The 54,940-nt window shown below is 65.1% G+C and carries 55 protein-coding genes and 2 pseudogenes (2 of these 57 only partly in view); 23 read left to right on the top strand and 34 right to left on the bottom strand.

What is annotated here, in order from left to right; all coding sequences use genetic code 11:
• The 7 genes from ACQY4S_RS05380 to ACQY4S_RS05350 form a co-directional block, all read right to left on the bottom strand.
• Positions 1 to 219, bottom strand: the 5' portion of a protein-coding gene (locus ACQY4S_RS05380) for an amidase (RefSeq protein ID WP_428484160.1). The gene continues 1,194 nt to the left of window position 1, outside the view; only the first 219 of its 1,413 coding nucleotides appear in the window; it begins with the start codon at positions 217 to 219; the stop codon falls past the left edge of the window.
• Between the two features lie 10 nt (positions 220 to 229).
• Entirely contained in the window at positions 230 to 1,633 is a 1,404-nt protein-coding gene (locus tag ACQY4S_RS05375; protein WP_428484159.1) for an amidase, read from the bottom strand.
• Positions 1,633 to 1,821: a hypothetical protein gene (locus ACQY4S_RS05370; protein ID WP_428484158.1), complete on the bottom strand. Its 189-nt coding sequence runs from the start codon at positions 1,819 to 1,821 to the stop codon at positions 1,633 to 1,635. Before ACQY4S_RS05370 ends, ACQY4S_RS05375 begins: the two co-directional genes overlap by 1 nt.
• 425 nt (positions 1,822 to 2,246) lie before the next feature.
• On the bottom strand, positions 2,247 to 3,248 hold the full coding sequence (locus ACQY4S_RS05365) for an ABC transporter ATP-binding protein (RefSeq protein WP_428484157.1): 1,002 nt from the start codon (positions 3,246 to 3,248) through the stop codon (positions 2,247 to 2,249).
• Complete coding sequence (locus ACQY4S_RS05360) at positions 3,241 to 4,323, bottom strand: ABC transporter ATP-binding protein (protein ID WP_428484156.1); 1,083 nt, start codon at positions 4,321 to 4,323, stop codon at positions 3,241 to 3,243. The genes ACQY4S_RS05365 and ACQY4S_RS05360 overlap by 8 nt, the downstream gene beginning before the upstream one ends.
• Positions 4,320 to 5,270 (bottom strand): ABC transporter permease, encoded by a 951-nt coding sequence (locus ACQY4S_RS05355; RefSeq protein WP_428484155.1) that lies wholly within the window; start codon positions 5,268 to 5,270, stop codon positions 4,320 to 4,322. Before ACQY4S_RS05355 ends, ACQY4S_RS05360 begins: the two co-directional genes overlap by 4 nt.
• Before the next feature lie 59 nt (positions 5,271 to 5,329).
• Positions 5,330 to 6,268, bottom strand: a complete 939-nt coding sequence (locus ACQY4S_RS05350; RefSeq protein WP_428484154.1) for an ABC transporter permease — start codon at positions 6,266 to 6,268, stop codon at positions 5,330 to 5,332.
• Between the two features lie 250 nt (positions 6,269 to 6,518).
• On the opposite strand from ACQY4S_RS05350, the gene ACQY4S_RS05345 reads away from it, so the two are divergent.
• The 3 genes from ACQY4S_RS05345 to ACQY4S_RS05335 are packed head-to-tail and all read left to right on the top strand — an operon-like array spanning position 6,519 to position 10,519.
• Complete coding sequence (locus tag ACQY4S_RS05345; RefSeq protein ID WP_428484153.1) at positions 6,519 to 7,241, top strand: isochorismatase family protein; 723 nt, start codon at positions 6,519 to 6,521, stop codon at positions 7,239 to 7,241.
• A gap of 47 nt (positions 7,242 to 7,288) precedes the next feature.
• Positions 7,289 to 8,908: an ABC transporter substrate-binding protein gene (locus ACQY4S_RS05340; protein ID WP_428484152.1), complete on the top strand. Its 1,620-nt coding sequence runs from the start codon at positions 7,289 to 7,291 to the stop codon at positions 8,906 to 8,908.
• A gap of 9 nt (positions 8,909 to 8,917) precedes the next feature.
• Positions 8,918 to 10,519 (top strand): ABC transporter substrate-binding protein, encoded by a 1,602-nt coding sequence (locus ACQY4S_RS05335; protein WP_428484151.1) that lies wholly within the window; start codon positions 8,918 to 8,920, stop codon positions 10,517 to 10,519.
• Between the two features lie 150 nt (positions 10,520 to 10,669).
• Here the strand turns inward: ACQY4S_RS05335 and ACQY4S_RS05330 are convergent, their stop codons facing one another.
• From ACQY4S_RS05330 to ACQY4S_RS05320, 3 genes are all read right to left on the bottom strand, one after another.
• The gene (locus ACQY4S_RS05330; RefSeq protein ID WP_428484150.1) at positions 10,670 to 12,091 is read right to left on the bottom strand and encodes an amidase; all 1,422 of its coding nucleotides are present in this window, start codon (positions 12,089 to 12,091) and stop codon (positions 10,670 to 10,672) included.
• 139 nt (positions 12,092 to 12,230) lie between these two features.
• Positions 12,231 to 12,950, bottom strand: a complete 720-nt coding sequence (locus ACQY4S_RS05325) for an NUDIX hydrolase (RefSeq protein ID WP_428484149.1) — start codon at positions 12,948 to 12,950, stop codon at positions 12,231 to 12,233.
• Positions 12,943 to 13,779 carry a nitroreductase family protein gene (locus ACQY4S_RS05320; RefSeq protein ID WP_428484148.1) on the bottom strand — a complete coding sequence of 279 codons (837 nt, stop codon included), beginning with the start codon at positions 13,777 to 13,779 and terminating at the stop codon, positions 12,943 to 12,945. The genes ACQY4S_RS05325 and ACQY4S_RS05320 overlap by 8 nt, the downstream gene beginning before the upstream one ends.
• An 84-nt stretch (positions 13,780 to 13,863) precedes the next feature.
• Between ACQY4S_RS05320 and ACQY4S_RS05315 the strand changes: the two genes are divergently transcribed.
• On the top strand, positions 13,864 to 14,928 hold the full coding sequence (locus tag ACQY4S_RS05315; RefSeq protein WP_428484147.1) for an Ldh family oxidoreductase: 1,065 nt from the start codon (positions 13,864 to 13,866) through the stop codon (positions 14,926 to 14,928).
• 323 nt (positions 14,929 to 15,251) lie between these two features.
• Here ACQY4S_RS05315 and ACQY4S_RS05310 read toward each other — a convergent pair whose 3' ends face one another.
• The 4 genes from ACQY4S_RS05310 to ACQY4S_RS05295 form a co-directional block, all read right to left on the bottom strand.
• Complete coding sequence (locus tag ACQY4S_RS05310; RefSeq protein ID WP_428484146.1) at positions 15,252 to 15,452, bottom strand: hypothetical protein; 201 nt, start codon at positions 15,450 to 15,452, stop codon at positions 15,252 to 15,254.
• Between the two features lie 398 nt (positions 15,453 to 15,850).
• Positions 15,851 to 16,768, bottom strand: a complete 918-nt coding sequence (locus ACQY4S_RS05305) for a dihydrodipicolinate synthase family protein (protein WP_428484145.1) — start codon at positions 16,766 to 16,768, stop codon at positions 15,851 to 15,853.
• Between the two features lie 13 nt (positions 16,769 to 16,781).
• Positions 16,782 to 17,309, bottom strand: coding sequence for a YcgN family cysteine cluster protein (locus ACQY4S_RS05300; RefSeq protein WP_428484144.1), 528 nt, complete (start codon positions 17,307 to 17,309; stop codon positions 16,782 to 16,784).
• A 141-nt stretch (positions 17,310 to 17,450) separates the two neighbouring features.
• A complete protein-coding gene (locus ACQY4S_RS05295) occupies positions 17,451 to 18,329 on the bottom strand; it encodes a lipid-binding SYLF domain-containing protein (RefSeq protein WP_428484143.1) in 879 nt (292 codons plus the stop codon).
• A gap of 429 nt (positions 18,330 to 18,758) precedes the next feature.
• On the opposite strand from ACQY4S_RS05295, the gene ACQY4S_RS05290 reads away from it, so the two are divergent.
• Together ACQY4S_RS05290 and ACQY4S_RS05285 are read left to right on the top strand one after the other, a co-directional pair.
• Positions 18,759 to 19,646 (top strand): transporter substrate-binding domain-containing protein, encoded by an 888-nt coding sequence (locus ACQY4S_RS05290; RefSeq protein WP_428484142.1) that lies wholly within the window; start codon positions 18,759 to 18,761, stop codon positions 19,644 to 19,646.
• Positions 19,647 to 19,668: 22 nt separating this feature from the next.
• Positions 19,669 to 20,337, top strand: a complete 669-nt coding sequence (locus tag ACQY4S_RS05285; protein ID WP_428484141.1) for an amino acid ABC transporter permease — start codon at positions 19,669 to 19,671, stop codon at positions 20,335 to 20,337.
• A gap of 138 nt (positions 20,338 to 20,475) precedes the next feature.
• Here the strand turns inward: ACQY4S_RS05285 and ACQY4S_RS05280 are convergent, their stop codons facing one another.
• On the bottom strand, positions 20,476 to 20,931 hold the full coding sequence (locus ACQY4S_RS05280) for a DUF29 domain-containing protein (protein WP_428484140.1): 456 nt from the start codon (positions 20,929 to 20,931) through the stop codon (positions 20,476 to 20,478).
• Positions 20,932 to 21,328: 397 nt separating this feature from the next.
• Here ACQY4S_RS05280 and ACQY4S_RS05275 point away from each other — a divergent pair, with 397 nt between their 5' ends.
• Complete coding sequence (locus tag ACQY4S_RS05275) at positions 21,329 to 23,986, top strand: MGH1-like glycoside hydrolase domain-containing protein (RefSeq protein WP_428484139.1); 2,658 nt, start codon at positions 21,329 to 21,331, stop codon at positions 23,984 to 23,986.
• A gap of 278 nt (positions 23,987 to 24,264) precedes the next feature.
• Here ACQY4S_RS05275 and ACQY4S_RS05270 read toward each other — a convergent pair whose 3' ends face one another.
• Positions 24,265 to 24,597 (bottom strand): hypothetical protein, encoded by a 333-nt coding sequence (locus ACQY4S_RS05270; RefSeq protein WP_428484138.1) that lies wholly within the window; start codon positions 24,595 to 24,597, stop codon positions 24,265 to 24,267.
• Between the two features lie 95 nt (positions 24,598 to 24,692).
• On the opposite strand from ACQY4S_RS05270, the pseudogene ACQY4S_RS05265 reads away from it, so the two are divergent.
• Together ACQY4S_RS05265 and ACQY4S_RS05260 are read left to right on the top strand one after the other, a co-directional pair.
• Positions 24,693 to 24,878: pseudogene (locus ACQY4S_RS05265) on the top strand (DUF1186 domain-containing protein); the annotation flags it as partial.
• A 190-nt stretch (positions 24,879 to 25,068) separates the two neighbouring features.
• Positions 25,069 to 25,368: an SEC-C metal-binding domain-containing protein gene (locus ACQY4S_RS05260; RefSeq protein WP_428484137.1), complete on the top strand. Its 300-nt coding sequence runs from the start codon at positions 25,069 to 25,071 to the stop codon at positions 25,366 to 25,368.
• A 78-nt stretch (positions 25,369 to 25,446) separates the two neighbouring features.
• Here ACQY4S_RS05260 and ACQY4S_RS05255 read toward each other — a convergent pair whose 3' ends face one another.
• The 3 genes from ACQY4S_RS05255 to ACQY4S_RS05245 all read right to left on the bottom strand — a co-directional run bounded on the left by ACQY4S_RS05255 (position 25,447) and on the right by ACQY4S_RS05245 (position 28,482).
• Complete coding sequence (locus ACQY4S_RS05255; RefSeq protein ID WP_428484136.1) at positions 25,447 to 26,622, bottom strand: M20 aminoacylase family protein; 1,176 nt, start codon at positions 26,620 to 26,622, stop codon at positions 25,447 to 25,449.
• An 18-nt stretch (positions 26,623 to 26,640) separates the two neighbouring features.
• Positions 26,641 to 27,504, bottom strand: a complete 864-nt coding sequence (locus ACQY4S_RS05250) for an SDR family oxidoreductase (RefSeq protein WP_428484135.1) — start codon at positions 27,502 to 27,504, stop codon at positions 26,641 to 26,643.
• Between the two features lie 249 nt (positions 27,505 to 27,753).
• The gene (locus ACQY4S_RS05245; protein WP_428484134.1) at positions 27,754 to 28,482 is read right to left on the bottom strand and encodes a CHAP domain-containing protein; all 729 of its coding nucleotides are present in this window, start codon (positions 28,480 to 28,482) and stop codon (positions 27,754 to 27,756) included.
• 397 nt (positions 28,483 to 28,879) lie between these two features.
• On the opposite strand from ACQY4S_RS05245, the gene kdsA reads away from it, so the two are divergent.
• On the top strand, positions 28,880 to 29,743 hold the full coding sequence (gene kdsA, locus ACQY4S_RS05240; protein WP_428484133.1) for a 3-deoxy-8-phosphooctulonate synthase: 864 nt from the start codon (positions 28,880 to 28,882) through the stop codon (positions 29,741 to 29,743).
• A 779-nt stretch (positions 29,744 to 30,522) separates the two neighbouring features.
• Positions 30,523 to 31,671 carry an SGNH/GDSL hydrolase family protein gene (locus tag ACQY4S_RS05235; protein ID WP_428484132.1) on the top strand — a complete coding sequence of 383 codons (1,149 nt, stop codon included), beginning with the start codon at positions 30,523 to 30,525 and terminating at the stop codon, positions 31,669 to 31,671.
• Positions 31,672 to 31,725: 54 nt separating this feature from the next.
• On the opposite strand, the gene ACQY4S_RS05230 is transcribed toward ACQY4S_RS05235, so the two are convergent.
• A complete protein-coding gene (locus ACQY4S_RS05230) occupies positions 31,726 to 32,814 on the bottom strand; it encodes an amidohydrolase family protein (RefSeq protein ID WP_428484131.1) in 1,089 nt (362 codons plus the stop codon).
• A 290-nt stretch (positions 32,815 to 33,104) separates the two neighbouring features.
• Here ACQY4S_RS05230 and ACQY4S_RS05225 point away from each other — a divergent pair, with 290 nt between their 5' ends.
• The 4 genes from ACQY4S_RS05225 (at position 33,105) to ACQY4S_RS05210 (ending at position 37,293) form a co-directional block, all read left to right on the top strand.
• Complete coding sequence (locus tag ACQY4S_RS05225) at positions 33,105 to 33,752, top strand: NUDIX domain-containing protein (RefSeq protein WP_428484130.1); 648 nt, start codon at positions 33,105 to 33,107, stop codon at positions 33,750 to 33,752.
• Positions 33,749 to 34,462: an alanyl-tRNA editing protein gene (locus ACQY4S_RS05220; RefSeq protein ID WP_428484129.1), complete on the top strand. Its 714-nt coding sequence runs from the start codon at positions 33,749 to 33,751 to the stop codon at positions 34,460 to 34,462. The genes ACQY4S_RS05225 and ACQY4S_RS05220 overlap by 4 nt, the downstream gene beginning before the upstream one ends.
• 164 nt (positions 34,463 to 34,626) lie before the next feature.
• A complete protein-coding gene (locus tag ACQY4S_RS05215; RefSeq protein ID WP_428484128.1) occupies positions 34,627 to 35,061 on the top strand; it encodes a CBS domain-containing protein in 435 nt (144 codons plus the stop codon).
• Between the two features lie 441 nt (positions 35,062 to 35,502).
• Positions 35,503 to 37,293, top strand: a complete 1,791-nt coding sequence (locus ACQY4S_RS05210) for an ABC transporter transmembrane domain-containing protein (RefSeq protein WP_428484127.1) — start codon at positions 35,503 to 35,505, stop codon at positions 37,291 to 37,293.
• A 204-nt stretch (positions 37,294 to 37,497) separates the two neighbouring features.
• On the opposite strand, the gene ACQY4S_RS05205 is transcribed toward ACQY4S_RS05210, so the two are convergent.
• The 8 genes from ACQY4S_RS05205 to ACQY4S_RS05170 all read right to left on the bottom strand — a co-directional run bounded on the left by ACQY4S_RS05205 (position 37,498) and on the right by ACQY4S_RS05170 (position 45,794).
• Complete coding sequence (locus ACQY4S_RS05205; protein WP_428484126.1) at positions 37,498 to 37,938, bottom strand: type II toxin-antitoxin system VapC family toxin; 441 nt, start codon at positions 37,936 to 37,938, stop codon at positions 37,498 to 37,500.
• Positions 37,935 to 38,192: an AbrB/MazE/SpoVT family DNA-binding domain-containing protein gene (locus ACQY4S_RS05200; protein WP_428484125.1), complete on the bottom strand. Its 258-nt coding sequence runs from the start codon at positions 38,190 to 38,192 to the stop codon at positions 37,935 to 37,937. The genes ACQY4S_RS05205 and ACQY4S_RS05200 overlap by 4 nt, the downstream gene beginning before the upstream one ends.
• 158 nt (positions 38,193 to 38,350) lie before the next feature.
• Positions 38,351 to 38,875 (bottom strand): DUF4142 domain-containing protein, encoded by a 525-nt coding sequence (locus ACQY4S_RS05195; RefSeq protein ID WP_428484124.1) that lies wholly within the window; start codon positions 38,873 to 38,875, stop codon positions 38,351 to 38,353.
• Positions 38,876 to 39,177: 302 nt separating this feature from the next.
• Positions 39,178 to 42,555, bottom strand: coding sequence for an SNF2-related protein (locus tag ACQY4S_RS05190; protein WP_428484123.1), 3,378 nt, complete (start codon positions 42,553 to 42,555; stop codon positions 39,178 to 39,180).
• 60 nt (positions 42,556 to 42,615) lie between these two features.
• Positions 42,616 to 43,305: a nitroreductase family protein gene (locus ACQY4S_RS05185; protein ID WP_428484122.1), complete on the bottom strand. Its 690-nt coding sequence runs from the start codon at positions 43,303 to 43,305 to the stop codon at positions 42,616 to 42,618.
• Between the two features lie 153 nt (positions 43,306 to 43,458).
• Positions 43,459 to 44,346, bottom strand: a complete 888-nt coding sequence (locus ACQY4S_RS05180; RefSeq protein WP_428484121.1) for an NAD(P)-dependent oxidoreductase — start codon at positions 44,344 to 44,346, stop codon at positions 43,459 to 43,461.
• 207 nt (positions 44,347 to 44,553) lie between these two features.
• Complete coding sequence (locus ACQY4S_RS05175) at positions 44,554 to 45,273, bottom strand: LrgB family protein (RefSeq protein ID WP_428484120.1); 720 nt, start codon at positions 45,271 to 45,273, stop codon at positions 44,554 to 44,556.
• Positions 45,274 to 45,425: 152 nt separating this feature from the next.
• Positions 45,426 to 45,794 (bottom strand): CidA/LrgA family protein, encoded by a 369-nt coding sequence (locus ACQY4S_RS05170; protein WP_428484119.1) that lies wholly within the window; start codon positions 45,792 to 45,794, stop codon positions 45,426 to 45,428.
• 332 nt (positions 45,795 to 46,126) lie between these two features.
• On the opposite strand from ACQY4S_RS05170, the gene ACQY4S_RS05165 reads away from it, so the two are divergent.
• From ACQY4S_RS05165 to ACQY4S_RS05155, 3 genes are all read left to right on the top strand, one after another.
• Positions 46,127 to 46,945 carry an SDR family NAD(P)-dependent oxidoreductase gene (locus tag ACQY4S_RS05165; RefSeq protein ID WP_428484118.1) on the top strand — a complete coding sequence of 273 codons (819 nt, stop codon included), beginning with the start codon at positions 46,127 to 46,129 and terminating at the stop codon, positions 46,943 to 46,945.
• A 71-nt stretch (positions 46,946 to 47,016) separates the two neighbouring features.
• Entirely contained in the window at positions 47,017 to 47,346 is a 330-nt protein-coding gene (locus tag ACQY4S_RS05160) for a type II toxin-antitoxin system prevent-host-death family antitoxin (protein WP_428484117.1), read from the top strand.
• A 13-nt stretch (positions 47,347 to 47,359) separates the two neighbouring features.
• Complete coding sequence (locus ACQY4S_RS05155; protein ID WP_428484116.1) at positions 47,360 to 47,809, top strand: type II toxin-antitoxin system VapC family toxin; 450 nt, start codon at positions 47,360 to 47,362, stop codon at positions 47,807 to 47,809.
• Between the two features lie 89 nt (positions 47,810 to 47,898).
• Here the strand turns inward: ACQY4S_RS05155 and ACQY4S_RS05150 are convergent, their stop codons facing one another.
• On the bottom strand, positions 47,899 to 48,645 hold the full coding sequence (locus ACQY4S_RS05150; protein WP_428484115.1) for an SDR family NAD(P)-dependent oxidoreductase: 747 nt from the start codon (positions 48,643 to 48,645) through the stop codon (positions 47,899 to 47,901).
• A gap of 82 nt (positions 48,646 to 48,727) precedes the next feature.
• Here ACQY4S_RS05150 and ACQY4S_RS05145 point away from each other — a divergent pair, with 82 nt between their 5' ends.
• From ACQY4S_RS05145 to ACQY4S_RS05135, 3 genes are all read left to right on the top strand, one after another.
• Positions 48,728 to 49,054 carry a carboxymuconolactone decarboxylase family protein gene (locus tag ACQY4S_RS05145; RefSeq protein WP_428484114.1) on the top strand — a complete coding sequence of 109 codons (327 nt, stop codon included), beginning with the start codon at positions 48,728 to 48,730 and terminating at the stop codon, positions 49,052 to 49,054.
• 17 nt (positions 49,055 to 49,071) lie between these two features.
• Positions 49,072 to 50,022, top strand: a complete 951-nt coding sequence (locus ACQY4S_RS05140) for an NAD(P)-dependent oxidoreductase (RefSeq protein ID WP_428484113.1) — start codon at positions 49,072 to 49,074, stop codon at positions 50,020 to 50,022.
• Between the two features lie 73 nt (positions 50,023 to 50,095).
• Entirely contained in the window at positions 50,096 to 51,439 is a 1,344-nt protein-coding gene (locus tag ACQY4S_RS05135; protein WP_428484112.1) for an ABC1 kinase family protein, read from the top strand.
• 210 nt (positions 51,440 to 51,649) lie between these two features.
• Here ACQY4S_RS05135 and ACQY4S_RS05130 read toward each other — a convergent pair whose 3' ends face one another.
• The gene (locus ACQY4S_RS05130) at positions 51,650 to 52,429 is read right to left on the bottom strand and encodes a glucose 1-dehydrogenase (RefSeq protein ID WP_428484111.1); all 780 of its coding nucleotides are present in this window, start codon (positions 52,427 to 52,429) and stop codon (positions 51,650 to 51,652) included.
• Positions 52,430 to 52,533: 104 nt separating this feature from the next.
• Between ACQY4S_RS05130 and ACQY4S_RS05125 the strand changes: the two genes are divergently transcribed.
• Positions 52,534 to 53,319 (top strand): SDR family NAD(P)-dependent oxidoreductase, encoded by a 786-nt coding sequence (locus ACQY4S_RS05125; protein ID WP_428484110.1) that lies wholly within the window; start codon positions 52,534 to 52,536, stop codon positions 53,317 to 53,319.
• A 136-nt stretch (positions 53,320 to 53,455) separates the two neighbouring features.
• Here ACQY4S_RS05125 and ACQY4S_RS05120 read toward each other — a convergent pair.
• The 3 genes and pseudogenes from ACQY4S_RS05120 to ACQY4S_RS05110 form a co-directional block, all read right to left on the bottom strand.
• Positions 53,456 to 53,602: pseudogene (locus ACQY4S_RS05120) on the bottom strand (DUF3309 family protein).
• 12 nt (positions 53,603 to 53,614) lie between these two features.
• A complete protein-coding gene (locus ACQY4S_RS05115) occupies positions 53,615 to 53,797 on the bottom strand; it encodes a CsbD family protein (protein ID WP_428484109.1) in 183 nt (60 codons plus the stop codon).
• 21 nt (positions 53,798 to 53,818) lie between these two features.
• Positions 53,819 to 53,980: an entericidin A/B family lipoprotein gene (locus ACQY4S_RS05110; RefSeq protein ID WP_428484108.1), complete on the bottom strand. Its 162-nt coding sequence runs from the start codon at positions 53,978 to 53,980 to the stop codon at positions 53,819 to 53,821.
• 208 nt (positions 53,981 to 54,188) lie between these two features.
• Here ACQY4S_RS05110 and ACQY4S_RS05105 point away from each other — a divergent pair, with 208 nt between their 5' ends.
• A complete protein-coding gene (locus ACQY4S_RS05105) occupies positions 54,189 to 54,647 on the top strand; it encodes a MaoC family dehydratase (RefSeq protein WP_428484107.1) in 459 nt (152 codons plus the stop codon).
• 217 nt (positions 54,648 to 54,864) lie between these two features.
• Here ACQY4S_RS05105 and pdxY read toward each other — a convergent pair whose 3' ends face one another.
• A protein-coding gene (gene pdxY / locus ACQY4S_RS05100) for a pyridoxal kinase PdxY (protein ID WP_428484106.1) crosses the window boundary here: on the bottom strand, positions 54,865 to 54,940 show its end. It continues 785 nt past the right edge of the window; the window shows 76 of its 861 coding nt (coding positions 786-861); its start codon lies off the right edge, out of view — the gene reads right to left on this strand; the stop codon is at positions 54,865 to 54,867.

Below are 54,940 nucleotides of genomic sequence, written 5' to 3'. Positions count from 1 at the left end.
GCCGTGCAGCGCACCTTTCCATCCGCCGCCGGCGATCTCCTGTTCCGCCCGTTTCGCCGCCGCCAATGCCTGATCCGGCAGCGGCAGCAGATAGGCATTCAGTTGCGGGTCCAGGCTGGCGATCCGGTCGAGAAACGCCTGGGTCAGTTCCACCGGCGACAATTTGCGATCGCGCAGCAGCCGGCTGGCCTGCGCGATCGTCAGGAAGTGCAGGTCCATGGCCGCCCCGCTACGCCGCCAGGGTTATCGACATCGCCGGCCGCTTCGCGCGCCAGGTGGTGGCGGATTCATAGGCATGGCCGGCGCGGAAGACGGTCGCCTCCTGGAACGGCTTGCCGATGATCTGCATGCTGACCGGCAGGCCGCCCTCGCCGTAGCCGGTGCACAGCGACAGCGCCGGCTGGCCGGTCAGGTTGAACGGCATGGTGAAGTTGGGCTTTTCCAGCATCGCCCATTTCGGCACTTCATGGATCTTCGGCGCCTCGGCCGGGGCCGATGCGGTGATCAGGACATCCAGGTCCGCCATCGCCGCTCGCATCTCCAGGCACAGCATCCGCCGCCGTCGCACCGCCTGGACATAGTCGGACGCGCTGAGGATCGCGCCGAACGCAAGCCGGTCGCGCAGCAGTTCGCCATAGTCGTTAAAGCGGGATTTCAGCCAGGGTTCGTGGACCGCATAGGCCTCGGACGTCAGGATCAGCCAGCCGGGGGCGTTGTAGTCCATCATCGGCGACAGCGTGACGTCGCGGATTTCGGCACCCGACTTGCCGAAGAAATCCAGTGCGTCCGCGATGCCTTTCAACGTCGCCGGACTGGCCTTGTGGTCGGTCTCGTGGAAGTGGCGGATGACGCCGATGCGCAGGCCCTTGACTCCCTTGTCCAGGTCGGCGGTGAAATCGGCCACCGGACCAGCGGCGCTGGCCGGGTCGGCCGGGTCGTGGCCCGCCATGCCCTGCAGCAGCAGCGCGCAGTCCCGCACCGTCCAGGCCATCGGCCCGGTGTGATCCAGCGTGAACGACAGCGGCAGCACGCCGCGCCGGCTGGACAGGCCATAGGTCGGTTTGATGCCGGCGATGCCGCACAGCGCCGAGGGACCGCGGATCGATCCGCCGGTATCCGATCCGGTGCCGCCCATGATCATGCCGGCGGCCACCGCGGCACCGGTGCCGGAGGACGAGCCGGAGGTAAAGTGCTCCGGATTCCAGGGATTGCGGGCGGGCGGCCAGGGCAGGTCGAAGGACGGGCCGCCGATGGCAAATTCATGCGTGGCAAGCTTGCCCATCAGGACGGTGCCGGCTGCTGCCCACTTAGCGACCACGACCGAGTCCTCGGAGGGGACGTTGTCCTGCAGCAGCCTGGAATGCCCGGTCGTGCGAATGCCGGCGGTGTTGTAGATGTCCTTGTGGCCGATCGGGATGCCGTCCAGCGGCCCCTTCAGGTTGCCGGCCATCATGCGCGCTTCGGCCGCCGTGGCGTCGGCCATGGCGCGATCCTCGGTGGGCAGCAGGAAAGCGTGCAGGGTCGGGTCGAGTTTCTTGACGCGGTCGAGGCAGATGCGGGTCAGTTCGACTGGCGACAACTGCTTCGCCGCGATCAGCGCGCCGGCTTCGGCGATGGTCAGGAACTGCGCCATCACTTTACCTCCGCCGCGAACATCACGGCGGGTTCGGCCTCGCGCGGCATGGCGGGGGTGGCGCGGGCGATCATCGCCTGGAGCAGCGGGTAGACCTCGAACAGGGTCGCCTTCTGCGCTGCGGTCAAGGTCAGGCCGGCGCGGTCAAGCATGCCGCCAAAGACCTCCTGGGTGATGGGGGCTGTCATGGTTGCTGTTTCCTTTCCTGCTAGTCAGGCGTTTCTCGTTGAGTCAGGCGTTCCGCCGTCGCACCCACATGTTCACTCGGTTCACGTCGATCGCCCGATCACCTCGGTCGTTCAAATCACCTTGGTCGTTCAAATCACCTCGGTCGTTCGGCTCACGCTCGGTTCACGTCGATCGCTCGGTTCACGTCGATCGCTTGGTTCACGTCGATCGTTAGGTCACGGCGGTCATTTGGTCACGGCAATCATTCGGTCACGTCGGTGGCTCGATTCCCGTCATGGCAGGCCTTGTGCCGGCCATCCGCGCACAAACGCCGAGGGCGGATGGCCGGCACGAGGCCCGCCATGACGAATTGCGGACAATCGCAAACCCGCGGACAGCGCATATTGCCCGCCCTTGTGCCCGCCATAACGCACAGGAGACAACACTACGCCAACGCCCATGGCACCAGTTCCCGAACCCGCAGACAACGCGCCATGGCGCCGGCCTCGGTGGTCACCACCGGCGTTTCACCCTGCCGGCAGGCCTCGATCGCGTGCCGGCAGCGCGGCGCGAAGGGGCATCCCGGCGGCAGGTTCGCCAGGTTCGGCGGCGTGCCCCTGATCGTCTCCAACCGGTGGCCGCGCATGCCGCCATGCACCGTGGAGGACAGCAGCCCCTGCGTATAAGGATGCATCGGCTGCTTCATCACCTGCCTTGTCGTCCCGGTCTCGACAAAGCGGCCGGCGTACATAACGGCGATGCGGTCGGAGATTTCCGCCGCCGCGCCGACATCGTGGGTGACGAAGACGATCGCCATGCCGAGTTCCGCCTGCAACTGGCGCAGCAGCAGCAGGATCTGGATCTGCACGGTCACATCCAGCGCCGTGGTCGGCTCATCGGCCAGCAGCACGGCGGGCGAGCAGGCCAGCGCCAGCGCGATCATCGCCCGCTGCCGCATGCCGCCCGACATCTCGTGCGGGAAATTCTTCAGGCGGCGTTCGGCGGAGGGAATTTTGACCTGTTCCAGCAGGCCAAGCGCCCGCTTCATCGCGGTGCGGTTGTCGCAGCCCTCGTGCTGCACGATGGTCTCGGCGATCTGCTCGCCAATCGTGTAGACCGGATCGAGCGCCGCCATCGGCTCCTGGAAGATCATTGAAACCGCGCCGCCGCGCAGCTTGGCCAATGCGGCGGCGGGCAAGCCGAGGATCTCCTGGCCGTTCAGCCAGACCTTGCCCGACACCTTGGCATAGGCGGGCAGCAGGCCCATCAGCGCCTTCAGGCTGACGCTCTTGCCGGAACCGGACTCGCCCAGGATCGTCAGGGTCTCGCCGGCGGCCAGGGAGAAACCGACGCCGTTGACGGCGGCGACATCGGTGTTGCGGCGGGTAAAGCGGACGGTCAGGTCCTCGATCCGCAGGGCAGGGGCGGCCACGTTGCCGTCAGGCATGAGGCACCGCCATGACACCCCCACGGGCTGCCTGCGCTTCGGGAACGTCGCAGGCGACCAGATGATTGGGTTCCGCGTCGCCACCGAAGGGGGCGGCCAGCACCGGCACCTTCTCCGCGCAACTCGCCCGCGCGAAGCCGCAGCGGGTGCGGAAACGGCAGCCGGAGGGTGGGTTGATCGGGTTCGGCGGATCGCCGGTCAGCGGCATCTCCGAGGTGCGCCGATCGGGGTCCAACGTTGGCTTGGAAGCGAACAGGGCCCGCGTGTAGGGGTGGCGCGGGTGGCGGTAGATCTCATCCACCGGACCGGCTTCAACCACCCGGCCGAGATACATCACCATGACCCGGTCGCTCATGTACTCGACGACGTTCAGGTCGTGGCTGATGAACAGGTAGGTCAGGTTGAAACTTTCCTTCAGGTCGCCCAGCAGGTTCAGCACCTGCGCCTCGACCGACTTGTCCAGCGCGGCGACCGCCTCGTCCAGGATCACCAGGCGCGGCTCCAGCGCCAGCGCGCGGGCGATGTTCACCCGCTGCCGCTGGCCGCCGGACAGTTCGTGCGGGTAACGCCGTGCGTACTGCCCGACGTTCAGGCCGACGCGGCCCAGCAGGCCCTCGGCGCGCTCGAACGCCGCCTTGCGGCCGAGGCCGTGCATGCGCGGCGCGTAGGCGATGCTTTCGGACATCGTCATGCGCGGATTGAGCGAGGTGTAGCTGTCCTGGAACACCATCTGCATCTGCCGGCGCATGTCACTGACCGAAATGCCGCCGCGGTCGCCGATCAGGTCGCCGTCGAACACCACCGACCCGGTGTCGGGCTCGATCAGGCGCATCAGCAACCGGGCGGTAGTGGACTTGCCGCAGCCGGATTCGCCGACGATGCCCAGCGTCTCGCCCTTGCGGACCGAGAACGAGACGTCATCGACCGCCTGCACCGTGGCGACCTGGCGGTTCAGCAGGCCGCCGCGCACCGGGAAGTACTTGCGGATGTTCTCGACGATCAGCAGCGGCTGGGCCGGGCCGCCGCGGTCCCTGGGATCAGCGGCGCGAGGACCAGGCGATAGGGCGGCACTCATTTGTTCAGCCTTACGTCCATGGCGCTGCGAAACCCGTCGCTCATGAGATTGAAGCACATTGAGGTCAGGAAGATCATCAGGCCAGGCAGCGCGGCGACATAGGGCTGCACGTAGATCGCCTGGCGCAGGGAGTTCAGCATCAGCCCCCATTCCGCCTGCGGCGGGGTGACGCCGAGACCCAGGAAGGAAAGCCCGGCGGACAGGATGATCGAAACGCTGATCAGGCTGGTGGCATAGACCAGGATCGGTCCCAGCACGTTGGCCAGCACATGGTGGCGGATGATTTGCAAGGTGCTGGTCCCGGAGGCCCGGGCGGCCTCGACGAAATCCAGGTTGCGCGCCTGGCTGGTGACGGTTTCCGAGATGCGTACCATCGGCGGAATGAACACCACGGCCAGCGCGATGATGGAATTGATCAGGCCGTTGCCCATCAGCCCGCAGATCGCAATGGCGAGCAGGATGGACGGAAACGCGTAGAACACGTCCATCATGCGCATGATCAGCGTGCCGGTCCAGCCGCCCGCGTAGCCGGCCAGGATGCCCAAGAAGCCGCCAACCAGCAGCGAGATCGTCACCGGCAGGATCGCCGCCAGCAGCGACAGGCGGCCGCCATAGCACAGCCGCGTCCACAGGTCCCGACCGGTTTCGTCGGTGCCCAGCCAGTGGCCCGGGGTGCCGATCGGTTTGAGACGGCCGAGGACGCTGCCGGCATAAGGGTCGTAGTGCGTCACCAGCGGCGCGCCCAGGGTGATGAACAGGATGCCGAACAGCACCAGGGTCACCGCCATGGTGACCTTGTCGCGCAGCAGGCGCTCAGCCACCGATCGCCAGTAGCCGGACGCTGGCAGGGCCGGCGCATCGCCAAGCGGATTTGTGTCGTCGGGATTGATGACGGAAGCGGAACGTTCGCCGTGTTCCGCTGCGCGCGACAAGGTTGCCTGCGACATAATGTCTCCCGCTTGGGCTTCTGCCACCTGCGCCGCTCCCACTGGTTCCGCGGTCCCGGTCAACGGCGGATGCGCGGGTCGATCGCCGCCTGGGCGATATCGACCAGCAGATTAAGGATGACGAAAAACGTCGCCAGCACCAGGATTGTTGCCTGAAGCACCGGGATGTCGCGGCGGAAGATCGCCAGGTTCAGCAGGTTGCCGGAGCCGGGCCAGTTGAACACCGTCTCGACCAGGATCGAGCCACCCAGCAGGTAGCCGAATTGCAGGCCCATCAGCGCCAGCACCGGCGGCGCGGCGTTCTTGGCGATGTGCCGGATCACCGGCCAGCGGGTCAGGCCTTTGGCGGACAGCGCGCCGACGAAATCCTGGCCGATGATGTCCAAGACGGTGGCGCGGACCAGCCGGCCGATCACCCCCATCGGGATCAGCGACAGGGTGATGACCGGCAGCACCAGGTATTGCAGCCGGTCGTACAGCGGCAGCGAATCGTCGCCCATTCCCTGCGCCGGCAGCCAGTCGTGCAGCACGGCGCAGGCCATCACCAGAACGATGGCGCACCAGTAGTGCGGCAGCGACACACCGATCGTGGCGATGGCCGAAAACACCTTGTCCGGCCAGCGGCCATGGTACAGCGCTGAAACCATGCCGCAGAAGATGCCCATGAAAAACCCAAGCGCGGCGGCCAGGATCGCCAGGACGAAGGTGTTTTCCAGGGCGACGACAAGCTGGCCCCAGACCGGTGTGGCGTTGAACACGGACAGGCCGAAATCGCCCTGCACCGCGCGCAGCAGCCAGAGCAGGTATTGCATGTACAACGGCTTGTCGAAGCCGAACGCCGCCTTCATCTGCGCGATTACCTCGGGCGAGGCTTCCGGCGGCATCAGCATGTCGATCGGGTTGCCCGGCACGATATGCACCAGCCCGAACACCACCAGGGACACGCCGAGCAGGATGGGGATCGCCTGCAACAGGCGGCGAAGGGCGAAAAGCAGCATGCGGCCAGGATTCTCCAATTGCCGAACGATTCGGGGCGCCTGGAGGAAGGCCTCGGAAGATCGTTCCCGCCAGGCATACTGATGCATTCCCGTTGCATTGTGCGATGCAACAATTAACCGAGTCCTAGCATAGTGCGAGGTTCTGTCCAGCCACCTGGACTGTTTTTATGCGATTGCATTCTTCCGGGCATGATTCTAGCCTGTCGGTTTGCGTCAAAGCCTGTTTTATAGGCAACAATGGAGGGTCCCAATGATCGACGGCCTGCATGAATCCTCGATCAATCCTGCCGTGGTTCAGCGCGTGACGGAGCGCCGCGGCAGCGTGCATGTGTTCGACAACCTCGTCGCGGCGCGAACCGCCCATGTCGTGGTCGACCTGCAGAATGGCTTCATGGCACCCGGCGCGGTGTGCGAGATCGGTTCGGCGCGGGAGATCGTGCCGAACGTCAACCGCATCAGCCAGGCGCTGCGCGACGCCGGCGGCCAGGTGGTCTACCTGCAGAACACGGTGGACGCGGAAGCAATCCGGACCTGGTCCACCTATTTCGACCATTTCTGCACGCCGGCGCGCCGGCAGCGGATGATCGAGACCTTCGCGCCAGGGTCGCACGGCCACGCGCTGTGGCCCGGCCTGGACGTCCAGCCGCGGGACCTGATCGTGCGGAAAAGCCGCTTCGGCGCCTTCGCGCCCGGTGCGTCCGACCTGCACGCCATCCTGCAGGAACGCGGTGTGGATAGCTTGATCATCACCGGAACCGCCACCCAGGTCTGCTGCGAGTCGACCGCGCGCGACGCCATGATGCTGAACTACAAGGTGTTCTTCGTTGCCGACGGCAACGCGACGTTCACCGACCAGGAGCACAACGGCACGCTGTCGGCGATGGCGCACACCTTCTGCGACGTGATCGGGACGCAAGAGCTGATCGGCATGATGCGGGTGGTAGCCAAGGCCGACGCACCCGCAATGGCATAGACCTTGCAGCCGCTGACCGGTAGCGATCACAACGGACTGGGCAGCGTATGACACTGACACGTCGGAGGCTTATCGCGGCGGCGGCGGGTTCGGCAGCCTTGCCGGCCATGCCTGCGGCAATCACGCCCGGCATGGCGGCGCCGCCCCAGGTGCTGCGGATCGGCATGACCGCGGCCGACCTGCCGACGACCCACGGCATTCCCAACAACGGCGGCGAGGGCTTCCGCTTCCTCGGCTATCCGCCCTATGACTCGGTGATCAACTGGGACTTCACCCACACCAACGAACTTGCCGACATCACCCCCGGCCTGTTCACCGCCTGGAAGATCGATCCGGCCAACCCGTTGCGCTGGATCTGCGATGTCCGGCAGGGGGTGAAGTTCCACGACGGATCGGATTTCAACGCCGACGCGGTGATCTTCAACTTCGGCCGGATCTTCGACGAGAAGTCGCCGCAATACGATGCCCCCGCCGCCCCGATCGTCCGCGCGACCGTTTCGATGGTCGACAAATACGAGAAAGTCGATGACAAGACCATCGTCATCACCACGCACTACCCGTTCAGCTTCCTGCCCTACCTGCTGACCCGCATCCTGATCGTCAGCCCGACGCAATGGGCAAAGACCGGAAAATCCTGGGCCGCCTTCGCCAAGAATCCGTCCGGCACCGGCCCGTTCAGGATCACCAAGGTGGTGCTTGGCCAGTACGCCGAGATGACCCGCAACGAGGACTACTGGGACAAGACGCGCATACCGAAGCTGGAGAAGCTGATCGTCTACCCGATGCCGGAGGCGACCACCCGCGTGGCCGCCCTGCGCTCGGGCCAGGTGGACTGGATCGAGGTGCCGCCGCCGGATGCGATCCCCTCGCTGAAGGCGGCCGGGTTCCAGATCAGCCTGTGGCCGTATCCACACACGTATCCCTATGTGCTGAACTGCCTGGACAGCTCGCCGTTCAAGGATGTGCGGGTGCGCCAGGCAATCAACTACGCCATCGACCGTGCCGGCCTCTGCGACCTGCTGAACGGCACCGCCAAGCCGGCCGTCGGCCTGTATCCCCAGGACAACCCGCTGTTCGGCAAGCCGACGAACCACTATACGCACGATCCGGCGAAGGCCAAGGCACTGCTGGCGGAGGCAGGCTATGGCCCGAACAAGCCGCTGAAGGCCAAGATCATGATCTCCACCTCCGGCTCCGGCCAGATGGTGCCGATCCCGATGAACGAGTTCATGCAGGAGAACTTCAAGGCCGTTGGCATGGATATCGATTTCGACGTGGTGGAGTGGGGGACCATGCTGGTGGCGGTCCGCGCCGCGCCGAGTTCGCCGCTGGCGCATGGCGATGACGGGATCAACATCAGCCTGAGTTTCACCGATCCGTCGTCGATGTTCCGCTACTATGCCAAGGACAGCTACTCCCCGACCAATTACAACTGGGGCCACTGGGACAACCAGGCGGCGACCAACCTGCTGCACAAGGCGCAGGCGACATTCGACAAGAACCAGCAGGATACGCTTCTGGCACAGGCGCATGCCATGGTGGTGGACGGCGCGCCCTGGCTGTTCATCGTGCACGACCTGAACCCGCGCGCCATGTCGAAGAAGGTCGCCGGGTTCAAGCCGGCGCAGAGCTGGTCCCAGGACTTTACCCAAATCAGCATCGTGTAAGGCGGCATCATGGACCGACGTGACTTCCTGGCCGGCGCGGCGCTCGCGGCGAGCCTGCCGGCGCTTCCCGCGCGGGCCGCCACCGGCGGCACCTTGCGCATCGCCATGACGGCGGCGGATCTTCCCACCGCCGGCGGCATTCCCAACAATGGTTTCGAGGGCTACCGCTTCCTCGGCTATCCGCCGTACGACGCGCTGGTGAACTGGGACCTGCGCCACCACCCCGACAAGCCGGCGGGTATCACGCCCGGCCTGTTCACCGCCTGGAACCCCGACAAGACCAACCCGCTGCGCTGGATATGCGGCGTGCGCCAGGGGGTGAAGTTCCACGACGGATCCGACTTCACCGCCGACGCGGTGATCTGGAACCTGCAGCGGGTGTACGACGAAAAGTCACCACACTACGACGCCACCTCGGCACCGATTGTCAAGGCCGCGGTGTCGATGATCGACACCTATGAGAAGGCCGACGATCAGACGATCGTCCTGACAACGAAATATCCGTTCAGCTTCCTGCCCTGGCTGCTGACCCGCATCCTGATGGTCAGTCCAACGCAGTTCGACGCGGTCGGCAAGACCTGGGCGGCGTTCGGCAAGAAGCCGTCCGGCACCGGGCCGTTCAAGATCACCCGCGTGGAGCCCGGGCAATACATCGAGATGGTGCGCAACGCAGCCTATTGGGACAAGGACCGCATCCCCAAGCTCGACAAACTCGTGGTCAGCCCGATGGCGGAGGCGACGACACGCATCGCCGCGCTGCGCTCCGGCCAGGTCGACTGGATCGAGGTCCCGGCGCCCGACGCGATCCCGTCCTTGAAGCAGGCAGGCTATATCGTTTCCTTGTGGCCGTATCCGCACACCTGGCCCTACTGCCTGGATTGCGAAGCCAATTCGCCGTTCAAGGACGTGCGGGTGCGGCAGGCGATGAACTACGCCATCGACCGCGACGGGCTGTGCAGCCTGCTGAACAACACCGCCAAGCCGGCGGTGGGGCTGTATGCGCCGGAAAGTCCTTTCTTCGGCAGTCCGACCCAGCATTACACGCATGATCCGGCCCAGGCGAAGGCGCTGCTGACGGCAGCCGGCTTCGGGCCAAACAATCCCATAAAGGCGAAGATCATGATCTCCACCTCGGGGTCGGGACAGATGCTGCCGATCCCGATGAACGAGTTCCTGCAACAGAACTTTGCTGCCGTCGGCATGCAGATCGACTTCGACGTGGTGGAGTGGGGCACCATGCTGGTGGCGGTCCGCAGCGATCCCAAGGCAACCCAGTCGCACGGCGACCAGGGCATCAACATCAGCCTCAGCTCCGTCGATCCATCCACCATGTTCCGCTACTACGCGAAGGACAGCTTCTCCCCCACCAACTACAACTGGGGACACTTCGACAATCAGACGGTCACTGATCTGCTGAAGCAGGCCCAGGCCAGCTTCGACCCGTCAGCACAGACCAAGCTGCTCGCACAGGCCCACGCGATCGTGGTCGATGAAGCAGCCTGGCTGTTCATCGTGCACGACCTCAACCCCCGCGCCATGAGCAAGAAAGTCCAGGGCTTCGTGCCGGTGCAGAGCTGGTTCGTGGACTTCACCCAGATCTCGATGGCGTAAGGAAGGCGGCGGCTCTGCCCCTCGACCCCGCCAAAGACTGACGCCCTTGGAACCCATTTAGGAGTTTGGGGGAGAGGGGGCGACTGAGGCGGTTGCAACGGCTGTGTCGCCCCCTCTCCCCCAAACCCCTGGACGGGGATCAAAGGGGCATCAGCCCCTTTGCGGGTCCAGGGCAGCGCCCTGGCCTAGCTTCGGCCGCCGCGACCTAGTGTGCAGCGCACGTTCCAGCGCCGCGCCGACGCGCAGCACCAGGGCGTCCTCGAATGGCCGGCCGCCGATCTGCAGGGCCAGCGGCAGGCCGCTGTCGCTGAAGCCATTGCAGATCGACAGGGCGGGGCTGCCGGTGACGTTGAAGGCGCGGTTGAAGAACGGCTGAAAGCCGGAAGCCATGGAATCCTCGCCGATTGGCCGGGCGGGGCAGCGCGCGGTGGGGAAGATCAGCACATCCACGGTTTTCATCGTCTCCGCCAGGTCGGCGACCAGCCTGGCGCGCTGGCGCTGGGCGTTGACGTAGTCGGCCGCGGCGACGAAGGCGCCGGCCATCAGCCGGTGCCGGCCATAGGCGCCATACAGATCCGGCGTCGCGCGCAGCCAGTGCTGGTGGATGGCATACGACTCGCTGCGGGAAATCAGGCTGCCGATGTCGGCGTAATGGCCGAACGGCGCCAGTGTCACGTCGCCGACGATGGCACCCATGTCGCGCAGCGCCATCACGCTGGTCTCCAGCGCGGCAATGGTCTCGGGATCGGTCAGCAGGTCGGTCTCGAAGAAATGCCGCACCACGCCGACGCGCAGGCCGGTTAGCGTCTGGCCGATCGTCGCGGTGAAGTCCGGCACCGGCACAGCCGCGCTGGCGGCATCCAGCGGATCATGGCGCGCCAGCACCTGCAGCATCAGCGCGCAGTCCTCGGCGGTCCAGGCCATCGGTCCGGCGTGATCCAGGGAGAACGACAACGGCAGGATGCCGCGCCGGCTGAGCAGCCCGTAGGTCGGCTTGTGGCCGGCGATGCCGCACCACGCGGCCGGGCCGCGGATCGATCCGCCAGTGTCGCTGCCCATCCCGCCCGTGCACAGACCCGCCGCCACCGCCACCGCCGACCCGGACGAGGAGCCGGAGGGATCGAGCGTGATGTCCCACGGATTGCGCGCCGGCGGCCACGGCAGATCAAAGGAGGAACCGCCGATGGCGAACTCCCACGTCGCCAGCTTGCCGGTGATCACCGCGCCGGCCTGCTTCAGCAAGGTGACGGTGAAGGCGTCCTCGGCGGGCACATGGTCCTTGAACAAGGCCGAGTGGCCCGTGGTGCGGATGCCGGCGGTGTTGTAGATGTCCTTCAGGCCGATCGGGATGCCGTGCAGCGGGCCTTGCCAGTTGCCGGCGGCGATCTCCGCTTCGGCCTTTCTCGCATCCGTCAGGGCCTGATCTTCCAGCAGCAGAAGATGACTGTTCAGCCTGCCGTCGAGACGTTTCACGCGGTCGAGAAAAGCCGTGGTCAACTCAACAGGAGACAATTTCTTGTCACGGATCAGGGCGGATGCCTGAGCGATAGTCAGGAAATGCAGGTCGGTCATCAAATGCGTCCTTGCCTTCAGAAGCTTAGATCTGCGCAAGCAAATCCGGGACCAACCGAGGTCGGATCGTGACACGCGGCCGCGCCCGGTGGTGAATTTTAATGGCATCATATGCAATGAAAGTCGCTGGCCTGGCCTGCTACTCCATCCGCCAGCCGCGATCCCGCAGCAGCACCGGGGTATGCGTCTGGCTGTCGCGTTCCGCCTCGGTCATGCTGATCCATTGCCGCAACCGTTCCAGCATCCGGCGGGTGGGCGCGGCGAGGTCCAGGGCCAGCGCCTCGGTCAGGGCATAGAAGCGCAGCCCGTCCAGTTCGCCGTCGCCACCTAGCGTGCCGCTGACGTGCTCCGCCGAAACCACCAGGAACCGGGCGTTGAAGCGGATCGGACCGGGCGCCGGGGTCACCGCGCGCGCCAGGTAGTGCAACACGTCCAACCGCGGCGGGGTGCCCAAGGGGATGCTCAGTGACAGGCCGGTTTCCTCAGCCAGTTCGCGCGCCGCCGCCATCGCCAGGCCATGTGCCAGCTTCGGGTTGGTGTTCTTGCGCAGGGCGCGTTCCGTGGCCGGCGACAGCGGCGTGGCACTGGGCGCGCTCAGGTCGGCGCGATCGACACGGCCGCCGGGGAACACCAGCCGGTTGGGCATGAAACGGTGCTTCGCGCCACGCATGCCCATCAGCATGTGCGGCTCGTTACGTCCCCCTGCGGCCTCAATTCGCAGCACGATCAGGCTGGCCGCGTGCCTGGCGCGAACCGTCCGCGCGGTGACTTCGGCGGCCGCGACCAGTCGGGCGTCATCAGGCAAGCGGGCGTCATCAGGCAAGCGGGCGTCATCAGGCAAGCCGGCGTCATCAGGCAAGATCGAATCCCCTGGTCTTCAGGTAGGCGGCAAAGCCGAACCGCTCCGGCACCGATAGCTGACGAGCGACGTTCTCGCTCCAGCCGACACCCTCGCGCGGCAGATAGATGTCGCCGTTCTTCTGGCTGCCGGCCGCCACCGGTTCACGCGCGCCGCGGCGTTCGTCATACGCGGCGATGGCGTCGGGCAGTGCATGGTCGTCGTAGCATTCCCGGTGCACCACCATGGATGGCGGCAGCCGCATCGACACCGGGCGGCGGAACACTGGCCAGCCCACGCTCAGGCCGGCGACCGGATAGACCCCGGCGGGCAGGCCCAGCAGCGGCGAAACCCGCTCGATGTGGGAGCGGACATAGCTGATCGGGCAGGTGCCCAGGCCCACCGCGTCGGCCGCCGCCATGAACTGCCCCATGGCCAGCGTGCAATCAACCGCGGTATTGAGGAACGTGTCCAGGTTGTTGTTGGCATGCGGCATGTCGTGCAGCGCGCACAGCCGCTGGCCGCGCCGCATGTCGCCGCACCACACCAGGAACACCGGTGCGGTGGCGATCCAGTCCATCGTGCCGATCCAGTCGGCGATCCGCTTGATCCGGGCGCGGTCGCGCATCACCACGACCGAGAACTGCTGCAGGTCGGACTTCGCCGGTGCCGACTGCGCCGCCGCCAGCAGGGCATCCAGCAGCGCGTCCGGCACATCCTGCTCGGTGTAGCGGCGCGTCACCCGCCGGTCGAGCAAGCCGGCGATTGCCTCCGGCACCGTTGTCTCCGGCAGGTCGATGCCGAAGCGTGCCCGCAACAACGCCTGTCCATTCGCTTGCTTCGCCTCCATGCCGGCCTCCTTCGCATTGCCGTGTCACCCTTGCCGGAACCATGCCAACGCGCAAGGCTCTCGGCACCAATCGGAGGAGACACCATGCCCGCATCCTATGCGACCCACCGCGCCCAGTTGAAAGCCATCCTGCTCGCCTGGGGCATGCCGGAGGCAAATGCCGAGACCACCGCCGACGTGCTGTCCTGGGCCGACCTGCACGGCGTCGACAGCCACGGCATGTCGATGATCCCCGGCTACGATGCGCTGCGTCGCTCGGGCCGCGCCAAGATGGATGCCCGGCCGAACATCGTGCGGGAGACGCCGGTGTCGGCCCTGGTGGACGGCGGCGGCGGCCTGGGTCACGTGCCGGCGCACTTCGCCATGACGGTGGCGATCGGCAAGGCCAAGGTGGTGGGCATGGCGATCGCCACCGTGCGTGGCTCCGCCCATTTCGGCGCCGCCGGCTACTATAGCCTGATGGCCGCCAGGCAGGGCCTGATCGGCATGTCCTGCACCAGCGCCTCCGGCATCCAGGTCGCCCCCACCTTCGGCAAGCAAGCCAGGCTCGGCACCGATCCCTGGTCCTTCGCCGCGCCCAGTGCCGATGGCGTGCCATTCCTGCTGGACATGGCGACCACCACCGTGGCGGCCGGCCGCATCCGCAACAAGGCCAACGAGGGCCTGCCCACGCCGGACGGCTGGGTGCTGGATGCCGAGGGCCAGGCAAGCAACGATCCGCTGGTGGCGAAGCAGAAGGGCGGTTTCCTGACGTCCCTCGGCGGCTCGCCGGAGAACTCCAGCTACAAGGGCTACGGCCTGGCGACGATGGTGAACATCCTGGCGTCCTGCCTGTCCGGGGCGACCTTGATTACCGACCCGATGCACACGAAGACGCCGCGGGGGATGGATATCGGCCACTTCTTCATGGCGATCGATCCCGCCATCTTTCGCGCCTCGGACGACTTCCAGAACGACGTCGCGCAATTCCTCGGCGACCTGCGCGCCACCACGCCAATCGATCCGGCGCGCCCGGTCATGGTCGCCGGCGACCCGCAGTGGAAATACGCCGAAACGCGGATGCGGGACGGCATCCCCGTCGGGTCAGGACTGCTGACCCAGGTCCGCCACATCGCCCAGGCCGCCGCAGCGCCGTGGCTGCTGGATTGAGGTGGTGCCGAATGCTCAGGCGTAGTTGGATGCGTTTGTAGGGCGTCGAGCACCCGCCGACTGCGCTCGGTGAACTTGGTGTCGCCGAACGGATTGCCGCCGTTCAGCCGGCCATCGCTGGCAGCGTCGTCGCCACCGCCGCTTGAAGGTGCCGCCATGAGCTGTGGTCCCAGGCGACCCGTACCACCTTCTTCACTATCCAAGTCGACATCAGAAAAGCTCGCCGTTCAGCGCCTTCATGACGACGGTTCGCGCGCCTGGACAATAACGCTGCTCAGCATGCTAAATGGTAGTATCGCGATCCCGTCCCGGCGGTTGACGATCTACCAGCCGCCGAACCAGATGCCCACACCATGAACGACCCCCACCGGGAAGAACATCGCCGCCGCGATCAGCAAATTGTGCAGACCGTTGGAGGCGCAGAAGACGATGGATGTCAGCCACGCGGCATAAATGAACAAGCTCGTCGATAGCAGCATACCCATCGTGCTGAAAGTCATCGGACCGCCAATGTGCCGTCTCATGCGACCCTCCAGTTTCTGCGAGTCCGATGCCAGATCGCCAAATCTTCCGCGTCGCCCGCCGACGCAGACTGTAAAGCTGGCGTGTCGTCAGTTGGTTGCCTATTTCGCCGTGGCAAGAGGTTGGTTCCTGACTGTTTGATCATTGTAAGGACACTTTACACAATTGATCAACAATCGGGCGCAACATCCGCGCGGGCGGCGGTCAGTGCCGGCGCCCGACCGCCCAACCTAGAGCGGTTCCCGATCACGTTGCGCCAATTTGTTATGGCCGGGCTCATATGAGCCCGGCCATGACGGGTCAAACCGGAGCAGCCTGATCGGAAACTGCTCCGCAAGACGAGTTGTACATCCGTGGGCAGGCGATCGGCAACGACGAGAGCCAGCGTACGCAGCCGCGGTCAGGCGGCTTTTGCCAGCCTGACCCCACTGGCATCGAACGTATTGAACAGCACCGCCTGCTGCGCCTCGGTCAGCTTCAGGTGCGGCGGGCGGATATTGTGCCAGCCGGCATCGCCGGTGTTGCGCGCCACCAGCGCCTTCAGACCCGGGATCAGCGGCACCGACGTCACCGCCTTGCGCGTCGCCGTCAGCATCGTCTGCGCCGCCGCGGCATCCGGCCCCTGCCACCCGGCATAGACCCGCGCGCCGATCGCGCAGTTCACGTTGGCGGCCGCGGTGATGCAGCCGGCGCTGCCCTTTTCCAGCAGCGGCTTCAGCAGCGAGTCGTCGCCCGCGTAGACCTCGAACCCGTCGTCGGCGAACGCCTCGACATAGGCCAGCGCGTTGTCGTAGTCGCCGCTGCTGTCCTTCAGGCCCTTCACCTTGCCCGGATTGGCCGACCGCAGCCGATCGATGAACGACACGGTGAATGGCACCGCCGACTGCTGCGGGAAGTTGTAGAGGTAAAGCCTGATGTCGCCGGCGACGCGCTGGATCACCTCGTTGAAATAGGCCAGAAGTCCGTCGTCGGAGGGGTTCTTGTAGTAGAACGGCGGCAGCAGCAGCGCGCCGCGACAGCCGGCGGCTTCGGCCGCGCGGGTCAGCAGCACGGTGTCGGTGATGTTGGTGGTGCCGGTGCCGGGCAGCATCCTCGCCGCCGGGATGCCGCGTTCGACCAGGCCTTCCAGCACCGCGATGCGCTCGTCCAGGCCCAGGCTGTTGGCTTCTCCGGTGGTGCCGAGCACCGCCAGGCCGTTGCAGCCGTTGGCCAGCAGCCAGCGGCAGTGCGCCGCCATGCGGTCCAGGTCGATCGACAGGTCGGCGTGCATCGGCGTCAGCACCGCCGCGTTCACGCCACCATACAGCGCGTCCTTCATCGTCCAGCCTCCTTCATTCAGCTCTCGTCTTCCGGCCGTTTCGCCCCAACGTCCCTGGCGCCCCAACGTCCTTGACGCAGGGTGACCTGGCACGCGGCATCTTGCCGGGCCAGTCGACGATATGGCTTTCCAGCGGCCCGGCGTGCCGTTCGCTGATGGCCCTGCCGCGGACCGAGACGCCAGCCTGGTGCACCGTATCCGGATCGCCGGATACCAGCGGGTGCCACCAAGCCAGATCCTGGCCATCGCGCACGCGACGATAGGCGCAGGATGGCGGCAGCCAGTCGATGTCCAGCAGGGCTCGCGGCGTCAGGCTGACGCAATCGGGCACCCGGCGCTGCCGCTTGGCATAGTCGCCACAGCGGCAGGACTCCAGGTCCAGCAGGCGGCAGGCGACGCTGGTAAAGGACAGCGCATCGGTGTCCTCATCGCGTAGCTTGTGCAGGCAACAGCGGCCGCAGCCGTCGCACAGGGATTCCCACTCGTCCCGGGTCATCGCTTCCAGGCGCTTGGTCTTCCAGAACGGCAGGTCGTTGGTCATTCCCGGATTGTAGGAGCCGCCGCTCGGATTGGCCAGGGAGGGGTTCCGGCCCGGCGCCCCGATCGGGGATCCGATCCAGCGTCTCGATCGGGAAGCCGGCTGACCGGACCAGAACAAATCCCTGGCCTGCCCGACCCGTTGCTATCGCCCGGGCGGCGCCAGATTCTGCTGCTGCACCGGACCCTGTCCGCCCGCACCCGGCAGCGGGGTCAGATAGACCGGGCCCGAGGACGGCGGCGCGGAAGGCGGCGGCGCGCCCTGACCTTGCGGCTGATATGGCGCGTAAGGCGGCGTATAGCCCGGCGGCCGTGATGGCGGCGCCGACACCCGCTCCGGCCCCGGACCTGAGCCGTATCGCGTCAGCAGACCCCGCAGCGGTTCGGCGCCAGGGTTGTTGCCCTGCATCTGCATGACGATCTGCCGGGAGCCGGTCGGCCGGTTGTAGTAGCTCTGGTCCCACTCGGTCAGCGCGGACATCAGGCTGCCTTCCAGCGCGACGCCGCCGAACAGCCCGCGTGACTCGGAAAACGCAACGATATCCGCGCCGACAGCCGCGGTGGTCGATCCCTGGATGCCGGCGCCGATCGTGGCCACCGCGATCGAGGCGTTCGCACCCAGCTTGATCTGGCTGTCCAGCACCGCGTTCAGGCCGCGTTCGGTCAGGATCAGCAGGAAAAGCTGGCTGTCCTCGATGCCGAACTGGAAGCCGAAGCTGCCGCTGCCGATGGTGTAGAACGCCGGATAGGACCAGGTGCCGTTGCCGGCGCGGGCCAGCAGCACGCAGCGTCCGCCCTCGCCGCCAAAAAAGAAGCCGGCCTTGAAGATGCGCGGGCAGATCATCACCGCCTTGGCCCGCCGCAGCAGCGATCGCGGCCCGTCCGATACCGTCTGGGTCATCAGCTCCTGCGTCGTCAGGGTGGCGCGATCCACCAGGATCTGCTGCTCGCCTGGCGTGGCCGGGCTGCATCCGGCCAGCAGTGGCAGCAGCGCCAGTGCCGCTATCGCCAGAACTCTGATCATTCCGCGTGTCTCCGTGCCATCACCGATGCGCCTGATAAGCGTGCCGCCGAGTCGCGCGCAACATTGTCCAGCATGATCCTGGCCCGACGCCGGGTGGATCAATCAATGCGCGGTTAGCAGCGGCGCGTTTCCGACGCTATCGGGCGGAGGCCGCCATCCACGCCTTGCGGTACTGGTGTCGACAAAGCCATGGTTGGCGGGCCTGCCCCTCACGCGCCTGCTCGCTCGCCCGCCGTGACGGGATCGCACAAGAATGCCTGACTCGCGTCCGTTGCTGTTCCACGAACACTGAGCCTGGCGCCTCCGGCACGGCTTGCCGGATCGCGCGCATGGCCTGTCGATTGCATCACCAGGGACTGCTATGAAGCCGGCCATCATGGTGCATAAGCCATCACGCGTGACGTCCACGGTGGTTGAAAGGATGAACGGATGACCAACGATCGGGGAAACGAGATCCGAGGGAGGCAAGGGTTGAGCCGGCGAGGCGTCGCGGCGGCCGCCGTGCTGCTGCCAGCGCTGTCGCTGATCGGGTTGGCGCCAGGGGTCGTGCGGGCGCAGTCCACGGCCGAGAGCACCTTCGACCGCATTCGCCGCACCAAGACTCTGCGTATCGCCGCCTTGCCGGGAGAGCTGCCGTATTTCCAGAAGGACCTGGCGACCGGCCAATGGTCGGGCGCCTGCATCGACATGGCGCTGGACATCGCCAAGGTATTCGACGCGAAACTTGAGTATCTCGAGTCAACCTACGGCAACTCGGTGCTGGACCTGCAGTCCAACAAGGTGGACCTGGCGTTCGCGCTGAACCCCACCCCGGCGCGGGCGCTGTCGATCGCCTTCAGCCGGCCGATGATCATTCACCCGTTCGGCTGCCTGGCCAAGCACGGGCTGGCGCCGAAGACCTGGGACGACCTGAACAAGCCGGAACTGGTCATCGTCTTCGACATCGGCTCGCTGCACGAAACCGCCGCCAGGCGCTACTGCCCGAAAGCGCAGCTGACCGGCTTCAAAACCCGCGATGAATGCACCCTGGCCTTGCAATCGGGCCGCGCCGATGCGCAGATCGAGGCCGCCCTGCTCGGCCTGGCCACGGTCGGCAAGAACCCGGCGCTGGGCCCCTACTACCTGCTGTCCAACCCCACCGTCGCGCTGCCAAGCTGCCTCGGCCTGCAGCGCGAGCCGGACACCCGGTTCCGCGAGGTGATCGACGCCTGGATCGACATGAACCGCGGCACCGGACAGATCCGCGAGTGGATGCTGCAGGGCCTGGCGAAGCTCGGCGTCAACCGAGACCAGGTTCCCGCCAGCCTGACGTTCTGACGCGAAGCGGGAGAGGTCCCACATGCATTACCAGTGGGACTTCGGCTTCCTGCTGCGCTACGTGCCGCTGTTCGAGCGCGGCGTGATGGTCACCCTGGGCTATACCGCGGCGACGATCTTCCTCGGGCTGATCATCGGCCTGGCGCTGGGACTGGGGCGGCTGTCCCGCTCCGTCCTGCTGAACATCCCGCTGGTGGCCTTCATCGAGGTGTTCCGCTGCACCCCGCTGCTGGTGCAGATCGTCTGGTTCTATTACGCGCTGCCGGTGCTGCTCGGCATCCAGATCCCGGCCACCGTGGCCGGCATCCTGACGCTGTCCTGCTACACCGGCGCCTTCTATGCCGAGATCTTCCGCGGCGGCATCATTTCGATCGAGCAAGGGCAATGGGATGCCGCCCGCTCCCTGGGGTTGCGGCGGTGGCATGTGATGCGGCGGGTGATCCTGCCGCAGGCGATCCGCCGGATGATCCCGCCCTTCGTCAACCAGTCGATCACGCAGTTGAAGAACACCTCGCTGGTGTCGACGATCGCGGTGCCGGACCTGCTGTACAACGGCACCCTGGTGACGGCGGACACCTACCGGCCGCTGGAGGTCTATACCGTGGTGGCGCTGATCTATTTCGCGCTGCTGTTCCCCAGCACCTTGCTGGCACAGGCGTACGAGCGACGGCTGGCGAAGCGGCCGCGGTAGGCGCTGCGAGTTTGGCGGCGGCGAGCTATCCGCAATGGAACCGGGATCGCGCCTCAGCATCATAGCCGGGTTTGGCTCGTTCACCCACGGCTTGCGGTGCTGCGGGTCGCCATTCGAGAGCGCACGAACCAGACCTACTCAAGGAAGCCAGTCGCCAACCACCTGATCCTCGGTAAACGTCAGGCCGTCGATATCAACGCGCGGCTGTTCGTTGTATATTCCCAGCGATCGCGCCACGCGTCGGCGGGATCGCGTGGTCTCGTCCGCGATCATGGTCGGCACGGCGTGACGCAAGCTGGGACTTTCCGCCAGTATGAGGTCGATGTCGTCACGCGACCGACCGATGGTTTCCTTCCAGCCGTTGCGTGGATCAAGCGCTGGAGACGCCTGCAGCTTGATCAGATGCTCCAGCACCGTGCCAATATGGCTGCGCAATTCCCGTCTATAAGACTTGCCCAACGACTCGATCTCCTCGGCGATGTTGGGCCAGTCCAACTCCACGCTGTTGACGCGCTCGCCAGCGGCCATCCGGCTCAGCAGTTTCGCTTGCTGTTCGGACCAAGCCACCACATCGGTGTCATACAAATCATTCATTCAATCGCCTCCTGCCACAGTCAGGCTTAAGCAACAGATTACGAGATCTGAACCGCCTTCGCTATCAGGACCGCGGCTATGCGACCAGCAACACCATGGCCGGCGCGGCCAGCAGGAACAGGCGTTTCATTGGCAGGCTTTCCCAATCGTCGAATTTCCTGGCATGGCCAAGCCTGTTCTAGTCGTGCGCTGCCCCCAGATGGCGTGAACTGGAACCCGTTGCCTTGTCGCCAACATAAGTCAGTCGAGGCTGGCGTGGCAAAGAAGTCACGGCCGGCGCCGCCCGACGCTCCGCGGGCCGACGCCGCGAACTTCCGTGTCAGCGCCGATGGCGAAACCTCCGCCATGATGAGTAGGAAGAGCGATGAATGGCCGACGTACCAGCTTAGGATCCTCCATGCCGAGCGTCTTGCTGCAAACAGTTGAAGGCAAGCGCCTCGCGGACCGCGAATCCTGGCTCCACTGGGGCCCATACCTCGCCGAACGCGAATGGGGCACCGTCCGTGAGGACTACTCGGCCACCGGCGACGCCTGGAACTACCTGCCGTTCGACCACGCCCGCAGCCGAACCTACCGCTGGGGGGAGGACGGCATCGCCGGCTTCACCGACGACCGGCTGCGCTGGTGCCTGTCGCTGGCGCTGTGGAACGGCCGCGACCCGATCCTGAAGGAGCGGCTGTTCGGCCTGACCAATGCCCAGGGCAACCATGGCGAGGACGTCAAGGAGCTGTATTACTTCCTCGATGGCACGCCGACGCATTCCTACATGCGGATGCTCTACAAGTATCCCCAGGCCGCGTTTCCCTACGGCTCCCTGATCGCCGAGAACGCTCGGCGTGGTCAGGACCAGCCGGAATACGAACTGCTCGACACTGGGGTGTTCGACCAGGACCGCTACTTCGACGTGGCCGTGGAGTACGCCAAGGCAACGCCGGAAGACATCCTGATCCGCGTCACCATCGACAACCGTGGGCCAGAGGCGGCCGACCTGCACGTGCTGCCGCAGCTCTGGGCGCGCAACACCTGGGACTGGCGGCCGGGCATCCCGCGCCCCATCCTGAGACTGGCGAAGGCCGGCATCGACGCCTTCCACAACCGCATGCCGGACCGCCGGCTGGAGATTGATTGTCCGGCGGCCTGGCTGTTCTGCGACAACGAAACCAACACGCGGCGCCTGTATGGCGCGGACGCGGCCGGCCCGTTCAAGGACGGCATCGACGACTTCGTCGTGAACGGTCAGCACGATGCGGTGGACCGCCAGCAGGGCACCAAATGCGCCGCGCACGTGACACTGACCATCCCGGCCGGCGGACGCCGGACCGTGCGGCTGCGCTGGCGGGAGGCTTGTCAAGCCGCTGACCCGTTCGCCGACCACGACGCGATCATGGCTGCCCGCCTGGCCGAAGCCGACGAATTCTATGCGGTGCTGCAAGCCACCATCGCCGATCCGGACGCGCGCCTGGTGCAGCGTCAGGCGCTGGCCGGGATGCTTTGGTCCAAGCAGTTCTACCGCTTCGACGTGCGCCGCTGGCTGGAAGGCGACCCGCTGCAGCCGCCACCGCCACCGGCCCGGGAGCAGATCCGCGACACCGACTGGAAGCACCTGAACAACCGCGACATCATCTCGATGCCCGACACGTGGGAGTATCCGTGGTACGCGTCCTGGGACCTTGCCTTCCAGGCGGTCACCTTCGCGCTGATCGATCCGGCGTTCGCCAAGCACCAGCTTCTGCTGCTGACGCATGAATGGTACATGCATCCGAACGGCGCCCTGCCGGCTTATGAGTGGGATTTCGGCGCGGTCAACCCGCCGGTGCACGCCTGGGCCGCCTGGCGGGTCTTCCGCATGGATGCCGCGCTGAGCGGCCAGCCCGACTTCGACTTCCTGGAGCGCGTCTTCCACAAGATGCTGATCAACTTCACCGGCTGGGTGAACCGCCAGGACATCGAAGGCCGCAACGTCTTCCAGGGCGGCTTCCTCGGGCTGGACAACATCGAGGTGTTCGACCGCAGCCAGAAGCTGCCGGTGGCCGGACGGATCGACCAGTCGGACGGCACGTCCTGGATGGCGATGTATGCCCTGAACATGATGCGCATCTCGCTGGAATTGGCTACCCGCAACGGCGTCTATCAATCCACCGCGACCAAGTTCTTCGAGCACTTCCTTGCCATCGCCGACGTCATGACCCGGCAGAGCGGATATCGCGGATTGTGGGACGAAGTGGACCAGTTCTACTTCAACGTGCTGCAGCGGCCTGACGGTTCAGCCATTCCGCTGCGGCTGTTTTCCCTGGTCGGCCTGTTCCCGCTGTTCGCGGTGGAGGTGCTGGAGCCCGAAGCGGTCGAACGCAATCCGGAATTCGCCGCCAGATTGCGCTGGGTGCTGGCGCACCGGCCCGACCTCGCCGGCCTGGTCTCGCACTGGGACGTGGAAGGACAGGGGTCTCGGCGCCTGCTGTCGCTGCTGCGCGGCCACCGCATGAAGGCGTTGCTGCGCCGCATGCTGGACGAGACGGCGTTCCTGTCGCCGCATGGCGTGCGCAGTGTCTCACGCGTGCATCGGGACAAGCCGTTCACGCTCGATCTGGACGGCCAGCACTTCAGCGTGGGCTATGTGCCGGGCGACAGCATCAGCCGCGAGTTCGGTGGCAATTCGAACTGGCGCGGGCCGGTCTGGATGCCGGTCAACTTCATGATCATCGAATCGCTGTATGGCTTCCATCATTATTACGGCGATGATTTTCGCGTCGAGTATCCGACCGCGTCCGGCGTGAAGCTCAGCCTGCGGGAAATCGCCGACGCACTGTCCGCCCGCCTGACCCGGCTGTTCCTGCGCGGGCCGGACGGCCGGCGCCCGATCTTCGGCGATGTCGCGCGGCTGCGGGACGATCCGCATTTTCGCGACCATGTGCTGTTCCACGAATACTTCCATGGCGACACCGGGCAGGGGCTGGGCGCCTCGCACCAGACGGGCTGGACAGGTCTGGTGGCGCTGCTGCTGCATGGGCGGGAGCCGGATGATCCAACCCTGATGGACATGCCGGCGGGGGATTAGGCAGCAGAATTGTATCGACGGCGCTGGCTGGCCGTCCAGGTGCTTCAATGCTGATGCCTGCATACCCTGCAACCTCGCCAGGGAAGTCTTGGAGCATTGCCAGAGCCGTCTTCCTGACTTGCCTGCGCCACCGCCTGATTGCGATGGAATGATCAGCCATGCGGTCACTGTCGGTCTGCTGGTTGATGACGAATGGCGCGTGCAAGAAGGTGCTCGACCCAGCGACTGCACGTCTGCCTGGCGAAACGTGCATCCGGATCGATGGCCAAACGTAAGCCCTATTTACGTTCGACGCGGCCTCGCGAGCTGGCATGGTCCTTCAGCGCCTTGCATGCTTTGGACCAGGCTGGATCGTCAGCATGCAGCGCGGAATGCAAGTAGGCCCAGGTAAGCCGCTGGACAACGGCCAGGCGATCCGAGTCCTCGTCCTTCGTCTCCGCCGCATCGTAGCCGGCAATTCCGCCGAGACCATGCCTTCCCCCAAACACGGTCAGCAGGCACTTGCATCCTGGGCTGCGGTGGTAGGCATCCGAGTGCCAGCCGGCACCCCGAACAATGAGATGCGGAGACTCGTCGCTGTCGCCGACAACCACCAACGCCGGTGTGGTCATGGTCAAGAAATCGGGACTCAGGCCCGAGTAATTCCTGGCCGGGAACTGACCGGTCCCGTCGCATCGCATCGATCCTGTTCTTTGGCATCTATCTGATGGCGCAGGTCCGCGAGCCGCGGGCGTTCCGGCCGCTCTGCGGCCTTGCGGCCGACGGCGACCAGATGTTTGACCTGATTGGCGACGGAGTCATCGAGGACCTGTCCGTGATCCTCGCGCGCGTCTATGACGGCGATCCGGCGCCGCTGCGGATGCTGATCGAAGCTCAGGACGCCAACAACTTCACGCGCGATGCCGCCCTTGGCGCACTGACCTGGCTGACGGCCACCGGGCGGATCGACCGCATCTCTCCTGCCACAGCAGGAGTGCTTTGTCTGGATAGGCTGGCAGCAGGCGATTGCTCTGCTCGGCCTCGAAGACCTCGTGCCCTTGGTCGAGGATGCCTTCAGGCGGGGCTGGATCGATCCAACGGTCATGCAACTACGGCATTTCCGCGACGACCTGCGCGCGGCGCGGCAGGCCACCGAACCGACCGAGGTATTCGACAGCGACATCAGGGACGACGGCCGCGTCGACAATGCCGCGGCGCATCTGTGGAACTGGGACGCCTTTCGTCCGGAGGCGGCGCCTAAGCCAACCGCCAATGCGGCGCCGGCGCTTCGGCTAGGCGGCGAACCTGTTCGCAATCCCTACCGCGGGGTCGGCCGCAACGATCCTTGCCCGTGCGGCAGCGGCAAGAAGTTCAAGAACTGCTGCCTTGGCAAGGTGCGGTAACGGTCGCCCAACCACGGTCTTCCCGGTTGAACTCCATCTCGGCCGACACGCCAGGGAAGCTTGCGCAACCGCGCTTTCCTACCCGGCCTTCGCCAGTTGCCGCTCCACCAGCGTCGCCCACCAGGATGCCCCGACGGGCAGGATCGCATCGTTGAAATCATACTTCGGGTGGTGCAGCAGCGCATCGTTCTTCCCGCGGCCGCCGCCGAGCATGAGGTAGGCCCCCTGCTTGACGTTCAGCATATAGGCGAAATCCTCCCCGCCCATGGTCGGCGCCGGCATTTCCGCGACACCCTGGTTTCCGGCGACTGACCTGGCCGCGTCGACCGCCAGCATCGTCGCATCGGCATCGTTCAGCGTGGCCGGCGCGTGGTGTTCGAAGCGCACCTCCGCCGTGGCGCCGAAGCTTGCCGCGATGCCCTCGGCCAGCCGGTGCACCCCCGCCTCGATCTGTTGCCCGACCTTCGGCTTGAACCAGCGCGCGGTGCCCTTCATCGCCACCCGCTCGGGCAGGATGTTGTAGGCCTCGCCGCCCTTGATGCTGCCGACCGAGACGACGCCGCCCTCGATCGGCTCGATCGAGCGGGATACGATCGTCTGCAAGGCATTGATGATCTGCGCCGAGATTACCACCGGATCGATCCCGCGGTGCGGCGCGGCGCCATGGCTGCCCGTGCCGGTCACCACAATGTCAAAGAACGCCACCGCCGCCATGATCGGTCCGGTGCGCCACAGAAACGTTCCGGCCGGCATCTCCGGCCAGTTGTGCAGGCCGAACACGCGCTCCATCGGGCAGCGCTGGAACAGGCCGTCCTTGACCATCTTATCGGCGCCACTCTCGAACTCCTCGGCCGGCTGGAAGATCAGGTAGACGGTGCCGTCGAAGTTGCGTGTTTCAGCCAGGTATTTCGCCGCTCCCAGCAGCATCGTCGTGTGCCCGTCATGGCCGCAGGCGTGCATCACGCCGGGGTTGCGGCTGGCATGCGGCAGCCCGGTTTCCTCCTGCAGCGGCAGCGCGTCCATGTCGGCGCGCAGCCCGATCGCCCGGTCGGAGGACCCGGCGCGGATCACCCCCACGACACCATGCCCCGCCATGCCCGTCATGATCTCGTCCACGCCGAACGCGGCGAGCTTCGCCTGCACGACGCCGGCGGTCCGCGCTTCGTGCATCGACAGTTCCGGATGCGCGTGCAGGTCCTGCCGCCAGGCAGTCATCTCTTCCTGGAACGCGGCAATGCTGTTGATGACGGGCATGTCTGTCTCCGGATGGTATCAGCCGTCGTGCAGTGAACGAAACGTCAGCGCAAGCCCCCGGGCCAACGAAATCGGCTCAATCCCAAGGGTTTCACGCATAGCGGCAATGTCGAAGGCCTTGTCCTCCATCAGCCGGCGGATTTCCTCGGGCTGGATCGCTGGCAGTGCGGTGACGTGGCGGGTCAGCCGCGCGGCGGCGACCAGCGGGGCAGCGGGAAACGGCAGGATGAACGGTCGCCGCGATCCGGCCGCATCGGCGATCGCTCGGACAAAGTCAGCGTAGCGGACGGAGTGCGGCCCAGCGATCACCATGCTGGAGGAGGACCTCCATGCCACCCCCAGCGCGGCCCGGATGCAGCGCGTCACATCGCCCTGGTAGATCGGCTGCACCAGGAACCGTCCGCCGCCAGGCAGTGGCATGACTGGCAACCGCCGCAGCAGGGCGGCTAGGCGCCGCACGTTGTCCTCCCCCTGCGCACCGTAGATCATCGTCGGATGCAGCATCACGCCGGGATGGGCGGATGCCAGCAGCGCGCCCTCGCCGGCCAGCACGCCGTTGCCGTGGCTGTCCGGCCAGCGGGTGAACTTCCGTGTGCTGCCCAGCAGGACCAGGCGAGCAAGGGCAGGGGCGGCATCCAGAATCGCAGGTGTATGCCTGGCATGAGCGCAGGAGACGATGCGGGTGGCATCCGCCAGCGCCGTCCGCAATGGCCCCGGCTGGCGCAGGTCCGCCACACGCGGCGCGCCGGTCAACCCCGCTGCCGCCCACTTCGCCGGGTCCCGCACCACGGGCAACACCGGAATGCCATCGGTCAACAAGGATTGGCACAGCGCCAGGCCGGAGCGTCCGGAAGCACCGATGACATGAACAGGATCGATCATCAGTGCTCAAACGCATATCGCGTGACATGGGACAAGTTCCCAAGGCCGCATCGTTAGCCGGGTGGCCTACGCGAGCGAAGTGCGATTCTCGAGGCGGCTGATGTCTCGCCGGCTGCTATCAAGGCCGACCAGTCAAGCGGCTGCCATGTTCAGCCTGATACCTGCCGTCAACGTCCTGACAGGCGACTTTCGGCCAGCTTCAGGAACAATGATTAAGCAGATAAGGCGGACAAGGCGACCATGACGAATTCACCGGCCAAGAGCCGTCTGGCGGCTGACCCGCAGGTCGATCTGCCGCGGCTCGGCATCAGGCGCCTCCGCGACTTCCTCGACCGTGTGCCAAGGCCGTTCGGCGACCGGGCGCAAATCCGACGGCACCGGATTGATATCCGGTTGCGGCGCCGGACGATCGATACTCAGGGTCACCGCACCGTCGTCGGGACGATTGTAGATAAACCCATAGGTCGGATAGATCGATCCGAAATCGCGCCTGTTGGCAAGCTGAACCCGGACCGCCGACCAGTTGTTGGCTTCCGAGACATCGACGACGGCGACGTTGTGCGAGACCTCACCACGTCCACCGCCGTTCGACCAGTTGGCATGATCGACAATGACCTCGCGGGCGTTGACGATCTGCTTTACCACGGCGACATGGCCCAGATGCATGCGGCCATTGGCGCGAAACGCAAGAACGCTGCCTGCTTCAGGCCGATCGCCGCGGGCATAGGCGCCGGCGGCTTTTTTCCACCATGTCCATGCATCGCCGACCACCTCGATGCCGGAGACTTGCCGCGCATACGGCACACAGGAAATAGCGTAGGACCGCGTGCTGCCACGCTTGCCGTGGACATAGGCGAAAAGCTGACTCTTGCCGGCGTACCGCGGTCCGATGGCGCGCGTGCTAGCCGCGGGAGACGCGTTGTTTTGCTGCGTTGGGTTCGCCTGTGCCTGAAGGCTGGTCAGCGGACTACAAAGCAAAAGCGTGGAACCAATAAGACAAATCTTTGCTTCCGTTCGCCAAGCCCGCATCTGTTTGCTCCCGCGTCATCAAGTCCGGTTTGCCGGTAGCAGCGGGGTCGCAAAGCTGACAACCCAGGCGATGGATCGTTCCGCAGATGTTAGATGATTTTAGTGCCTGAGGCCTGTGGACTAGTTCGAATTATAAGATCAATTTCTTATAATTCTTTGTTTGATGCGAGTTCGCAGAACGTGTGGTCGTCCCCGGGAGCCTTTACACATCAGCACTCGACTCGGGATCAATTCATCTCCAATATAGTTGTTCTTGACGCAGTAAATTGTTGTCGTGCTTGACCGGCCGCCGCTCCACCGGGACAAGCCTGTCATGGCGTCCGGCCGGTGAAAGGAAATCAAGCTTATGTCAGGGAATGCCGACGATTCTGCTGCCGGTTCAAAGGCGCCGCGCGTCGTGCGGGTTGGGACGATCGAAATCGCCAACGACAGGCCGTTCGTCCTGATCGCCGGCCCGTGCCAGATTGAATCGCATGACCATGCGCAGGAGGTTGCCGGGGAACTGCGCGCCATTTCCGACCGCACCGGCGTGCCGATCATCTACAAGTCCAGCTTCGACAAGGCCAATCGCACCAGCGCCGGTGCCGCGCGAGGTGTCGGCATGGATGCGGGCCTGGGGATCCTGGCGGCGGTGCGGGATACGACGGGACTGCCCGTGCTGACGGATGTGCATGCCGCCGATCAGTGTGGCGTGGTCGCGCGGGCGGTGGACGTCCTGCAGATCCCCGCTTTCCTGTGCCGGCAGACCGACCTGCTGATCGCGGCGGGGGAAACCGGACGACCCATCAACGTCAAGAAAGGTCAGTTCCTGGCACCATGGGACATGGTCAACGTCGCCGCCAAGATCGCCGGCACCGGCAACCGCGACATCCTGTTGTGCGAACGCGGCGCCAGCTTTGGCTACAACACGCTGGTCTCCGACATGCGCAGCCTGCCGATCATGGCGGGGACGGGCTATCCGGTGGTGTTCGATGCCACGCATTCGGTACAGCAGCCGGGCGGCCATGGCACGTCCTCCGGCGGGCAGCGGGCGTTTGCTCCCGTGCTGGCGCGGGCGGCGCTGGCGGTCGGCGTCGCGGCGGTGTTCATCGAGACGCATCCCGACCCGGATCAGGCGCCGAGCGACGGGCCAAACATGATCCCGCTCCGGCAGATGGAGGCGCTGGTGATGCGCCTTGCCGCATTCGACCAACTAAGCAAGGCGGCCTGACGTGACCAAATGCCGAGCTGTGAATGGTGCGGCCGGTTTCAGCGCCCGCGAAGGTAGGAAAGCGGACATTGACGACAACATTGGGGAGATGTTCAAATCGACCCAACTCAACCTACACGGGCTAGCAGCAATACGATTCTGTGCTTGCGGGGCCAAATAGAGGTCGCGATACAATTATCCCATGTCTAAAGGACGTTTGTTATCGATGCCGAACACGGCATGGATCATGTTGTCGCGCGGCCTATCCTGCTGGCTTGATTTCGAACTTCATTTTGCGGACAACCAGAATAACCGTCGACTGAACACGCCTGATCCGGTGGTGCGGCGGCTTTGCAGTGAATAATCATCCGCGCGGCCAACCGCCGCAAACCAATCGTGATGCCATCTTAGCAGGACCCTGTGCCAGATCGATGTCGGCCGGTCACCTAGATCAGGAGGACAATCCGGATCCTCCGCATTGCTGCGAAACTCAAACAAGAGTTTGATCGGAAAGCCGTTCGCGCTCGATGTTGAAGCGGCGGACATACGTCATGACATCAGCAATTCCGTGGGATCAGGTCGTGGAAGGTGCGGTTCATTCCGGAAATGGGCGCAAAACAGTCACTTATTGATCTGTTGCCCGAGCAGAGTTGACCTTGATTTCACCGAAACGAAGTTGATTCTTGATTTAACCGGTTGCCACCTTCGCGCCATATTGGATTCGTTGGAGGGATTGCATGCGAATTCACTGGCCTTGGGCAGACCGATCAAGGCAACGAGATTGAACAGTGGAAACTAATTTGCTAGAAAAACATCCGCGTGGGCGGAGGCTGCGGGCCTGGCTTGGACTTCGCCGACGCGACTATCTGATCCTGCCGGCCATCTTTGCCCTGACACCCTTGCTGCTGCTCGGTCTGGCTGAGGCGGTGCTGTATTATCCGTTTTACGAACAGCCGCGCGACGCCTGCATGGTCACTGATCCGGTGCTTGGCCATAAGCCGAAGCCCAACTGCAGGTCGCGTTACAAGATCGTGGATTCAGCCTGGATCGAGAACCGCTATAACGATTGCGGTTATAGGACGGCGGAATCGTGCGGACCAAAGCCGGCTGGCGCCATCCGGGCGGCGGTTATCGGCTCTTCCATCAGCGCGGGATACATGGTGCCGTATCGGCAGATGTTCACCACGCGGGCCGCGGCCGACCTGACGCGGGACTGCCGCCGCCCTGTGGAGTTTCAGGATCTCGGCGGCATCGGTTATCAGTGGGAACGGCTCTATGCGCGGATGCAGGAGGCATTGGCCTTGAAGCCGGACCTTCTGGTCCTGGCCGTTACGCCATTCGACATGGAGGAAGGTGTCGCCAAGCCGCCGGATCTAGCCGCTCGGCCGGAAGGTCTTGTCGCGCGGGTTCGCTCCGCCCTGCAAAGTCAGTTCAAGGGGTCCACGCTGTGGGAGGCATTGATCTATTTCAAGCTGCTTGACCCGCAATTTTACCTGCGGACGTTCTTGAACGATGCCCGCGCCAGTGGCTACATGCGGACCCCGTTGTCACCGTTCTGGCAGAGCCGGATCAGTGCTCTCGATAAACTGCTTGGCCAGATTTCCGCAGCGTCCCACGCGGCGGGCGTGCCTTTTGTGCTGCTTTATGTTCCGCCCCGGCCGCAGATCCTGTTGCTCAACCGCGCGGCGAACTACCCCGACATGAAGCCGATGGAACTTGAGAGCATGATCGGCGCGGAAGCCGCGCAGGCCGGCATTAACTACATTGACCTGACTGGAACATTCCAGGCGGTCAGCAACACCAACAGCGTATTTTTCACCTTGAGCGACCATCCTACCGGGCTGGGACACAAGCTGATAGCCGACAAGCTTGTCGCTCGCCTGCTCTCGGCCGGAATCCCGCCGTTGGCCGGGTGCTCCATGGCAGGCGCTGAAGCGCGTTCAGGATGACCAAGGCGTTGTTTGGCTTGTTCCGCCACGGCCGGGACTGTCCGCGCCGGCGGCTCAGCAGCTCAGCCGGTAGACACGCCGAGCCGTTCCGGCGAAGATTGCTGCCTTTTCATCGGCCGATGCGCCGGAGGCCAGCCGCTTCAGGGCGTTGAACAGCGCGGCAAAGCCGATGCCCATCTTCTCGACCGGAAAGTTGCTCTCGGCGATGCAACGCTTCGCGCCGAACAACTCGATACAGGTCTCCACGTACGGGCGCCAGTGGGCGGCGAGTTGTTCGGACGACGGTGGCGCATCAAGGCCCATGTAATCATAGGCGGCCAGCCGCATTGTCATCCCACCCAGCTTCATCGTCACGTTCTGGCATTTCGCCAACTCAGTGAGCGATCGCTTCCAGTCAGCGAACACCCTGTCCTGCTGGCCGGCATAGCGCCCGTAGCCGAGCGGGCCGCCGCAATGGCCGACGATGATGTTGGTTGCCGGAAAGGCGCGGGCAAGATCGGTGATGTCCGGGATCTGCGGATGGAAGCCCCAGGCATCCAGCGACAGGCCCAGCGCCGACAAACGAGCCAGGCCGGCGCGAAAATCGGAACGGCGGTAAAGGCCAGGCTGCATGTCCGGCGCGCTGTTGCCGATGACCGGGTCGGCATCGTAGCCAGCCGAGTGCCGCACGCCGCGGAAGCGGCCGCCGCCGGCGCTTATATGTGCCTCCAGCACCGGCGTCACCCAGTCGCCGGCGGTCAGGTCGGCATAGCCGACGATGCCAGCGGCAACCTTAGTATTGCCGTAGCCGCCGCTGTCGCTCATGGCGGCAACGCCGGCAACGAACTCGGTTTCGCCGACAGGGCGCATTTGCGCTGGTCCAGCGGCGCGATACATCGAATGACATTGCAGGAACACGCTGCCGATGATGTTGTGGCCAGTGGCGCAATCGGCGAGGAACTCGTCGATCAAATAGCGAAACGATGGCACCTCCCACGACTCGCCGCGAGCGCCGGCGGAGCCCTGGCGGTGCCAGAGGTGATGATGGGTGTCGATGATCGGCAGGTCCGGGTCGATGATTGGTTCGGGGCGCGCCTTGGCCAGCCAGGCGCCGCGGGGTGGGAAGATGCGGCCGAAGGTGGTTCTTGGTGCTGTGGCACTCATGGATGTTTCCCTGCTATCGGCCGTCGCGATGGGTAAACCTATCATGGAGCGGGCCGATCCGGCAGGCCCGGGCTCTGCCCTGGACCCGCAAAGGGGCGGATGCCCCTTTGATCCCCGTCCAGGGGTTTGGGGGAGAGGGGGCTACGTAGTTGTTGCAACCGCCTCGGTCGCCCCCTCTCCCCCAAACCCCTAAATGGGTTCCAAGGGCGTTAGCCTTTGGCGGGGTCGAGGGGCGGAGCCCTCGCCTTCGCGGTTTGCCCGAACGCCGCGCACCGCCTACAACGCACGTTATGCGCAATCGCACCACGGCGCCCATTCCGCACCATGCCGACGTCGTCATCGACGCCACCGATCGGGTCTGGCCGGGTCTGTTCCCGCTCGACGTGGTCAAGTTCCGCCAGCGCCGGTTCGACGGGGCAATGTCCGACACCCACACCTGGGAGCTTTTGCGCCGCGGCCGAGCGTCGGCACTGGTGCCGTACGATCCCTGGACCGACAGCGTGGTGATGATCGAGCAGTTCCGTCTGGCCGCGCTCGCCGCCGGCGTGCAGACCGTGCTGGTCGAACTGCCGGCCGGGCTGTGCGAGGACAACGAGGCGCCGGAGGCAACGATCCAGCGCGAGATCCAGGAAGAGACGCGGCTGCGCACCGACCGGCTGGAGCGCATCGGCAGCTTCCTGCTGAGCCCTGGCGCGACCGACGAGATCTGCGAACTTTACGCCGGCCGGGTCCAAGCGCCGGCCGCCGGCGAAGATGGCATCGTTGGCTACGCCGGTGAGGCGGCGGAAAACGAGGATATCCGCGTCCGCGTCTGGCATGCCGACGCGGCGATCGAGGCCGCTCTCGCCGGCCGGTTTACCAATGTGATCACCGCGCTGGGGCTGTTCTGGCTGGCGGCGAAGCGGGACTGGCTGCGACAGATATGGATGGACCCATGACCGAACGCGTTTACCTCGACGAACCGGACACGCCGAAGCTGACAGCGACCGTGCTGGCCTCGCGGGCAGCCGGCATCGTGCTGGATCGGACCGTGTTCTACGCGCGCGGCGGCGGCCAGCCGGGCGATACCGGCGTGCTGCGCTGGGCTGGCGGCGAGACAGTCATCATCGACACGGTGAAAGGGGAGGGCGCCGAGATCCTGCATCAGCCGGCCCCCAATGCGGTGCCGCCGCCGGCGGGGACGATCGTGGAGGCGGTAATCGATTGGCAACGCCGTCACGCGCTGATGCGCATGCATACGACGCTGCATCTGCTGTGCAGCCTGATCAAGGGTGCCGCGGTGACCGGCGGCTCGATCGGGGCGGAAAAATCGCGCCTCGATTTCGACCTGCCGGCTTCACCGGCGAAAGAGGCGATCGAGGCTGACCTGAACGCGCTGATCGCCGCCGATCACAAGGTTTCGATCGGATGGGTGGACGAGTCGGTGCTGGATACCGATCCCGGGTTGGTGCGGACGATGTCGGTGCAACCGCCGCGCGGCTCTGGCCGGCTGCGACTGATCCGGATCGGCGAGGCCGATGCGCCGGTCGACCTGCAGCCTTGCGGTGGAACCCATGTGTCCCGTACCGGCGAGATCGGGCCAATGCGCGTTGCGAAGATCGAGAACAAGGGCAAGCAGAACCGCCGGATCATCATCGCACCGGGATGAACATGGAGTGGTGGCCGAACCGTCAACGTTACTCATCACCAGCGCTGGACCGATTCGCTTCAATGCCCCTTCCACCACCTGAACATTCGGCCACGCCATTGGGATCGGCCAGCGACCAACCCATATAAAGTTGGCAAGACTGTTTCATTCCTGGAGCGCTGACAATGTCCATTTCCGATGTTCTGCACAACAAACCCAGCGGCGTTGTGAAGGTCCGCGCCGCGGACACGGTGCAGTCGGTCATCACCAAGCTGGCGGAGCACCGGATCGGCGCGGTGATCGTCGAGGATCAATGGATGCGTCCGGCCGGCATTTTCTCCGAACGGGATTTCGTCAACGCCACCGCGGAACACGGTGCGCAGGCGCTGACGTTTCCGGTCGAGCGGCTCATGAGCGCGCCGATGGTGACCTGCCGCTCCACCGACAAGGTCGAAACGGCAATGAGCGCCATGACGCTGGCGAGGATCCGTCACCTGCCTGTCGTCGACGGCGGTACCCTTGTCGGTATCGTCAGCATTGGGGACCTGGTGAAGCATCGGCTTGATGAGAAAGCGCTGGAAGCGAATGTGTTGCTGGATATCGCCCGCCTGCATGCATGATCATGGGCGGTTGAACGGCACCGCCTAGTTGGGTCGGTTGCGTCCACCCGCCCATGCAGAACGATACCGCGACAGGACGGCCATGACGGGTTCAAAATAGAGCGACCTGAACGGAACCTGTTCCAGCCTGGTCAATCAAGGTGCCTGTCCGGGCCGGCCCAGACTGGCCTGGATACGAATTACAGTTCCTGGCGCGGCCTGTTAGCCTTAATGTGCCGTGCGATGAATGAATCGGCTGCTCCTGGGAATGACCTGCTACCTGATGGGCTCATGACGCCCAAGATGCGCGCTCAGCCTTTGAAGCGGCCATCCAACCCGTGTGCACGATGACAGGTCCGCCCGGACAACCGCCACGTATCAGCGTCTGCTGGAGATACCGCGTGACCCTTGTGCGAACGGTAATCGCCATTGCGCGGACACGATCGTCCGGCGCGCGATAGCTTGAGCATCCGGCCAGCGCTTCCGCGCAACGTTCCGGTCTGGCGGATCAGCTCGCTCGCGTTGCTGCTTCCCTACATGCGGCCCTACCGCCTGCGTGCGGTTGGCGCGGCAGCGACCCTGTTGCTGGCCGCCGGATTGGTGCTCGCGCTTGGGCAGGGTATCCGCCGGCTGATCGACCTCGGCTTTGCCAGCGGCAGCATGGCGCATCTCGATCGCGCCGCCCTGGCGATGTTCGCCGTGGTCGCCGCGTTGGCTTGTGCCACGTTCTCGCGCTTCTATCTCGTCTCCTGGCTGGGCGAGCGTGTCGCCGCCGATCTGCGCCGGGATATCTTCAATCGCGTGATCGCGCTGTCGCCGGCGTTCTTCGAGACCGCCCGCGTCGGCGATATCCTGACCCGGCTGACAGCGGATATCTCGGTGCTGCAGGCGCTGATCGGATCGGCGGTCTCGCAATGGCTGCGCAACGCCATCCTGCTGTTCGGCGCGTTCGCCATGCTGCTGGTCACCAGTCCAAAGCTGGCCGGCATCGTGCTGCTGGTGGTGCCGGTCGTCGTCGTCCCGCTGGTGCTGTTCAGCCGGCGTGAACGACGGCTGGCGCGCGCCGCGCAGGACCGGGTGGCCGACCTCGGCGCCTATGCCGAGGAAACCATCAACGCCCTGCGCACCGTGCAGGCCTTCACGCATGAACCGGTCGACCGCGTGCGCTTCGCCGATGCGGTGGAGCGTTCGGTCGCGGCCGCGCTGCATCGGGTGCGCACGCGCGCAAGCCAGATCCTGATTGTGATCCTGTTCGGCTTCGGCGCGATCGTCTTCAGCCTGTGGATCGGCGGACGCGACGTGATCGCCGGGCGCATGACAGGTGGCGATCTCTCGGCCTTCGTGTTCTACGCCGTGCTGCTCGCCAGCGCCGGAACGCAGATGAGCGAACTGTGGGGCGAGTTGCAACGCGCCGGCGGGGCGGCCGATCGGCTGCGCGAGCTACTCGATCAGCGTCCGTCGATTGTCACCCCCGCGCAACCGACGGTGTTTCCAGCGCGTCCCGGCGGACGCCCCTCGGGAAGCGTCGCATTCGAAGGCGTCACCTTCCATTATCCGGCTCGCCTGGAGTCCGCCGCCCTGATCGACTTCTCCCTGATGGTCGCGCCCGGCGAGACGGTCGCATTGGTCGGACCGTCCGGGGCGGGCAAGACCACCGTGCTGCAACTGCTGTTGCGTTTCTACGATCCGGAACGCGGCGTCGTGCGCCTTGACGGCGTCGATATCGCCTGCGTCGCGCCCGCCGACCTGCGGCGCCGGATCGGCCTCGTGCCGCAAGACCCGGTGATCTTCGGCACGACCGCCTGGGAGAACATCCGCTACGGCCAGCCGGACGCCAGCGAAGCCGACATCCGTGCCGCGGCGCACGCCGCTTACGCCGACTTCCTCGAGCACCTGCCGCAAGGCTACGACACGTTCCTGGGCGAAAAAGGCGTCCGCCTGTCGGGCGGCCAGCGCCAACGCATCGCCATCGCCCGCGCGATCCTGCGCAATCCGGCGGTGCTGCTGCTTGACGAGGCGACCAGCGCGCTGGATGCGGAGTCCGAGCAGGCGGTGCAGCAGGCGCTGGCGACCCTGTCGCGCGACCGCACCACCATCGTCATCGCCCACCGCCTGGCGACAGTGCGCAACGCTGACCGGATCGTGGTGATGGACGCCGGCCAGATCGTCGCTACCGGCACGCACGAACAGCTTATCCGGCAGGGCGGTATCTACGCCCGTCTTGCCCGCCTGCAGTTTGGCGTGGAGGCGTAACGGCAGTGGCATCGATGGCTTTATCCTCGGCCTTCATCCGGAGCAGCAATACATTGTTGCGAGCGCGATCCGAGCAGACAGGTCCACCGATTGGATCAGATTGATTACGGCTGTCCGCGCGGACGCCTTCGGTCGTGATGATCGAAATGAGGCACATCGTGCCGCGTCGCGCGCCTTGCGCCGCGCTTGTTGTCCGCTCACGGCCTATCCACCGGCTGCCGCGGTTTCTTCGCCGGGGATTCGAGCATCATGACCGGATCGCTGTAACAGCCGCACCGCATCCTGATCAAAGCTGGCAAAGGTTTCCCCACCTATCGCCCTACCGGCAAAGGCGATCACCCCATCCGCGAAATCACCGCCGGCTTGCAGAACGATCAACCCCGCCTCCAAGGCCTGTCGGTCACAGACGACGGACGTTCCCATACAAAGCTTGCGGATCGCCGTCGCGATCTCAGTCTTTGGATACTTGTAGGCGCGGTGCAAAACCCAGACGAATTCACACAACGTCGGCAACGTGACCGCGATCAGAGTGGCATTGCGCAGCCATTCCCGGGCGTGCGCTGATTGTTTGCCGTCTTCGCTGGTGGCATCACGCACTGGCACGGCCGCGCGAACAAGAACGTTGGTGTCGGGCGTGATCCTCATTGTCCCTTCCCAGCCCAACCGTCTTCGATTGCCTTGCCCATCTCATCAATCGGAACCGACCGCCCCTTATCCGGAAGACAGCCAAAAAACGGCTCGATGCCAGCGCGTGAAGCCGCTTTGATCGAAGCACCACGCGATGCGCAGAGGTCAACCGCAATCTGGTCGCCCGGCCGAACCCCCAGATGATCCAGCAGTTCTCGCTTGAGCGTCACTTGGCCTTTTGCCGTCACTGTCAGGATCACGGTTTTGTCCATGCGCGTCTCCATTCCATATTGACAGTAAGGCAGTAATACCTTACTGTCAATGAAGAGGTTGCAGATCAGGGCATGAGCGAGCCAAACAATCAGATTGGTACCGCGACGAATCCCCAGCTTGATCGACCGAGTGCCTGAAACGGTGACTGGGCGATGCTTTATTTCACCGCGTTGTTGGCGGTCTGTAGCTTCTGCGCGGCATCCGCATGCTCCGCATCCATCGTCTCGCCATTCTGCACGAACTGCTTCAGTTGCGCGTTCTGCGTGCTCTGAAGTTCCCGCTGATCCTCGGTCCGGTCGGACTGGTTGATCCGCTTCATTTCTTGCACGTAAGCAGTGTCAAATGCCTTGCTGTCCAGCGACTTCAAATGGTTGAACCTGGTTTGCTGCTTCTTCGTAAGTTTACCAGGCAAGGTCATGCCATTTTGCTGCGCAATCTGTTGCGCCTGCTGATTCAGTTGCGTGTGAGCGGAAATATCGCGTTGCGCAAAGTCCTTGATCTCCGGTGATGCGGCCTTCTGCAACGCAAGCTCGGACAATGCCTTCTCGTAAGCGCTGCCGTGCGCGTCCCGCCGCAGAAACTGCTTGTCCTGCCGGGACAGGGTGACGCCATTCTGCGCGAATGCCGGGGCGGCGGCAAGCAAGCAGGCGCTCGCAACAAGAGTTAAGCGAAATTTATTCATTTTTTGGCATTCCTTGTTTCACTGACACCGCGTCCGCCAGACTGTCTGGCGGATCCTGACCCAACGCCACCATCCAAAAAAGGTTTACGGGCCGACTAGCCGTTGCCGTGTTTTAAGGCTTTGCGCAAAATCGGCCCGCTTGATCTGTCACAGCCGGCGACGGCCATTGCCGACATAGGAGGTCGTCCACACGGGGTCACGGCCGCCTCGCACCAGCGTCTTTCGGCGTGACGATTGCCGGCTCTTGCGGCAACATGTCGGGCTGCGGACGGCCGGGCAAAAACGACCGAACAAAAACCCGTCTACCGCGCCGGCGCGAACAGCTCCTCGATGTCCGCGCCCGTCAGGTTCAGCGCGCCGCCGTGTTCGGCGTCCAGCACGTTGGCGACGATGGTGCGCTTTTTCTCCTTCAGCACCTCCATCTTCTCCTCGATCGTTCCCAGCGTGATCAGACGGTGCACGAACACCTTCTTGCGCTGGCCGATGCGGTGGGCGCGGTCGGTCGCCTGGTCCTCGGCCGCCGGATTCCACCAGGGATCGTAGTGGATCACCGTGTCCGCGGCGGTCAGATTGAGTCCGACGCCGCCCGCCTTCAGGCTGACCAGGAACAGCGGCACCTTGCCGGCCTGGAACCGCCTGACCGGTTCCGCGCGATCCTTGGTGTCACCGGTCAACAGCGCGTAGTCGATCGATTCGTCCCACAGCCGCCGCTCGATCAGCGCCAGCATCTCGGTGAACTGGGAGAACAGCAGCACCCGCCGGCCCTCCGACAGCATGATCCCCAGCATCTCCATCAGCCGGTCCAGCTTGGCGGAGCCGGCCTTGGACTTGCTGACCGCCTGCAGCTTCAGCAGCCGCGGATCGCAGCACGCCTGGCGCATCTTTAGCAGCGCATCCAGGATGATGATGCCGGACCGCGCCAGTCCCTTCTGCGCGATCGCCGCCTGCACCTTGGCGTGCATCGACAGGCGGATCGCCTCATAGATCGAGCGCTGCGCCGCCTCCATCTCCACCGGTTCAGCGATCTCCGTCTTCGGCGGCAGTTCGGTGACGACTTCTTCCTTGGTCCGCCGCAGCATGAAGGGCCGGACGCGGCGGTTCAGCAGGGTCTGCCGGCCGGTATCGCCGTGCTTCTCGATCGGCGTGCGGTAGTTCGTCTTGAATGCCTTCTGCCCGCCGAGGAAACCCGGCGCCAGGAAGTCGAACAGCGACCACAGCTCGCCCAGATGATTTTGCAGTGGCGTTCCCGACAGGCACAGCCGCTGGCGGGCCTTCAGGCGCAGCGCCATCCGGGTGGTCTCGGCGTTCGGGTTCTTGATCGACTGCGCCTCGTCCAGGATGACCGAATGCCATTCCTGCGCCGTCAGGATCTCGTGGTCGCGCGACAGCAGCGGATAGGTCGACAACACCAGGTCGAAGTCGGAGATCTCCTTGAAGCGGGTCTTGCGGGTCAGCCCATGCAACGGCAGCACCGACAGCGCCGGCGCGAACCGTTCAGCCTCCGCCGTCCAGTTCGGGATCAGGCTGGTCGGGCAGACGATCAGGCAGGGTCGGTCCATGCGCCCCGCGGCCTTGTCGATCAGCAGATGCGCCAGGGTCTGCACGGTCTTTCCCAAACCCATGTCGTCGGCCAGGATACCGCCAAGGCCGGCCGATCCGAGGAACTGCAGCCAGTCCACACCTTGCGACTGATACGGTCGCAACGTCGCACGAAACCCGTCGGGCACGATCGCCTTCGGAATGCCGCCAGTCTGTTGCAGCTTGCGGCCGAGGTCGCGCAGCGCCTCGCCGCCACGCCAGATCAGGCCGGAGCGCGCCTCCAGCGCCGCCAGTTCAGTGGCATCCAGCCGGCTGAAACCGATCTTGTCGGCATCGGCGCCGTCGCCACGGGTTGACCAGAGTTCCAGCAGCGCCAGCAAGGTCGGCCGGATGCTCGCCATCGGCAGCGACAGCAGCCGGCCGTCCGGCAGCGGCAGGATGAACGGCTTGTCATCCGGCCCCTCCGCCAGGACGCTGGCTTCCGGCCGAGCGATCAGCTTGATCAGCGCCGGGACCAGGTCGACCCGCTCGCCATCCACCATCACACCAAGATGCAGTTCCAGCCAGTCAATGCCGGAGCCTTCGATCAGCTCGGCCTCGATCGTGTCGTCGGTGGTAATGACCTGGATCGGGAAGTTCTCGTCGATCTCCACCTTCCAGCCGGCGTCGCGCAGCCGCGGCACCTCCTGCGTCACGAGCTGCATCCAGGACGGGTTGGGGCCGCTCTCCCGCAGGGCGAAGTCATCCGTATGGGCGTGCTGATAATACACCGGCACGATGTCCTGCACCGAACCGAACCCAAGGTCGGTCAGCCGCTGCAGCGCCTGCGCCTCGGCCGCCCTGTCGCGCACCGCTTCGTAGATGACATCATCCTGCACCGTCAGCCGCGGCAAGGGCCGGCGGCTGCGCGGCAGCACGACGGGGCCGTAGCGAAACGACAGGCGAGCCAGCGGCGCCTCATACAGGCCGTTGCCGATGGCGCGAGCCGAACCGCGGCCATAGCTGGGGTCCATCGGCAGCGTGCCGTTGATCAGCCGGAGTTCGGCCCGCAGCGGCACTTCCACTTTCTCGGCTGGCTTCAGTTCGTTCGGCACCGGCACCGTGACCGCCGAGGATCGGCGAGACAACTGCGTGCGAACCTCGGTGGCGGCTTCCGGCGGGATGGACGGCGCGTTCAGCAGGCGCGCGACGATCCGCTTCGGCAGCTCCAGGCCAACTGGCCCCATGGCACCGGTGTTCGGATCGACATACCAGGGTTCGGGGATGCGGACGGCGATCAGGCCCTCGTCGAGGGTCAGCGTCGCCTGCTGTGAGGCGTCGGCCTGGGTGGCCCAGCTTATCTGGCCCTGCCGCTCCGGCCCCTCCGCCAGCACGACGCCTTCCGCCGAACCCCAGCGGGCGCGTCCGGTCGCCAGGATCCGCCGCAACGTCTCCGGCGGATCATCGTCCGGCTGCGACTGATAGGAATGCGCGCGACGGCTCAGGCGGGCCAGGATCAGCCGGTCGGAGGGACGCAGATAGCGCGCCGGCGTCTGGATCTGATGCAGGTTGAACCGCTTGATGCTGCTGGGCCTGCCATCCTTGCGCAGCGCGACGGTCATCGGATCGATCACCAGCGCCGGCACGCCCTGGGTGGCAGCGTTGAGCGCGACGCCGCCGCCGCTGAGCACGTAGAAGATCCGGCTCTTGATCGAGGCCGGAAACTCCTCCGTCGGTTCTTCCTCTTCGCGATCGAACTCGGCCAGCCAGGTCTCGATCTGGGGCGGCAGCTTGTCCCGCGCCGGTGCGGCCGTGGCGATCGGGTCGGGCCTGGCGAATGGCATCTGAAGCTGCTTGCGCTGCGCCGCGAGCAGCACGGCGGCGAGGTGCTTGCACGATCGTCCGACCGGGCAGGAGCAGACGCCCATGATGCGCAGCCCGGCGGCCGAGCGGCTGAGCGAGATCCGCTGCTGATAGGGATAGGGTGCCGAACCATGCGTCGTCGCCGTAATGGTGGCGCCTTTCTCGGCGATATGCAGCTCCTGCACCCGGCCGCGCTGTTCATAGGTGCGGCCGGCCGCCAGATTCGACGGGTGGAACGCTCTGCGTATGTCCGCATCACTGACGATAAGTGAGGGATCGATGTCAGGGGCAGTCAGCACAACATGCATATAGCCAGTATGTGGACCAGGATCGAGTCGCCACCAGGGGGCGGGGCGGGCTCATCCGGGCCAGCCTTCGCCCCAGCGATCGGCGAAGGCGACCTCCGAGACAGGACGGCGGGCCAGCGGTCCGTATTTGCCGAGCGGGTAGCCGATGGGCATCAAGGCAAAGGTGAATACGTCATCCGGCAGACTGAGAACCGCGCGGACATCATGTTCATACAGGATGTGGTTGGTGGTGATCAGGGTTCCCAGACCCAGGGCCCGGCATGCCAGGATGATGTTCTGGATGGCGGGATAGATGCTGGAGCCGCGAATCCTTTCCTGATGGGCCAGATGAGCGTCATAGCGCGCCGCGACAGCATCCGGCAGCGTATCGCGGGGTGGCATGTCGCGCTTTCTCAGGCAGGGCACCAGCAGGACAGGGGCATCCCCCATGTGGTCCCACAGATAGCTTCCGCCAGCCATCAGCCGTTGATACTGCGCGTCCGTCAGATGCGCCGGCCGGCCGCGCGCGGCATAGATTTCAGCGACCTCATCCGAGGCTTTGCGATAGACGGCGCCCAGACGCCGGCGCTGCGCCTCATCACGCACGACGATGAAGATCCAGTTCTGCGCGTTGCCGCCGGATGGTGCCCGGATGGCAGCGTCAAGGATCTTGGTGATCACCGCCTGGTGCACTGGATCAGGCTTCAGCCGGCGCAACGCACGGGCGCTGTACATCGCGTCGAACAGCCCGATTTCGGTCATGCCTGATGTTCCTGTCCGGCTGTCGGTTTCTGGTCAGGCTTTAGCATGTGGCGACGACCGCGCGTAGCTGGTGTGGATACAGCCGTCGTGTCCCGGGCGCCACAAACCATGGCAAAGGGTTTCCGGGATACGGCCGGTCCGCGCTGTTCTTGCTCAGCTTCGCACATCCTCCCCCAGCGCGGTCTCGTACACCCGCATCATCGCGCATGAATCGGACGGTCCCAATCCCATGCCGCGCGCCATCCGCATCAGGCTCATGACCTGCGGCGCGATCAGGCCGGGGACACCGAGTTCGTCCGCCAGTTCCAGCGCCAGCCGCAGGTCCTTGTGCGCCAGGTCCAGCGCGAAGGTCGGCGCGAAGTCGCCCGCCAGGGTCTTTTTCGCCATGTTGGCGTAGCCGGTCGACATGCCGCTGGCGTTGCGGATCACCGTGTCCAGCTTGGCCAGGTCGATGCCGGAGCGCTTGCCGATCATCAACGCCTCCGCCGCCGCCGCCGAGTTGCAGAACGCCAGCATGTTGTTGATCAGTTTCGCGGTCGACCCGAAACCGATTTCCCCCAGATGGATCACCTCGCCGCTGAACGATCTCAGCAGCGGAAGCTGCTGCTCGAACACCGCCGTGTCGCCGCCGACCATGATGACGATGGTGCCGTCGGTGGCGCGGGATGTCCCGCCGGAGACCGGGGCTTCCAGCATCGCGATGCCCTTCGCCCGCATGCCGTCCGCCACCCGCTTGGCGGTGGCCGGGGAATTGGTGGACAGGTCGATGAAGACGGTGCCGGGTTTCGCCGCCTCGGCGATGCCGCCGGCGCCCAGCGCGACGTCCTCCACCACGCGCGGGATCGGCAGGGAGGTGATCACCACGTCGCAACGCGCCGCGACATCGGCCACCGAGGTGGCGGAGGACGCGCCCAGGTCGGTGCAGGCCTTTATCGCGTCGGCGCTGAGGTCGAAGACCACGACCTCATGGTTGGTGTTGCGGATGATGTTGCGGCACATCGGGCCGCCCATGTTGCCCACGCCGATAAAGCCGACCTTCATGACCGTTTCCCCTGTTGCACCGAAAGCATCAGAAGATCATTGGAACGCCTAGGCGTCCACCCCAGGGTTCCGGTAATGCGCGCCGCCGCACTCTTGCTGAGCGGCGATATTGTCGCCCGGGTGATATCCCGCCGCGGTCGCCGCGACGGCAATGCAGGCGGGCCTGCCCAAGGCCGGCGGCGCGGACGCCGATCGAGGGGCCGCCGGCTACAGCAGCAGCGGCACGATAATGGCAGTGAGCAAGGCGTTCAGTCCCATTGCGATGCCGGCGAAGGTGCCAGTCAGCGGATCGACCTGGAACGCCCGCGCGGTGCCGATGCCGTGCGCCGCCAGCCCCGCCGCGAAGCCGCGGGCGCGCTTGTCGGTGATATGCAAGGCGTTCATCAGCGGCGTGATGATGATCGCCCCCAAAATGCCGGTCAGGATCACCAGCACGGCGGTCAGTGCCGGATCGCCGCCCAGGCGGGCGGAAATCGCCATCGCCACCGCCGCGGTCACCGATTTCGGCGCGATCGAGGTGACGACCGCGGCTGGCGCGCCCAGTGCTCGCGCGATAAGCACCGCCGACAGCAGGGCGGTAACGGATCCGCTCAGCAGCGCACAGAGCATCGGCAGGATGGCGCGCACGACAAGACGGCGGTTCTGGTACAGTGGAATTCCCAATGCCACGGTGGCCGGGCCGAGCAGGAAGTGAATGAACTGGGCGCCATTGAAATAGGTGGCGTAGGCGGTGCCGGTGCCGCGCACCAACAGGCCGATCAGGCAGATCGAGAATAGCACCGGATTGGCCAGCGGCGGCCGGCCGAGCGCCGCAGCGATGCGGTCGCAGAGGCAGTAGATCAGGATCGTAACGGTCAGCCAAAGCAGCGGCGACCGAGCGAGATAGACCCAGAGCGCGAAGAAATCGTCGCCGGCCGGCTCGGTCATGGTGCACGCTCAGCGACGACCATCATGCCGCTTGTCGCGCCACAATGATCATGACCCGCGATCCGCGAAAGCCATCATGGCGTGCGCTCCGCCAAACCGATCATCGCGCGCGCCTTGCCACAGCCATCATCGCGCGCGCCTCGCGACATTCATCATCGCGCGCGCCTCGCGACGACGGTGAACACCAGCGCGGTGACCACCATGCTCAGGACGGTCGATACCACCACGGCGGCCACGATCGGCAAGGCGTTGCCGGTCAGCACATCCAGCCGCTGGATCACGCCGACGCCGGCCGGGACGAACAGCAGGGACAGATGTGACAACAAGCCTGAGCCGGTCTTCTCGAAGGTGCCATCACGCAATTCAGCGGGGATCGCTCGGCCCCTCCGGTCGCGCAGGGTCAGCAGCCCGACACACAGCACCAGACCGATAACCGGCCCCGGCACCGGCACGGCGATGGCATGTGCGATAGCTTCCCCGACCAGTTGACAGAGCAGGATCAAACCAAGACTGAGCAGCATCCGTGTGGCTCAGGCCGGCTCGAGCAGGCGCTGCCAGATGGCAAGCGCATTGGCCTGAAGATTCCTTGGAACGTCCACGCGGCGGCCAATCCAGATCCTGTTGCTGGCGTGTCTGTCAGCCTTTTGCATGGACGCGGTTTCCCTGGAAACGGATCACAGCCGGCCCAGGCAACATCTAGACCCGGGCAACATCTAGACCGTCGGCGAATACGACGCCAGATGGTTACCCAGCCAGTCTGGACAGCCATGCGGACAAGAGCCCGGATCGGCCAGCTTGGCGTTGCACGGAAAGCCGGCTTATCTGACCGGCATCGGCATGGAGGAAAACAACAATGCTCAGCATGACGGGTAAAGTGGCGATCATCGCCGGCGCGGGGTCGGTCGGCGCGGCCGGCAGCAAGATCTTCGGCAACGGCAAGGCGACGGCGATCCTGTTCGCGCGTCAGGGGGCCTCGGTCTTCCTGCTGGACATCAATACCGAGGCGATGGCCGAAACCCAGGCGATCATCGAGAAAGCAGGCGGCGTCTGCGCGACCCATCGCTGCGACATGATGGTCGCGGCGGAGGTGCGGGAGATGGTGCAGGCCTGTGTTGCTCGCTTCAAGCGGATCGATGTCCTGGTCAACAATGTCGGTGGTTCGGCGCCAGGCGATCCGGTCTCGATGACCGAAGAGGTCTGGGACCGGCAGATCGACTTCAACCTGAAAACCGCTTTCCTCGGCTGCAAGCATGTGCTGCCGGTGATGCTGGAGCAGGGCAGGGGCGCAATCGTCAACATCGCCTCGGTTGCCGGGATGCGGAACGATTTCTTGAGCGGACGGTCGCATGTCGGGTACAGCGCGTCGAAGGCCGGGGTAATCCAGCTTTCACGCTCGGTTGCCGGAACCTACGCGAAGAAAGGCATCCGGGTGAACACCGTGGTGCCGGGGCTGATGCACACGCCCCTGGTGGAGCACCGGCTGGCGCGTACAGTGGCGGGGAATGACACCCAGGCCTTGATCGACGCGCGCAACGCGGCGGTGCCGATGGGGCACATGGGCGATGCGTGGGATGTGGCGCATGCCGTGCTGTTCCTGGCATCCGACGAGGCACGGTTCATCACGGCGACGGAGATCGTGGTCGATGGCGGCAGTACGGCGACGATGCCTTAAAGTATGATGGAGGTTGCAATCTTGTTGATTAATAATTATCTGACTAGTCTGGTCAGTAAGAGTTTATTAAGATGTCTTCGGTACATCCACCCCAGGTTCAGCGACCCGCCGATGCAGTCACGTCCAATCAGGCGGCATCCTGGAAGCTGGAAGACGCCAAAGCGAGGTTCAGTGAAGTGGTCAAACTGGCGGAAAGCGGGGTTCCTCAGCATGTCAGCGTGCGCGGGCGAGACGCCGTCGTGATCCTGGCGGCGGCGGATTATGCGCGCCTGGCGCCGGCCGCGACCAGCAGCCTGGCCAGCCTTTTCGCCGATGGCCCATTCGGACGGCTGGACGATTTCGACGATGGGCTGGTGCGCGAGCGCGTGCCGGTGCGCGACGCCCCCATCTTCGAGCCGTGATCTTCTTCAGGCGATGACCCTGGCGACTCCGCGTGGCTGGCTGATCGATACCAACGTGGTGTCGGAGTTGCGAAAAGGGTCCCGGTGCTTCGCGCCGGTGCGGGCCTGGGCGGACGCCGTGCCGCGCGTGGCCTGCTACCTCAGCCGGGTGAACCTCGCCGAAATCCGCTTTGGGATCGAGCGCGCGACCGATCCGGCGTTTCGCGCCGAACTCGAAGTCTGGGTGCGGGACGGCGTGCTGCCCTGGTTCGGCGAGCGAATCCTGGAGGTGGACGAGCGCGTTCTGCTGCGCTGGCGCTGGCTGGTGTGGGAAGGCCAGAAAACCAACTACACCTTTGCTCAGCCGGACGTTTTGCTGGCGGCAACCGCCCTGGTGCATGGGCTTGGCGTCGTCACGCGAAATACCGCCGATTTCGAGCGGGCGGGCATCTGGCTGCTAAATCCGTGGGCTCCAACGGCCTAAGCTTGATATCGCGACCTGGCCCGCAAGTCTGATGGGAAACGCGGCCCGATCTTCTCCCTTTAGGGAAATTCCACGATCTGTCCGCCGTCCTACGGCATGAACGCGCCACCGTTCACGTGAATGGTCTGGCCGGTGACGTAACGCGCCTCCGACGAGCACAGGAACCGCACCATCGCGGCGATCTCGTCGGGCTGTCCGCGGCGGCCGAACAGGCTGTCGGGCAAGGCGGAGCGGCCATGGTTGCCGCCGGCCGCGGCACCCCGGATGGTCTCGATCGAACCCGGCACCACAGTGTTCACCGTGATGTTCGCCGCCGCGAGTTCCTTGGCCAGTGCCCGCGTCAGCCCGACCATGCCGGCCTTCGCCGTCACCGCGTGCACCCGCCCCACGGCGCCGACATGCGCCGACATCCCGCCGAGGTTGACGATTGCCCCGCCGGCGGCGTGAGTGATATGCGGGGCGGCGGCGTGGGCACAGTAGAACGCGCCGTCCAGGGTGGCGCCCATGATCTCGCGCCATTCCTCCGGCGTCATCTCGGCGAACCGGGTCTGCCGGCGCACCGAGGCGTTGTTGACCAGCACGTCCAGCCGGCCGAAGCGGCTGACCGCCGCCTCGATCAGGCCGCGCGCCTGTGCCGGGTCGGCGATGTCCGCCATGTGCACCTGTGCTTCACCGCCGGCGTCGCGCACCAGTCTCGCGGTTTCCCCGGCGTCATGTTCGGCCTGGCGCGCGGTGACCAGGATGCGGAAGCCGTCGCGCGCCAGGTGCAGGGCGATGGCGCGGCCGATGTTCAACGCGCTGCCCGTGACGATCGCTGCCTTTGCCTGGCTGGACATTTCAAAGCTCCCCCAATCCCCGCGCGATTGGACAGCGAAAGCGCGTTGGTGTGCAATGGGGCCGATTCAACAGGAGGAACGCATGGCCCAAGTCCCATCATCCGCATCGCGCGACCGCGTCCGCGATACCGTCCCCAAACTGATCGAAGTCACCGAGGAGGTGCTGTTCGGCGACATCTGGGAACGTCCTGAACTGTCCAAGCGCGACCGCAGCCTGATCGTCTGCGCGGTGCTGACCGCGACCTATCGGCCGGAGCAACTGCGCGGCCACCTGCAGCGCGCCCTGGACAATGGCCTGACCAAGACCGAGCTTTCCGAGATGATCACGCATGTCGCGTTCTATGGCGGCTGGCCGGCTTCGATGAGTGCCGCGAACATCGCGCGCGAGGTGTTCGAGGCCAATCCATAGGGGAAAGGGCAAAAGCCATGAAGGCGGGCTTTATCGGCCTCGGCACCATGGGTGCCGGCATGGCCGCGAATTTGCAAAAAGGCATCCAGAAAGACGGTCACACGGTTCTGGTGCACGACGTCCGGCGTGAAGCCGCGGCATCGCATATCCGCAATGGCGCCGTCTGGGCCGACAGCCCGGCGGCGATGGCCGAGACCTGCGACATCATCTTCTCCTCCCTGCCGGGGCCGGTTGAATTTGATGCGGTATCGTATGATAAGGCTGGCCTGCTTGCCACGATCCGCCCAGGCACGGCGTATTTCGACCTGACGACGAACGCACCGAGCACGGTGCGCAAGGCGCATGCCGACTACGCGGCGAAAGGCGCGTTCCTGTTCGATGCGCCGGTCAGCGGCGGGCCCAAGGGAGCCGCCAGCGGCAAGCTGGCGATCTGGTGCGGCGGCGACCGGGATGTTTTCGACAGGTGGAAGCCGGTGCTGGATACCATCGGCGACCAGGCGAAGCATATTGGCCCGATCGGCGCCGGCTCGGTCGCCAAGCTGGTGCACAACTGCTACGGCTACATCGCCACCGCGGCGGCGGCCGAGGTGTTCAGCATGGGCGTCAAGGCCGGCATTGAGCCGCTGGCGATCTGGGAAGCCGTTCGCCAGGGCGCCATCGGCCGGCGTGGCGCGTTCGACTCGCTGACCGACCAGTTCCTGCCGAACACGTACGAGCCGCCGGCGTTTGCGCTGCGTCTGGCACACAAGGACGTCTCACTGGCAACGGCCCTGGGGCGGGAGATGAACGTGCCGATGCGGCTGGCGAACCTCGCCCTGGCGGACCTGTCGGAGGGCTTGAACCGCGGCTGGGGCAACCGTGATTCCCGGGCGATGATGGTGTTGCAGACCGAACGCGCCGGGGTCGAGGTCGAGGTTGACCCGCAGCGGCTGACCGAGGCGTTGGAGAACAAGGCGAAAAACGGCTAGTTGCAATGTTGGCGGAGCGGCAAATATCTATTGTGATGCTCTACCAACGGAAAACAACCCATGATTATAATCGATGTCCGGTAGCAACATTTTTGGCGAAATGCGGCGGTTTGCCCGCACCTCCGGCGCAGTCGGCGGCATTGCCGCCCGCGTCGCCGGGTCGCGGATGTTTGGGATCAAGACCGATCGCGCCGCGCATGCGGAGGATCTGAAGGTTATCCTTGGCGGCCTGAAAGGGCCGCTGATGAAGGTGGCGCAATTCCTGTCGACCGTACCCGATGCGCTGCCGGCGGAATACGCGGCGGAGCTGGCGCAGCTTCAGTCGAACGCGCCGCCGATGGGCTGGAACTTCGTGCGCCGGCGGATGGCGAGCGAACTTGGGCCGGACTGGCAATCCAAGTTCGCGTCGTTCGATCAGGAGGCCTCGGCCGCCGCCAGTCTGGGGCAGGTGCATCGTGCCCGTCTGCATGATGGCACGGACGTGGCGTGCAAGCTGCAGTATCCCGGCATGGCGAGCACGGTCGAAGCCGATCTGAAGCAGTTGAAGCTGGCGATGGCGGTTTATCATCGTATGGACAACGCCATCCAGCAGGATGAAATCTACAAGGAAATGAAGGAACGGCTGCGCGAGGAGCTGGACTACGAACGCGAGGCCGCGCAGATGCGTCTGTATGGCCTGATGTTGAACGACCGGCCCGGCGTGCACGTGCCGGTACCGATGCCCGAGTACAGCTCCAAGCGCCTGCTGACGATGACCTGGCTGGACGGGCGGCCGCTGATGCAGCGGCTGGCGGAAGAGGCGCCGCAGGAGGAGCGGAACAAGATCGCGGAAGCCCTGTTCCGAGCCTGGTACGTGCCGTTCTACCGCTACGGCGTGATCCATGGCGACCCGCATCTGGGCAACTACCAGGTGCGCCCGGATGGCTCGGTCAACCTGCTGGATTTCGGCGCGATCCGGGTGTTTCCGGCGCACTTCGTCAGCGGCGTGATCCACTTGTTCGAGGCGGTTCGCGACCACGACGACGACAAGGCGCATGCCGCCTATGAAAGCTGGGGCTTTGCCGACCTGTCGCGCGAGAAGATGGACGTGCTGAACATCTGGGCGCGGTTCTTGTACGAGCCGCTGGTCGAGGATCGGGTGCGGCGAATTCAGGAGACCGACGACCCCATGTATGGCCGGGAAGTCGCCGAACGGGTGCATGCCGGATTGAAGCGCACCGGTGGTGTCATGCCGCCCCGCGAATTCGTCCTGATGGATCGTTCGGCGATCGGTCTGGGCGGCGTTTTCCTGCGACTGAAGGCGGAGTTGAACTGGAGCCGGATGTTCCACGACCTGATCGGCGAATTCAGCGAGTCCGCGCTGGCGGAACGGCAGGCGAAAGCATTGGCGGAGGCTGGGGTTCCGGTGGCGCGTTAAGGCGCGATTGGTTTAGGTTGACCCACGAATCGCGCTTTAACGCATTGTCTGATCGCGTGATTCACGCCTTCTGACTGGGTCAGCCTCAGGCGATCACGCTCTAGGGATCTTCAATCGGCAGGAAATCGACCACCCCGCGCACGCCGTCCGACCAGGTGATCGTAACGGTGTGATCGGGATGGGCCACAGCCTTGACAATCCGATGCAGGCTCATGCTCCCAGCCGAACGATCCGGCCTGCGGTCAGCCCACCGTCGATGACCAGTTCCGAGCCGGTCATGTGGCTCGACAGGTCCGATGCCAGGAACAGGATGCCGTTGGCGACCTCCTCCGCCTCGCCGGCCTTGCCGAGCGGCACCGAGGCTTCCGCCGCCGCATGGGGATCGATCGGCCGGTTCTGACCAACCGGCAGCTTGCCCCAGATTGGCGTGGCGATGATACCGGGATGCACCGAGTTCACCCGGATGCCGTCGCCCGCCTGGGCGCATTCCAGCGCCATCGACTTGGCGAACAGCCGCACCGCCCCCTTGGTAGCGCTGTAGCCGGCCAGGCCGGCCGATCCGCGCAGCCCGGCGACGGATGACAGCATCACGATCGAGCCGCCGTTGCCGGACCGCCGCATCGCCGGAATACAATACTTGACCGAAAGAAAAACGCCATCGACGTTGATCGCCATCTGCCGTCGCCAGTCCCGCAGCGACATGTCGATCACGTTGCCCATGATGCCGATGCCGGCGTTCGCCACCATGATGTCCAGGCGTCCGAAACGCGTCTCGGCCGCCGCTATTACGGATGGCCAAAGGTCTTCATCGGTGACGTCATGATGCACGTACGCGGCGCCGATCGCATCGGCCAGCGCTGATCCGGCCGCATCGTCGAGGTCGGTCAGCACCAGCTTGGCGCCCTCCCGCGCCAGCACCTGGGCGGTGGCCGCGCCGATGCCGGACGCCGCACCCGTGACTATTCCGACCTTGCCATCCAGCAGACCCATGATCCCCTCCGTCTTTTGCTTGCCGCCGGTCATCCCGCCGCTTCACCCGGCTTTCAACGTGGCGGATGCTCACTAAGCTGTAGACCAGCACGGAGGAAACAGAAATGCCTGAAGGAAAATCCGCCCTGGTGACAGGGTCACTGGGCGGGATCGGCTTCGCCACGGCCCGCGCGCTGGCCGAACTCGGCTGCGACATTACCTTGAACGGCTTCGGCACGGCCGAGGCGATCGAGGCGCGCTTGGCTGAACTCCGCGCTTTGGGCGTGCACGCCCGCTACCACCCCGCGGATCTGCGCCATCCGGCGCAGATCGGCGATCTGATCGAGACGACGCAGGCTGCGCACGGCGGCCTGGATATCCTGGTGAACAACGCCGTGGTCCGCTACTTTGGTGCGGTCGAGAGGTTCGCGCCGGACCACTGGGACGAGGCGCTGGCCGTCAATCTGTCGGCGCCGTTCCATGCCATCCGGCTCGCGCTGCCTGGAATGAAGGCGAAAGGCTGGGGGCGCATCGTGAACATGGCGTCGATTTACGGCCTATTCGCGACGGTCGACCGCGTCGACTACATCACCACCAAGACGGCGCTGATCGGGCTTACGCGGGCGGTGGCGCTGGAGGTCGCGCGCAGCGGCATTACCTGCAACGCGGTCTGTCCCGGCACCGTGCTGACGCCAGCGATTGATCGGCGTCTGCGCCAGGAGATGCAGCGCGACGGCACGACGTTCGAGGCGGTCGAGGAAAGCTTCCTGGCGGTCCGCCAGCCGTCCCGCCGTTTCGTCAAGGATGACAATGTTGCCGGCCTGATTGCCTTCCTGTGCGGTCCGTATGGCGAGGATATCAACGGGTCCGCGCTGCCGATCGACGGCGCCTGGGCTGCCGGGCGTGCGTGAGACGCGGCAAGTGACGATCCAGGGACCTCGCCCGGGCGTCTGGCTGAAATCCTGACAAAGCAACGAAAGCCGCCGCGTTCACCGGTGATTGGTTCACGGCGTGGCACGGCGGCCTGCGTTGAACACTACGTTATATTCAACCCGTCACCAGCAGGACGATGATGACCAACGCGACGAGTCCTAGTCCACCGCTTGGGTAGTATCCTCAGCCGCTGCTATAGGGCCAAATGGGCAGCGCGCCCAGCAGCAGCACGATCAGGATGATAAGCAGGATCGTCGGCACGACGACGCTTTCCTAGGGTTTGAGCGCGTCGCGCGCCGCGTCCTTCATGCCGCCCACGGCATTCTGGACCTTGCCAGCCGCCTTTTCGGCCTGGCCGTCGGCTTCAAGCTTCGCGTCTCCGGAAACCTTGCCGGCGGCTTCCTTCACCGCGCCTTTTGCCTGGTGCGCGGCCCCGTCAATCCGATTCTTGTCCATAACGTGCGTCTCCTGAATCAATTACGGCTTGTAGCCGGTCGCATGATCGGCGGTGTTGCTGATGCCCTTGCCCGCCGCCGATAGATCCTCACCGGCTCCCTGCGTCGTGTAGCAGGCGGTCAGCAGCGGCGCGGCGGCCATCAGAGCGGCAATTGTCAACGCCAAGCGTGCCTTTGTTCCCATAAGCGTGTCCTCGAATAGGTTTACCACCGTTGCAGATTGCGATGGAGGCAAACCGGTGCAAGTCATACGGCACGCGTATCAAACGATTTTGAGTTCACGTTATCGAGAGGAGTAGCTTATTCTGATAGGAGAACGGCAAAGCGGATCCGCCTCTTGGCATGGCACGGAGAATCGGTTTCAGTCCGCCAGGTGTTAAAGGAGCATGCCCATGGCCGGCCTTTACTATGAGCAGTTCTCGGTCGGGCAGGCATTCGAGCATCCCTGGACCCGCACAGTGACCGAAATGGACAACACGCTGTTCAGCGCCCTGACGATGAACGTCCAGCCGCTGCATCTCGACGCGCATTTCTCCGCCGGCACGGAATTCGGTCAGCGCCTGGTGAACTCGATCTTCACGCTGGGCCTGATCATTGGCATCAGCGTCAACGACACGACGCTCGGCACCACGGTGGGCAATCTGGGATTCTCGGAAACCAAGTTCCCCAAGCCGGTGTTCCATGGCGACACGCTACGGGCGAAGTCGAAGGTCCTGACAATGCGCGAAAGCAAGTCTCGCCCCGATGTCGGCATCATCGAGTTCGAGCACACCGGCTGGAACCAGCGCGACGAGATGGTGGCACTCTGCCGGCGCCAGGCCATGATGCGCAAACTGCCGAAAAAATCGTGACCGAGCCGCCGGCAAGGCCCATCAAGCCACAACCAAAGCCGGACCGAACCGCGCGTGAGGCCGCCGCGCTTCGGGAAAACCTGCTGAAGCGAAAGGCTCAGGCGCGCCAGCGAGAGGCGGCGAAGTCGAAGCCGGCGCCGGATCGGTGATGGCTTCTGAGGTCGCGGGAGGAAGCTAGCCCAGGGTTCTGCCCTGGCCTTCCGACCGCCCGCAGCCGCTAGACCGCCACCGCCCTGAACACCCTGCTTGGCGTGACGAACTCGTCCTGCGCCGCGACCGTCAGGATCTCCCGC

The organism is Rhodopila sp. (assembly GCF_965276935.1).
Classification (GTDB): domain Bacteria; phylum Pseudomonadota; class Alphaproteobacteria; order Acetobacterales; family Acetobacteraceae; genus Rhodopila.
Note: the sequence above shows the minus strand (reverse complement) of the source record. Positions and strands in the feature narration are given on the sequence as shown.

Coding starts and splice junctions, on each gene's coding strand:
- ACQY4S_RS05140 (WP_428484113.1), top strand. CDS start 49,072: ATGAAGGCGGGCTTTATCGGCCTCGGCACCATGGGTGCCGGCATGGCC.
- ACQY4S_RS05205 (WP_428484126.1), bottom strand. CDS start 37,938: ATGAGGATCACGCCCGACACCAACGTTCTTGTTCGCGCGGCCGTGCCA.
- ACQY4S_RS05175 (WP_428484120.1), bottom strand. CDS start 45,273: ATGACCGAGCCGGCCGGCGACGATTTCTTCGCGCTCTGGGTCTATCTC.
- ACQY4S_RS05165 (WP_428484118.1), top strand. CDS start 46,127: ATGCTCAGCATGACGGGTAAAGTGGCGATCATCGCCGGCGCGGGGTCG.
- ACQY4S_RS05330 (WP_428484150.1), bottom strand. CDS start 12,091: ATGACCGACCTGCATTTCCTGACTATCGCTCAGGCATCCGCCCTGATC.
- ACQY4S_RS05295 (WP_428484143.1), bottom strand. CDS start 18,329: ATGATCAGAGTTCTGGCGATAGCGGCACTGGCGCTGCTGCCACTGCTG.
- ACQY4S_RS05115 (WP_428484109.1), bottom strand. CDS start 53,797: ATGGACAAGAATCGGATTGACGGGGCCGCGCACCAGGCAAAAGGCGCG.
- ACQY4S_RS05225 (WP_428484130.1), top strand. CDS start 33,105: ATGCGCAATCGCACCACGGCGCCCATTCCGCACCATGCCGACGTCGTC.
- ACQY4S_RS05345 (WP_428484153.1), top strand. CDS start 6,519: ATGATCGACGGCCTGCATGAATCCTCGATCAATCCTGCCGTGGTTCAG.
- ACQY4S_RS05300 (WP_428484144.1), bottom strand. CDS start 17,309: ATGACCAACGACCTGCCGTTCTGGAAGACCAAGCGCCTGGAAGCGATG.
- ACQY4S_RS05145 (WP_428484114.1), top strand. CDS start 48,728: ATGGCCCAAGTCCCATCATCCGCATCGCGCGACCGCGTCCGCGATACC.
- ACQY4S_RS05160 (WP_428484117.1), top strand. CDS start 47,017: ATGTCTTCGGTACATCCACCCCAGGTTCAGCGACCCGCCGATGCAGTC.
- ACQY4S_RS05110 (WP_428484108.1), bottom strand. CDS start 53,980: ATGGGAACAAAGGCACGCTTGGCGTTGACAATTGCCGCTCTGATGGCC.
- ACQY4S_RS05370 (WP_428484158.1), bottom strand. CDS start 1,821: ATGACAGCCCCCATCACCCAGGAGGTCTTTGGCGGCATGCTTGACCGC.
- ACQY4S_RS05290 (WP_428484142.1), top strand. CDS start 18,759: ATGACCAACGATCGGGGAAACGAGATCCGAGGGAGGCAAGGGTTGAGC.
- ACQY4S_RS05125 (WP_428484110.1), top strand. CDS start 52,534: ATGCCTGAAGGAAAATCCGCCCTGGTGACAGGGTCACTGGGCGGGATC.
- ACQY4S_RS05280 (WP_428484140.1), bottom strand. CDS start 20,931: ATGAATGATTTGTATGACACCGATGTGGTGGCTTGGTCCGAACAGCAA.
- ACQY4S_RS05355 (WP_428484155.1), bottom strand. CDS start 5,270: ATGTCGCAGGCAACCTTGTCGCGCGCAGCGGAACACGGCGAACGTTCC.
- ACQY4S_RS05250 (WP_428484135.1), bottom strand. CDS start 27,504: ATGATCGATCCTGTTCATGTCATCGGTGCTTCCGGACGCTCCGGCCTG.
- ACQY4S_RS05185 (WP_428484122.1), bottom strand. CDS start 43,305: ATGACCGAAATCGGGCTGTTCGACGCGATGTACAGCGCCCGTGCGTTG.
- kdsA (WP_428484133.1), top strand. CDS start 28,880: ATGTCAGGGAATGCCGACGATTCTGCTGCCGGTTCAAAGGCGCCGCGC.
- ACQY4S_RS05310 (WP_428484146.1), bottom strand. CDS start 15,452: ATGAGACGGCACATTGGCGGTCCGATGACTTTCAGCACGATGGGTATG.
- ACQY4S_RS05260 (WP_428484137.1), top strand. CDS start 25,069: ATGCAACTACGGCATTTCCGCGACGACCTGCGCGCGGCGCGGCAGGCC.
- ACQY4S_RS05200 (WP_428484125.1), bottom strand. CDS start 38,192: ATGGACAAAACCGTGATCCTGACAGTGACGGCAAAAGGCCAAGTGACG.
- ACQY4S_RS05215 (WP_428484128.1), top strand. CDS start 34,627: ATGTCCATTTCCGATGTTCTGCACAACAAACCCAGCGGCGTTGTGAAG.
- ACQY4S_RS05340 (WP_428484152.1), top strand. CDS start 7,289: ATGACACTGACACGTCGGAGGCTTATCGCGGCGGCGGCGGGTTCGGCA.
- ACQY4S_RS05315 (WP_428484147.1), top strand. CDS start 13,864: ATGCCCGCATCCTATGCGACCCACCGCGCCCAGTTGAAAGCCATCCTG.
- ACQY4S_RS05255 (WP_428484136.1), bottom strand. CDS start 26,622: ATGCCCGTCATCAACAGCATTGCCGCGTTCCAGGAAGAGATGACTGCC.
- ACQY4S_RS05285 (WP_428484141.1), top strand. CDS start 19,669: ATGCATTACCAGTGGGACTTCGGCTTCCTGCTGCGCTACGTGCCGCTG.
- ACQY4S_RS05305 (WP_428484145.1), bottom strand. CDS start 16,768: ATGAAGGACGCGCTGTATGGTGGCGTGAACGCGGCGGTGCTGACGCCG.
- ACQY4S_RS05170 (WP_428484119.1), bottom strand. CDS start 45,794: ATGCTGCTCAGTCTTGGTTTGATCCTGCTCTGTCAACTGGTCGGGGAA.
- ACQY4S_RS05150 (WP_428484115.1), bottom strand. CDS start 48,645: ATGTCCAGCCAGGCAAAGGCAGCGATCGTCACGGGCAGCGCGTTGAAC.
- ACQY4S_RS05105 (WP_428484107.1), top strand. CDS start 54,189: ATGGCCGGCCTTTACTATGAGCAGTTCTCGGTCGGGCAGGCATTCGAG.
- ACQY4S_RS05270 (WP_428484138.1), bottom strand. CDS start 24,597: ATGACCACACCGGCGTTGGTGGTTGTCGGCGACAGCGACGAGTCTCCG.
- ACQY4S_RS05350 (WP_428484154.1), bottom strand. CDS start 6,268: ATGCTGCTTTTCGCCCTTCGCCGCCTGTTGCAGGCGATCCCCATCCTG.
- ACQY4S_RS05275 (WP_428484139.1), top strand. CDS start 21,329: ATGCCGAGCGTCTTGCTGCAAACAGTTGAAGGCAAGCGCCTCGCGGAC.
- ACQY4S_RS05220 (WP_428484129.1), top strand. CDS start 33,749: ATGACCGAACGCGTTTACCTCGACGAACCGGACACGCCGAAGCTGACA.
- ACQY4S_RS05230 (WP_428484131.1), bottom strand. CDS start 32,814: ATGAGTGCCACAGCACCAAGAACCACCTTCGGCCGCATCTTCCCACCC.
- ACQY4S_RS05335 (WP_428484151.1), top strand. CDS start 8,918: ATGGACCGACGTGACTTCCTGGCCGGCGCGGCGCTCGCGGCGAGCCTG.
- ACQY4S_RS05360 (WP_428484156.1), bottom strand. CDS start 4,323: ATGAGTGCCGCCCTATCGCCTGGTCCTCGCGCCGCTGATCCCAGGGAC.
- ACQY4S_RS05155 (WP_428484116.1), top strand. CDS start 47,360: ATGACCCTGGCGACTCCGCGTGGCTGGCTGATCGATACCAACGTGGTG.
- ACQY4S_RS05180 (WP_428484121.1), bottom strand. CDS start 44,346: ATGAAGGTCGGCTTTATCGGCGTGGGCAACATGGGCGGCCCGATGTGC.
- ACQY4S_RS05130 (WP_428484111.1), bottom strand. CDS start 52,429: ATGGGTCTGCTGGATGGCAAGGTCGGAATAGTCACGGGTGCGGCGTCC.
- ACQY4S_RS05365 (WP_428484157.1), bottom strand. CDS start 3,248: ATGCCTGACGGCAACGTGGCCGCCCCTGCCCTGCGGATCGAGGACCTG.
- ACQY4S_RS05195 (WP_428484124.1), bottom strand. CDS start 38,875: ATGAATAAATTTCGCTTAACTCTTGTTGCGAGCGCCTGCTTGCTTGCC.
- ACQY4S_RS05375 (WP_428484159.1), bottom strand. CDS start 1,633: ATGGCGCAGTTCCTGACCATCGCCGAAGCCGGCGCGCTGATCGCGGCG.
- ACQY4S_RS05135 (WP_428484112.1), top strand. CDS start 50,096: ATGTCCGGTAGCAACATTTTTGGCGAAATGCGGCGGTTTGCCCGCACC.
- ACQY4S_RS05320 (WP_428484148.1), bottom strand. CDS start 13,779: ATGGAGGCGAAGCAAGCGAATGGACAGGCGTTGTTGCGGGCACGCTTC.